This is a genomic window from Collinsella aerofaciens (genome assembly GCF_039752955.1).
Taxonomy (GTDB): domain Bacteria; phylum Actinomycetota; class Coriobacteriia; order Coriobacteriales; family Coriobacteriaceae; genus Collinsella; species Collinsella aerofaciens_BI.
Map to the genome: position 1 here is coordinate 1 of NZ_JBDMHB010000005.1, position 57,671 is coordinate 57,671.

Here is a 57,671-nt window from a genome sequence, read left to right on the forward strand (position 1 = left end):
GCTCTACAGTCCTGCGCAAGACGGAAAGCACATTAAGTGCTTTCCTTTGCGTGCGGAACTCGCGACAAACTTAACCCGCCCCGGCCCCCGATGGCCCCAGACCTGACAAATAGGGACAGGTTTATTTTGGTCGGTTGTATCTGGGGTAATGCCGCACATGCGTTTATCTAAAGATCTGAATTCATATAACTGAATAGACTGTCTGACAAAATCGAAACCCGCATCAACCAGCCCTTTTGCTATTCCCGGCGGGGTCCGCGGATAAAGTTTATCGCGAGTTCCGCACGAACAGGAGACCACTTAATGTGGCCTCCGTCGTGAGCAGGACTGTAGAGCAGGAAACTTTATCCGCGGACCCCGCCGGGAATAGCAAAAGGGCGACCCCAGTCCGGAGTCGCCCTTGTTGAGCTGCTTATGTGTAGCTGTTACTCGGCGTCGTGGTGACGGCGGGGCTTGCGGCCTCCGTTGTCGCCGGGACGGCGCGGACGGTCGCTGCGCTCGGAGCGCTCGCGACGCGGACGCTCACGGCACTGGAAGTGCTCGCCGTCGCCCTCTGAGGCACCCTCGGCGCGAGCCGGGGCCTCGGGCTTATCCAGACGATCGAGCGAAATCTTGCCGCGGTCATCGACTTCGATGACGACGACCTTGACCTCGTCGCCCACATTGAGGACGTCCTCGACCTTCTCCACACGGCCCTTGGCGACGCGGGAGATGTGCAGCAGGCCGTCCTTACCGGGCAGCAGGTTGACGAAGGCGCCGAAGGGCTGGATGGAGACCACGCGACCGGTGTACTCCTCGCCCGGCTCGGGAACCTTGATGATGAGCTTGATACGCTCGACGGCCTGGTCGACGGACTCGCCGGTGCCGCCGACAAAGACGGTGCCGTCCTCCTGGATGTCGACCGAGGCGCCGGTCTCGTCCTGGATACCGCGGATGACCTTACCGCCGGAACCGATGACGTCGCGGATCTTGTCGGTCGGAACCTGGATGGAAACGATGCGCGGAGCGGTGCTGCGCGTGGTGTGGCGCGGCTCGGGGATCACATCGAGCATCTTCTGCAGGATGAAGGCGCGACCCTCCTTGGCCTGCTGCAGAGCGCGGGCCAGGATGTCGAAGGTGAGGCCGGTGGCCTTGTTGTCCATCTGCAGGGCGGTGATGCCCTCGGTGGTGCCGGTGACCTTAAAGTCCATGTCGCCCAGGAAGTCCTCGAGACCCTGGATGTCGGACAGCACCACGGTCTTGCCCTCCTCCTGGATCAGGCCCATGGCGATACCGGAGACCGGGCGCTTAATGGGCACGCCGCCGTCCATAAGGGCGAGCGTGGAGCCGCAGGTCGAAGCCATCGAAGAGGAGCCGTTGGACTCCATGACCTCGGAGACGACGCGGATGGCGTAGGGGAACTCGTTCTCGTCGGGAAGCACCGGAAGCAGAGCGCGCTCGGCCAGATTGCCATGGCCGATCTCGCGGCGCTTGGGGCTGCCCATGCGGCCGGTCTCGCCGGTGCAGAAAGGCGGGAAGTTGTAGTGGTGCATGTAGCGCTTGCCCTCGGTGGGCTCGATGGTATCCAGACGCTGGCCCTCGTTGAGCATGCCGAGCGAAAGAACCGAGAGCACCTGGGTCTGGCCACGCTGGAACAAACCGGAGCCGTGAACGAGCGGCAGGTAGTTGTCCTTCACCATGATGGGACGGATCTCGTCGGCGGCACGACCGTCGACGCGCTCACCGGTCTCGACGACCATGGTGCGCATGGCCTTCTTCTCGAGCTTCTTGAGCGCCACGGGGATCTCGCGCTCCCAAGCGGCCTGCTCCTCCTCGGTGAACTCGGCACGGATGGACTCCTTCAGAGCCTCAACCTTGCCGATACGGGAGAGCTTGTCGGCGTCACGAAGGGCGGCTGCCATCTCGTCGTAGTGGGCGAAGATGCGCTCCTGGACCTCCTCGACGGGCTGGTCGAGCGGGTACTCCTTCTTGACGATGGGGCCGTTGACCTGCTCCCACTCGGCGACGAACTCGTCCTGAGCCTGGCAGAAAGCGGCAAGGGCCTCCTGGCCAAACTTCATGGCGGCGAGCATGTCGTCCTCGGAGATCTCCTCGGCGCCGGCCTCGACCATCGAGATGAAGTCGGCGGATCCGCCCAGCTCCAGGTCCAGATCGGAGTTCTCGCGCTCCTCGTAGGTGGGGTTGACGATAAACTCGCCGGTCTCCACGTTGCGGCCGATGCGCACGCAGGCAAGCGGGCCCTCGAAGGGCACGCCGCCGAGCGTCATGGCCAGGGAAGCACCCATGACGTTGATGACGTCAAAGGGGTTGACTTGGTCGGCGACAAGCGAGGTGGCGACGATGTGCACCTCGTTGCGGAAACCGTCCGGGAAGCTCGGGCGAATCGGACGGTCGATCATGCGCGCGGTGAGCGTGGCCTTCTCGCTGGGACGGCCCTCACGCTTGAGGTAGCCACCCGGGATGCGCCCTGCGGCGTACATCTTCTCGTTGAAGTCGACGGTCAGCGGGAAGAAGTCGTAGTTCTTGCGCTCCTTGGAGACGACCACGGTGTCGAGCATCGTGGTGTCGCCCTGCTTGACCAGGCAGGCGCCGGTGGCCTGCTTGGCAAGCTCGCCCGACTCGAAGGTGTAGGTCTTGCCGTACAGCTCAAAGGTCTTGGATACGAGTGTCATTGTTCTCCTTTACCCCACAGGCCCCTTGCCTGCGGGCTTCTCATGTGACGCGGGCCCCCTGCCCCCGCCACGCTTCAGAGCGTGATTGTTCGCGCCCTTACACAAAAAGAGCGCCCCGCTGCGCAGGACGCTCTTAGCATGTACAAATCCTACTGGATGTTGTCGCGGATGCCCAGAGCCTTGATGAGCTCACGGTACTCGACGATGTCGTTCTTCTTGATGTAGGAAAGAAGACGACGACGACGACCGACGAGCATGAGCAGGCCACGACGGGTGTGGAAGTCCTTCTGGTGGGACTTCATGTGCTCGGTCAGCTCCTTGATGCGCTCGGACAGGATGGCGACCTGAACCTTGGGGTTGCCGGTGTCGACCGGGGTGTTACCGAACTGGGCAGTCAGCTCCGCCTTGCGCTCTTTGGAAACAGTCATTGTTTCACCTTTCGTTTTGCGTCGCCCACGGGCGACTCGATTCGCCTCGGACTGGGAAGCCGCCGGTGGAGCGAACAACCAAGGTCGAGGTACCAACAGGTCGGTATGTTACCACAAGCAGCCCGCGCCTGCGCATCATCACCGACCCAACATGAATTCCATCGCGCGGAGGCGCTGATCGGTGTGCGTCGCAGCCCAAACATGCGAAAGCCCGAGCAGGAATGCCGCCGTATGCGGGTCGATTCGCTCGGCCATGAGCGCATCGAAGGTCATGGACATGAGGGCGCGCAGCCATGCGGTCTCACCGGTCGACACCAGTTCGGCACCTGGAACGCTCGACGCGCACGACCCGCACATGAGACCGCCCGCCTGGGCTGAAAAATACGACAGCATGGGGTCTCCGCACAGCACACAGGCCGAAAAATCGGGTCGATAGCCAACGTGCGACAGCAGCTTAAAGACATATGCCGCCACAAGTAGGTCCATATGCGCCGTGTCAAGCCCGCTGCCCACCAGGGCAAGCGCTCGCTGCGTGATGGCAAAGGTAAACGGGTCCTCGGCGTCCTCGAACGAGCACACGCGCGCAACCTCGGCGATCGCGCTTGCGGCGCAGGTCGTCTCGTAATCGGGCGCAGCGCCGAGCGGCGCCTCCATAAGCTCGGCCTGGGAAACCACGTCGAGTGACCGTCCATGTGCGAGCAGCATATCGACCGTACAGAACAGCTCGCAGCGCGCAGCCAGGCGTCCGCCGGGTTTGCGGGCGCCCTTTGCCACGGCACGAACCTGCCGCCCCCGCTCGTCAAGCATCGTCAAGATCAGGTCGGTCTCTTTGAGCTTAGTCTTATCGAGCACGACCACTTTCGTGCGATATGTCCGGGAGCCTGCCATGCGCGCCGCGCGTCCTTAGTCCTCGGCGTTATAGCCAAAGCGGCGAATCTGGGCCTCGTCGTCACGCCAGCCGGCCTTGACCTTCACGTCCAGCTCCAAAAAGACCTGCGTGCCAAAGATGCGCTCAAGATCGCGACGGGCGTCGATACCGATATGCTTGATCATCTCGCCGCCCTTGCCGATGATGATGCCCTTTTGGCCCTCGCGCTCGACGTAAATGGTGGCGTGCACGCGCAGCACCTTCTTGGTCTGCTCAAGCGCATCGCAGATCACGCCAACGGAGTGCGGAATCTCATCACGGGTGCGGCGCAAGACCTTCTCGCGCACAAACTCGGCAACGAGCGTCTCATCGGAAGCGTCGGTACCCATGTCCTCGGGGAACCAACGCGGACCCTCGGGCAAAAAGTGCGCAACGGTCTCGATAAAGGCATCGACGTTGAAGTTCTTGACCGACGACGTCACGATCTCATCGTCATATTCCATGAGCTCGTGGGCAGCCTTAAGCTGCTCCATGACCTGTGCGGGGTCGGCCTCATCGGCCTTAGTGAGCACCAGAACCTTCTTGGAACGGGCGCATCTGACGCGCTCGGCAACCCAAGCGTCTCCCCTGCCGATAGGTTTGGTGGCATCAATCAAAAACGCGACGACGTCAACATCGTTCAGCTCGAACAACGCACTCTTGTTGAGCTCGGAACCCAGACCGTCCTTGGGCTTGTGGATACCCGGGGTATCGACAAAGACCAGCTGGTAGCCGGGACGGTTAACGACGGCGCGCATGCGGCGGCGGGTCGTCTGGGCCACCGGCGAGGTGATGGCGACCTTTTTGCCATAGCAGGCATTAAGCAGCGTGGACTTGCCAGCGTTGGGACGACCGACCAGGGCCACAAAGCCGCTGCGGAAACCGGGCTCCACGTCGCCAAAGCCCGCGAGGTTGTCGTCCTCGTCGCACAGGGCGTCGAGTTCCTCGTCGCTCATACCCTCAAACGGGTCGAACTCCTCGACATCCTCGAGCTCCTCGGTATCCACCGCGTCCAGGGACTCGTCGTCCAAAATCTCATCGGTAGGCTGCATATTGTCGGACATGGGAATCCCTTTCTAAATAAAGCCGAGCGCGTGGGCAAATACCAGCAAGCCCACAATCGCGGCGGTGATGGAAAGAACGTATACGGAGGCGGCGGCGATGTCCTTCGCACGCTTGGCCAGCGGATGGAGCTCCTGGGTCGCCAGGTCGACGATGGCCTCCATGGCGGTATTGCAAAGCTCGCCGTGGATCACCAGGCCGCAACAGATGATAATCGTGGCCCACTCGGCAATGTCGAGCCCCACGATGCAGCCTGCAATGACGGTGCACACGCCCGCCACGAGCATGACCTTAATGTTGCGCTCGGTCTTGACGGCGGTGACGAAGCCCTCCATAGCGTAAGAAAACGACTTTAAGAAGGACGGATGGTCCTTGTTCGATCCGGGAATCATAGACGGCTCCTAGTCGTGGGCGTGGTTGGTGATGGGGCCGACGTGGACTAGCTTGGGGTCCTCGCCGCGCTCGAGCGCCAAATCGCGCAGGATGGCGTCCTCGCGGGCCTCCATGACCTCGGCCTCGTCGTCCTCGATGTGGTCATAGCCCAGCAGGTGCAGCATGCCGTGAACGAGCATCAGACGGCACTCGTCAGCGGGGCTATTGCCAAAACCGGGGGCCTGACGGGCAATAACCTGCGGGGCCAAGATAATATCGCCGAGCTCGAGCGTCTCATCGGCGGGAATGTCATCGTCAAAGGCCGAATCGCACTCAAACGAGAGTACATCGGTGGTGCGATCGATACCGCGCCACTCGTGGTTGAGCTCGTGCATCTCGTCCTCGTCGACATACGAAAGGGAAATCTCGACTTCACGCTCAACGCCCTCGGCGGCAAGCACGACCTCGCAGATGTGCTCCACCTCCTGCGCATCGAGCAGCGTATCGAGCTCGGCATCGTTGCTGATCAATACACTCAACGGGACTCCTTTCGGTCGCGCGGGCGCTGCTCGCGCACGTCATCATAAGTGTCGTATGCCTCGACGATACGTCCCACCAAGGCATGGCGCACCACGTCGGCGCGCTCGAGGTGCGAAAATGCGACATCGTCGACACGGCCCAAAATCTGCTCAACGTCGGCAAGACCGCCACGACGACCCACCAGGTCGCGCTGGCTCAGGTCGCCGGTAATCACAAACTTGGAGTTAAAGCCCAAGCGCGTCAGGAACATCTTCATCTGCTCAGGCGTGGTATTTTGCGCCTCGTCGAGCACCACGAAGGCATCGCTCAGCGTGCGGCCGCGCATGTAGGCAAGCGGGGCGATCTCGATCACGCCACGCTCCATAAGCTCATCGGTGCGCTCGCGATCCATCATGTCAAAAAGGGCGTCGTAGAGCGGACGCATGTAGGGATCGATCTTTTCCTCGAGGGTGCCGGGCAAAAAGCCCAAGTTCTCCCCCGCCTCGACAACCGGACGCGTCAAGATCAGCCGGCCCACCTCGTGGCGCTTGAGCGCGGCAACGGCGAGCGCCATGGCCAGATAGGTCTTACCGGTGCCGGCAGGACCCAGGCCAAACGTGATGGTATGCGTGCGGATGGCATCCACATAGCGCTTTTGGCCCAGCGTCTTGGGGCGAATGGCACGGCCGCGATACGAAAGCAGCACGTCATCGCGAAGCGACGTAGCCTCGTGCTCACCGTCGCGCAAGACGGCCAGGCAGCGAGAGACATCGTCGGCAGACAGTGTGCGCCCGGCGGCCGCCTCGCGAAAAGCATGCTCGAAAAAGCGCGCCACGAGCTCAACCTCATCCGGGTCACCGCCCACGGCGATGCTGTCACCACGGGCAACCACGTGGGCGCGAACCAGGCCCTCGAGCGTGCGCAGAACGCCGTCACCAGCGCCCAGCACACGAGAGGGGTCAATTCCCTCGGGAACGGTAAGTCTAATCTTCGAGGCTTCCATGAACCTCCCTGCGTGCATGGACCAAGCCGGAATCATCGACTCCGATGATAGCAACATCGAGCAGGCACGGGGCCGTGAGTCCACGGGTATCGTCAAGGCGGGCATGATGGAAGGAGCCGAGCGTCAGGTTGTCGCCATACTCGAGCACGGCACGCTCGACGGAGCCCACGCGGCGACGGGCGTCGGCAACGGCGAGCTCCTGGGCCGCCGCGCGCATGCGACGGCTGCGCTCAGCCATGACCTCGGGCGCCACCTGGTCGGGCATATCGGCCGCCAAGGTGCCGGGGCGCTTGCTGTAGCGGAACACGTGCATACGCGAGAAGCCCACGCGACGGCAGAGCGCCAGCGACTCCTCAAACTCCTCGTCCGTCTCGCCGGGAAAACCGACGATGACATCGCACGAAAGCGAAGCCTGCGGCAAAATCTCGCGAATCATACGCACCGTGCCCTCGAAGGACTCAGCGCTATAGGGACGGCCCATACGATGCAGGGTCGCCGTGCAACCGGACTGCACGGGCAGGTGCAAAAACGGGGCGATACGCTGCGGATAGCGAGCCATGACCTTCAGCAGGCGCTCGGAGATATCCATGGGTTCCACCGAAGAAATGCGCACATGGGGAATCGAGGTGCGCTCCATGATGGTCTCGAGCAGCTCGTCGATCTCCACGTGTTCGTCGGTCGCGCTCTTGCCGTCGTAGGCACCGAGGTTCACGCCCGTCAGCACGACCTCGGGCACGCCGGCCTCCTGGGCCTCGAGCACCTGCTCGAGCACAGACTCGACAGGCACGGAGCGCTCGGGGCCGCGCGCCTTCCACACGATGCAGTAGGTGCAGCGGTGATTGCAGCCGTCTTGGATCTTTACGCCCAAGCGGGAGCGCCCAAGCGCATCGACCACATCGCTATCGCTGCAAGCGGCGACGCTGTCGGATTCAACGCCTAGCACTTCGCAAACGCGGTCGGCAACATCGATCTTGGACGGCTCGGCAATCACGCGGTCCGAAAGCTCCAGCAGCTCCTCGGGATGCAAATTGACAACGCATCCGGTCACGATCACATAGGGTTCGTTTGGATGGGCCAGAGCATGGCGAACGGCCTTACGGGTCTTGGCCTCGGCCTCGCCCGTAACGGCACAGGTGTTAATGACGATCAGCTCTGCATCCTGGGGCTCCACCATCGCAAAGCCCAGGCGCATAAGATCGGCAGTGATACGGTCGGATTCAACCCGGTTGACACGGCAACCGAGGTTGACGACGGAAATATGGGGTGCGAGCACGCGGGCTCCTTAATCGAGGATGTCATCGAGAGCACTCTTGATACGGTCGGTCACCGACTTCTTACCAGAAGCAACGTCATCGCCCATCTCATCGGCAAAAGCACGGAGCAGCTCGCGCTGCTTATTGGAAAGATTGGTGGGAACGACCACGCGCAGTTGCACGATCAGGCGGCCACGCGAACCGCCACCGCCAATGCGCGGCATGCCGTAATTATTGACGCTCACGGTATCACCGTACTGGGCGCCGGCGGGAACCGTCACCTTAACGACCTCGTCGGGCATAATGCCCTCGACCTCGATCTCGCAGCCAAGCGCAGCCTGCGCAATCGAGATATCACTCACCAGGTACAGGTCGTCACCGTTGCGCTTAAAGCGCTCATGGTCGGCAACGCGCACGTTGACAATCAGGTCGCCCGAAGGCTCGCCGCGAAGGCCGGCCTCGCCAAAGCCGCTCACACGCAGCTGGCGACCGGTCGAAACGCCGGCGGGAATATCGATGTCAATCTTTTCATGCGAAGGCGTGCGGCCCTGACCGTCGCAGGTCTCGCAGGGATGGTCGATAACCGTGCCCTCGCCATGGCAGTCAGGGCAAGGCGAGGAAGACTGAACCTGGCCCAGGAACGAACGCTGAACCGTCGTGACGTAGCCCGTACCGTGGCAGCGGCCGCACTGCTTTTCCTGTGCGCCCTCTGCCCTACCGGTGCCATTGCAGTCCTCGCAAGGAGCAAGGCGGTCATAGCTGATCGTCTTTTTGCAGCCGAGTGCCGCCTCCTCGAGCGTCACCGAAAGGGAGATGGCCATATCGCGACCCCGGCGGCGCTCGCGACGGCTGCGGGCGCCACCGCCGGCACCGCCGCCAAAGAACGACGAGAACAAGTCGTCCATGCCCATGCCACCAAAGATATCGTTGATATCGACGTAGCCTGAACCACCAGGGCCGTCGGCAGTGCCGTAACGGTCGTAGTTAGCACGCTTCTGCTCATCGGAAAGAACGGAATATGCCTCGTTAAGCTCTTTAAACTTGGCCTCGGCCTCGGGGTCGTCCGAAACGTCCGGGTGTACGGTACGGGCCTTCTTTAGAAACGCGCGCTTAATCGTCCGCGCGTCGGCATCCCTGTCGACGCCAAGTACCTCGTAGTAATCCCTATTTTCCGACACGACCGAATCCTTCCGACTTTCATTATTGTCACAGTGCGTCCTATACCCAAGCAAGGCCGGCCGCAAACAGAGGGTTTGATGTTATTGCATTTGGTACGGCGAAAGCATGGCCCGTTGCGAGCAGCTCGCGAACCAAACCGACACGAGCGCGAACATGAAGCCGTTGGCAAAACCGTTGGCAAACTGCATCGCACCGCGCTTCCACCACAGCAAGCTGCGATGAAGCACGCCGTCCGAAAGCACCATGAACAGGCCCATGGTAAACGGAATAAAGCACATCACGGCAAAGGCAGAGAACACGCCCGAGATGGCCGAGAGTACCAAAAACGGCGCCACGATGCCCATCAGGTAAAAACCGGTACGAGCTTTGCCTTCCAAGCGCTCGGCCTCAACATGGGCGCGGCCGACCAGATCGCCGCCCGCGGCACCGTTGGTGCCAGCATGACCCATGCCGCCAATGCGGACCTCGTCGCCATCGTGCGTGCCGGCAGGAAACTCAATCGTCTGCTCGGAGGTTACGCGAGTACGACCGCTGCCGCCGCAATCAGGGCAGGGGTCGGCCACGACCTTACCGGAACCGCCGCACTCGGGGCAGACCGACTGGAACGTACCCGCACCAAACAGGAAGGACAGGTCGACGTCGATGTGGCCGCGGCCACCGCAGCTCGGGCAGGTATGGGCATGCTCAGACGAAACGGAGCCCGAACCGCCGCAGTTGTTACAGGTATCGAAGCGCGTGTAGCGGACGGTCTTGCGGGCACCGCCCTTGGCCTCCTTGGCGTCGAGTTTGATATCAACGACCACGTTGGCGCCGTTCTCGGGATTGTAGGCAGCCTGCCCGCGACGCGGCTGGCCCCAAGCGCCACCAAAGGGAAAACCGCCCTCAAAGGGATTGCCATAGCCCGCGCTGCCGGCGTAGCCGCCGCCATAGGGCGAAGCCGTAGGAGCGCCGGCGAAGGGGTTGCCCGAACGCATGGCGTCGTAGCGCGAACGCTTCTGCTCGTCCGAAAGCACGGCGTAGGCCTCGGAAACCTCTTTAAACTTTTCCTCGGCATCCGGCTCTTTGTTGACGTCCGGATGGAGCTTGCGGGCCTTTTGCTGGAAGGCCTTTTGAATATCACGCGAGGTGGCGTCCTTGGAGACACCCAAAATCTCGTAGTAATCTTTTTCGTTCATCGTCGCCATGCGCGGCAACCTCCTGCTCACAGCAGCGTATATATTCCGGTAATTCTACCCGAGCGGCCTAAGCTAGATCCCAAAACAGCTCGAACAGAACATTTCCATCGAGCCAGCCCAGGTGTGTCGGCGCCAGACGAGCTCGGACATGGCCCGCGAGGACGTCTGCCGAAGTGAAGGGTCCCTCATGGACTCCGAGCGTCTCGGGCACCCAAGTGGCAAGACCCAATTCGAGCGCGCGATCGCAGGCAGCTGCCAGCTCGCCCGTTGGGATGACGCAAGCTGCACGAACCAACAGATCGGACGCAATACCGCGCGTCATGCGACAAGCGAGCATCAGGTCTTCAGCCGCAGCCTCACGCTGCGACAGATATTCAGTCTCGAACGCCGTCGCGTCATCGTCACGTTGCACCAGACGCACGCGGTACGCAACGCCTCGAGAAGAAACACCGGGGAACAAACCTGCAAGACGGTCGAAATCCCCGGCGTCGAGCATGCCCGCGGCAGAACGACCCAGGCCCAGGTAGCCCCGTCCGGTCCAGTAGGCAATGTTATGGGCGCACTCATGGCCGTCGAGCGCATAGCTTGCCACCTCATACGGGTGATAGCCGGCCGCACCCAGACGCTCACGCGCCACATCCATGCACGAAGCTTGAAAATCCTCGTCGGGCTCGACCGACTCGTCGCGGCACGCCATGCGATAAAGGGGCGTCCCCTCCTCAAGCGTAAGCGGGTAGACCGACACATGATGCGGAGCCGCCGCCAGCACGCCATCGAGCGTGTGCTTCCAACTCGCTGCGGTCTGCCCGGGAAGTCCGCACATAAGGTCGCACGACACGTCAAGCCCAGCGTTCTTGACCGTCGCGATGGCGGCGAGCGCCCGATCGGCATCGTGAATACGGCCGATGGCAGTAAGTTCGGTGTTATCGAGCGTTTGCACGCCCAGAGAGACGCGTGTGACACCAACCTTGGCAAGCGCAGCGGCAAGCTCGGCGGTCAGCGACTCGGGATTGGCCTCGCAGGTAAACTCAACGGGGGCGCACCACGCACGAATACGCCGCACCAGCTCCACCAGGCGCTCCCCCGCCAGCGACGGCGTACCGCCGCCAACATAGACGGTGCGGATCTGGTCAAGGGCCCCAGCCTTGCCAAAAGCATCGAGACGCGCGAACAACTGCTCAAAATAGAAATCGAGCGCAGCGCTCAGGTCGCACGGAGCAAAACTGCGTGAGTCAAAGTCGCAGTACCGGCACTTTTGGGCGCAAAACGGCACGTGCGCATACAGCGCGGTAACGGCCACCCTTAAGCCCCCAGCGGATGAGGGGGCACCGATTCGCCGGCGGCAAGGGCAGCCTCGCAGGCCACCACATCGCGCTCGATCTCATCGACCAGCGCCATGAACTCCTCGTACGTGGAGCAGTGCACCACATGAGCACGCCAAGCGGCGGCATGGGGCATGCCTTTTAAGTACCAGCTTGCGTACGTACGGGCACGCGACATGAGCGGCAGGAGCTCATGCGTCAGCGTTAGGTGCTCACGCAGGGCGTCTAGGCGCTCAACGGAGCTGCGCGCCGGCACCGGCATGCCATCGAGCGCAAGGGCGCGAGCATCACCGAACACCCACGGATTGCCGTAGATGCCGCGCGCGATAAACACCGCGCTGGCACCAGAACTGCGCAGATGCTCCGCGGCATCCTCGGCGCAGAACACATCGCCCGAACCGATAACGGGAATTTCGACGGCGTCGGCAACCTCATCGACAACCGACCAATCGGCCTGGCCGGTGTAGAGCTGCGTGGCACAACGACCGTGCACGGCAACTGCAGAGGCGCCCGCCCCTTCAAGCATCTGGGCAAACGTTGCGGCGTTGCGGTCCTCGGCATAAAAACCCTTGCGGATCTTCACGGTCACGGGAACATGCGCCGCGCCCACCGCTGCCTCGACAATCTTCTCGGCCAGGTCGGGCGTGCGCATAAGCGCCGAGCCTTCGCCCTTAGTAACGACCTTGCGAGCCGGACAGGCCATGTTGATATCAATCAATGACAGGCGATCGCCCACACGCTCCTCGACGGCGGCGACGGCACTCGCAAACTGCTCGGGCTTGGAGCCAAAGAGCTGCACGCAAATCTGCTGCTCCTCGTCGGCCGGTAGCACCAGGCGCCAGGTCTTGTTGCTGGCATAGGCAAGGCCCGCCACGCTCACCATCTCGCTATAGGCGAGATTGGCACCGCGGCGGCGGCACATGATGCGATAAGCGGGATCGGTTACGCCCGCCATGGGAGCCATAAGGAACGGCTGCTCGGCATAGGCGCCCAGCAGCCGCTTGCTGTATTCGGAAAGCGCCATAGACCTACTCGTCCACCTTGAGGATCGCCATAAAGGCCTCCTGCGGGACCTCGACCGAGCCGATGGCCTTCATGCGTTTCTTGCCCTCTTTCTGCTTCTCGAGCAGCTTACGCTTACGCGAAATATCGCCGCCGTAGCACTTAGCAAGCACGTCCTTGCGACGCGCCTTGACGGTGGAGCGGGCAATGATCTTGTTGCCGATAGCACCCTGGATGGGCACCTCGAACAGCTGACGCGGAATAATCTCCTTGAGCTTGTCGCATAGGCCGCGGGCAAGACCGTAGGCCTTGTCCTTGTGGACGATAAACGACAGCGCGTCCACCTCGTCGCCCGAAAGCAAGATATCGAGCTTGACGAGCTCGGAGGGACGATACTCGTTGAACTCGTAGTCGAGCGAAGCATAGCCCTTGGTACGGCTCTTGAGCTGGTCAAAGAAGTCCAAGATGAGCTCGGCGAGCGGCATATCAAAGCGCATCTCGACCGACTTGCTCGTGAGATGAATCATGTCGGTAGTAATGCCGCGGTGCTCGATAGCGAGCTGCATGACGGCACCCGTATACTCGGGCGGGCAGATAATCTTGGCCTTGAGGTAGGGTTCCTCGATACGCTCGATGCGCGTAGCCTCGGGCAGATCCTGCGGGCTGCGGACATCAATCATCTCGCCGTCAGTCTTGTAGACGTGATAGTCCACCGAGGGGCTCGTGGCAATGAGGTCAAGATTGAACTCGCGCTCCAGGCGCTCCTTGACGACCTCCATGTGCAGCAGGCCCAAGAAGCCCACGCGGAAGCCAAAGCCGAGCGCCACCGAGGTCTCGGGCTCCCACACCAACGACGGGTCGTTGACGTGCAGCTTATCGAGCGCGTCACGCAGGTTCTCGTAGTCCTTGTTATCGATCGGGAACAGGCCCGTATAGACCATGGGCTTGGCCTCGCGGTAGCCGGGAAGCGGCTCGGGGCAGGGATTCGACGCCCACGTGAGGGTATCGCCCACGCGAACGGCCTCGGGGTCCTTCAGGCCCGTGACCACGTATCCGACCTCGCCGACCGTGAGCGCGTCGACCGGGGTCTCGGCGGGACGCTTGACGCCCACGCCATCGACCAAAAAGTCGCCCTTTGCCTGCATCATGCGCAGGGTATCGCCCTTTTTGATGGAGCCGTCAAAGATGCGCACCGTGGCGACGACGCCACGATACTCGTCGAAGTACGAATCCAGAATGAGTGCCTTGAGCGGCGCGTTCGCATCGCCCTTGGGCGGAGAGATCAAAAAGACAATGGACTCCAGCAGATCGTGGATGCCCTCGCCGGTCTTGCCCGAGACGCACACGGCATCATCGGCAGGGATCGCCAGGTCATCCTCGATCTCGGTCTTAACCTCGTCGGGATGGGCCGAGGGCAGGTCGATCTTGTTGATGGCCGGCACAATGTCCAGGTTGGCGTTCATGGCGAGCGTCGCGTTGGAGACGGTCTGCGCCTCGACGCCCTGCGTGGCGTCGACAACGAGCACCGCGCCCTCACAGGCTGCCAGCGAGCGCGAGACCTCATAGGTAAAGTCCACGTGGCCCGGCGTATCGATCAGATTGAACTGATACGTCTCGCCATCGTCGGCGTCATAGGACACGCGAACGGCATTGGACTTGATCGTGATGCCGCGCTCGCGCTCGATATCCATGGTGTCGAGCAGCTGCGACTCCATGTCGCGTTCGTCGACGGTATGGGTGAGCTCGAGGATGCGATCGCTGATCGTGGACTTGCCATGGTCGATGTGCGCAACGATTGAGAAGTTGCGGATGTGGGAAATGTCAATTGAAGTATTCATGCGGACTATCTTACCCGAGCGGTACAAAAAATGGAGCCTGTTCCATAAAACAGGCTCCATTTATGCGCGTAATCTGTGTGGTGTGAAATTTACAACTTAGGCGTTGATGCTGTTCACGAGCTTGGCAAGACCGGACTTGCGGTTGGAAGCCTGGTTCTTGTGGATAACATGCTTGGCGGCAGCCATGTCGAGACGCTTGGTGACGGTCTTGAGGGCAGCCTGGGCCTTCTCGGCGTCGCCCTCGGCAACGGCGGACTGGACGTGCTTGGTCAGCGTCTTGAGCTCGGACTTGACAGCCTTGTTACGCATGCGAGCTGCCTCATTGGTGCGGATACGCTTCTTCTGAGACTTGATGTTTGCCACTTCTGGAGTTCCTTTCGAGTTCCTTGCAAAAAATGTATGACACCTCTGAGACACGGTGAGGTCATGCAAGCGCCTACTATAGCACGCTCCCCCTCAAAGGGATAGAACGAATTTGTCAAATAGGCAGGTATCATCACGATTTTCTCAAGATGTACGTAATCCAGAGCAAAAGCGCGGTCTGAGAATCGGCCGAACCCTTCAGCGCGAGCTCCACATCGACCGCGCCCTCGAGCGCGGCAACGAGCTCTGCCATCGAAAAGCGACGTGCCCAGGTCAGGTGATTCTTGACCTGCCAGGACTGGAGCTTAAGCGTTGCGGCCAGCTCACGACCCTGTCCGCGCGCATCGAGCGCCTTGGCAACGATAAGCTCGCGGATGCGGCCGCACAGCAATGTGTAAGTCCACACGTAGCTCTTGGCGGGCAGTAGATTGAAGAGCTCGAGCGAGCGTCGCATGTCACGGGCCGAGACCGCATTGAGAAAGTCCCAGGGCTGGACTTCGGCCGTGCGCACAATCCAGCGCTCCACATCAGCAAGCTCAATCTGGGGCGCCTCGACCATCTGGGCAAGCTTAGCCAAATCGTTATCGAGCATGCGAGTGTTTTCACCCGAACGCGAGACGAGCTCCTCGGCGGCCGCCGTCGAGATCGACTTGCCGTGCTGCGTCGCCATCTGTTGCACGCGGCGCGGTAACTCCCAGCGCTTGGTGCCGGAGCAATCGATCACGGCCTTCTTGTCGATTTTGGCGATCGCCTTATACAGGCGCGTGTTCTTGGCAAGCGAGTCGGCGATGATGAGGCAGACCGTCGTGGGGCTGGGACTCGCCAGATAGTCGACAAGCGGCTCCGAGACCGCCTTAGCGAGCTTTGAGCAGCCATCAAGGATTACCAAGCGAAACTCGCTGCCCATCGGAAAGGTGTTAAGCGATCCGATAATGGACTCGATATCGGGGTCCTTGGTCATGTCGCGCTCGTCGAGGTTGAACTCGACCATTCCCGACTTTTCCAGACGCGCCTTCATACGCGAGACGGCGTGATCGCGCTTGACGCCGTCGGTACCGACGATCAGATATGCCGGCAGCAGACCGGTTTCGGACATTACGCTCCCCTCCCGCAGGCCTTCGTATTCGTTCCGTGCCATTCTAGCCCAGGGGCCCACCACACGCCATCGACGTCGTCACGGTCGCTGGCATCGCATCGCAAAGCCCTTTGCGGTCGGGCTGATGGTGATATCACCGTGTTCGATGGTGCATGCGAACGCACCGCCCGCTTCCTGAACGGCATCGATGCAGGCATCCGACGGATGACCGTATCGATTCCCCTTGCCGGCGCTCGCGAGGGAAAGCTCGGGTCTCAGGACATCCAGCAACTCACCATCGACTGAAACCTTGGAGCCGTGATGCCCAAGTTTAAGGACATCGATATCCCCCACCTCCTGCACGAATTCCCGTTCTTGGTCGAGCTCGGCATCACCAGTGAGGAGCATACGCAGGCTCTTGCCTTCCTGAACATAAGAGAGTAGCAGGACAAGCGAGTCCTCATTTCCCTCGCCATCTACGGACTCGAACGGCCACATCTCGCGGGCACAAAATGAGCCGATGTCGACCGTATCCCCACGGCGCACCTGCCGATACTCAACGCCAGGTCGATTCAATACCTCGGCAGGAGCATCCTCCAACGCATCCGCCGCCACGGCAATCGTTCCGACCGAAAACTGTTCGAGCACGGCAGGTAGACCACCCCAGTGATCCTCATCCCAATGCGTCACAAAGACGGCATCGATATGGTGCACGTTATTGCGAACCAACGCCGCTACCACGCGCTCATCGAGCCCGCAGTCGACGAGTGCTAATGCGTCGCCCTGGCGGATAAGAATCGCATCCGCCTGGCCCACATCGAGCACCGTCACCGAAGGCGGAGCGAATCGATCCCAGTAGACGTACGGAATCGCAGCCAAGAGCACCAGGCATGAAAGCCCCACCGCCATAGGACGTGCGCGGGGACGCGGCCACCAGACCAGCAGAACCGCCAGCACACACGGCACTAGGTAAATCCACATGCTATCGGGCGGCACGCTCACGGATGCATCCGGCACGGCGGCAAACAGCTGCTCGAAGAACAGCGCGCAACGGGCGGCAATCATGGGCACAACGAGCGCCCAAGTCCGCAACGGCGCCACGAGCGAAAAGGGAACCAGCACGATCGACACAGCAAGCAGCACGCTCACCACCGGACCGATGACCGCATTTGCCAGCGGAGCAATGAGCGAGAACGTACCGAAGGCGGGAATGGTAATGGGAAGAGTCGCCAGTTGCGAGCACAGCGTGACGGAAAGCATGCTGGCAACGCCCGATGGCACACCCAGCTCACCCAAAGCGTAGGTCGCATAGGGGCAAAAGCACAGAATGGCTAAGACGCTGGCACATGAAAGCTGAAAGCCCATCTCGAACAGCACCGTCGGCCGCAGTAGCACAAAGATGGACATGGTTACGAAGAGTGCCGATTCGCCGTGCCGGCGACGCCCCGCGCCGTTTACGACAAGCGTCGCGAACACCATGCAGCACGCGCGCACGGCCGAAGGAGACGCGCCCGTAAAGGCAGCGTAGCCAACAAGCGTTATCGCCAATATCGCCCGCTGAAGACCACGTGAGCACCGAGTCTTTTGCAATGCGCCCTCGATTACAAACCCCACGATAGCCAAATGGCTGCCCGAGACGGCGATAAGATGCGCCGTCCCCGTCACCGAAAACCAATCGCCCGCCGGCTGGGCGCGCAGCTCGGCCGAACGACCGCAGGCGACACCGGCTATGAGCGCACGCGCCGGGTCGGTCGCAGGCGCAATGGACGCAAGCAGCCCATTTCGCAGCCGAAGCAGCGGCCCCGGAGAGCCCTCATCGACCGGCACAATCCGAACGGCTTGAACCTTGCGCACCTCGCCTCGGAGCACGCGCGATCGTCCATATGCATCGTTCTCAAAACGTGAAACGCGACCGATAACACGCACGTGCGCCCCGACCTTGAGCTCGCGGTCACACGATAGGCGAACCGTTGCCAAGTTCTTACCGTCCGCGCGCGCCTCGCAGGTATAGGAATACACGTCGTCGTTTATGGATGGATCACCCTGCACGACAAACTCGAGGCTGCTTGCCGCTCGACCGTCGAGCGCCTTCGAGGCGCCTAGCGTGCCCACAGCCCACCACGCCGAGACGACCGCTCCCGCCACGAGACCGACGGACGCGGCATACAGCCACCACTTCCAAGGGGCAAGCCACGCACAAGATTGAGCCAGCACAACGAATACCGCCGCCGCAACGGGAATGGCCCATAGCAGCCCGACCGCCGACGCCTGCTCCCTCAGCAGCGCATCAGCGGCCACGTTGAGCACCAAGGCGCAGCTCATGCACATGCCGGCACACAGGGCCATCGTCCATGGCATCAGGGGCCGCGGAGGCATCACATGTTCGCGCTCGGTCGCACTCATACGCAGATGCAATCTTTGATTTTGGCAAGCTTCTTCTCGCCGATTCCCGACACACGCATCAGATCGTCAACCGAGGCAAAAGCACCGTTCTTTGTCCGCTCATCGATAATCGACCGGGCCATGGAGGGACCGATGCCCGAAAGCGTCTGTAGCTCTGCCGAGCTTGCCGTATTAATGTTTACTAGGCCTGTTGCGCCACTCACGCCCGATGATGCGGAAGCCCCACCATCAACATCGGCTTCCGCAATGGGCGCCTGCTGCTCCCCTTCCGTTGGAACGTGGATTTTTTGTCCATCGACGACCTTGGATGCCCGATTGAGCCCCGTAACGTCTGCCTCGGGCGCCAGCCCGCCGGCGGCATCAATCGCCTGAGCCACCCGCGCGCCGTCCTTGAGACGATATACACCGGGCGACACAACGGCGCCATCGACATCGACATAGACCTCTGCCGCGGCAGAAGCCTTAGTCGAAGAACCTTCGGATGTCTTTCCGCTCGAGGCATCACCGGATCCCGGCTCCACCAACGAGCCCGAACCGTCAGTGCGCTCAAACGACACGGCGCCGGCACCGCCGCCAAGGTTCGCCATCGCCAAGCCGCTCGACATCGCAATGACGACCAGTATCGCCATCACCACTGCCTTATGACCGAGCAGCTTGTCCGCCAAGCGGTCCATCTTTTTGACCCGTTCGTGTTGTTCGCGCTGCGCCATAGCAAAACCTCCCAACACCATCGTGTCAGGAAAGGAGCCCTGTAACAGCCACGCCCCAAAACCGGTTTTAGCGGTCAAACCAAAAGCCGACCAAAATCTTGCACAAATCTGTCCATTTATTCAGGCACACGTCAGCAAATGAACACTTAGTCGCAAAACGCCCAGATAGCAAAAGGCCGACGATGCAAAAACATCGCCGGCCTATGCAACAAATTACTCGTGATCTTGGTAAATCTCACGCGGAGCGAGCTCCGAATGTTTGCGTTTTAAGGTCTTGGGGGCCTTATACGTGTTGCTGCCAAAATCGATATACTCGGTCTGTTTGAGCAGGCGCTCGATCATCTCCTCGTGATCGAACAGCTCCCAGGCCTCATGCACGGCATCGAGCTTGGCATGCGTCTCGGGACGACGCGGCATAAAGAGCGTGCAGCAATCGGGCGCCGCCTCGGTCGAGATATCAAACGTGCCGATCTCCTGGGCACGCGCGATGATCTCCTGCTTGTCCGAACCGATGAGAGGACGGAACACGGGGATCTTCACGGCCTCGTTGACGGCCATGATGTTCTCAAGCGTTTGGGAGGCAACCTGCCCAAGTGATTCGCCCGTAACGATAGCCTTGGCACCCTCGATGTGTGCAATGCGCTCGGCAACCGAATACATAATGCGGCGATACATAATCACGCGCAGGTTGCTGGGACAGGTGACCGAAATCTCACGCTGGCAGTCGCCAAACGGCACCACGTACAGGCGGCCGATCTGGACACCCGGCTCAAGCGCACGGATGATGTCCTGCACCAAATACTCGCTCGTATCGGGCGTCTGCGGACGACCGGAGAAATGTACCGGCACGCACACCGCGCCGCGACGCGCGAGCATCCAGGTCGCCACCGGAGAATCGATACCCGACGACAACAGCGTCACGACCTTGCCGGCAGAACCCACCGGCAGACCGCCCACGCCACGCTCGGAGCGCGCATACACGTAGACGCTACCCTGGACCACCAGTACGTGCACCATCGCATCGGGGTCGTGCATTTGAACCTTTTTATCGGGGAAGGCCTCGCACAGTACCTCACCCACCTGACGATTGATATCAATCGAGGTGAGCTCATAGTCGGTATTGGAGCGCTTGGCGTGCACCTTAAACGAATCGAAAGGACCAAACTCGCGCAGCGCCTTGACGGCGGCGGCACAGTACTCCTGCGGGTCGCGGTTAGTGTGATACGCCAAAGATACACGGGCAACGCCGGGAACGGTGCGAATGACACGCGCCGCCTCGTCGGCCTGATGCTCGTTAAAGGTCACGAGGATATAACCGGAAATTCGAGACACGGCATTCACGGAAAAGGCGGCCAAGGCCGCCTTGATGTTATCCATGAGGATATGCTCAAAATGTGCGCGGTTCTTACCCTTCAGTCCAACCTCGTGATAGTGGACCAGGCAGACGCGAGCCGCCATTTAGGCTTCAGCAACCTTGTGGCCGAGCGCCTTCTCGTAACGGGCCTCGTCGTAAGAGATGTCGCCGTCGACAATCTCGTCCATAGCCATCGAGATGGTATCGGCACCGGAAAGCCTGATGGTGATGTCATCGACATCCTGGACGGCAAGCACGCGGTTGTGCTGGCCACGCAGCATGCTATTGATGTCGCAGGCGCGCTTGGAGGCAAGCGAAGCGAGCAGGAAGCGGTTGTGATCGGTCTTCTCCAGAAGATCGTCAATGCAAGGCTTTACAACGGACACGGACCTCAGTTCCTTTCATGCATATCGAGAACGCGAACGAGTTCATCGGTCGCGCGGTCGAGATCGTCATTAACCACGACGTCGTCGTAGCGGTCGGCAAGGGCAAGCTCATCGGCGGCGTTTGCCATACGCAGCTCAATCGTCTCGGGCGTCTCGGTACCGCGACCGACTAAACGCTCGCGGAGCACCTCAAGCGAAGGCGGCTTGATAAAGATCAGCACGGCCTCGGGGAAACGCTCCTTCACCTGCAGGGCGCCCTGGACATCGATCTCCAAAATCAGAGACGCGCCCGAGGCGAGCTTGGATGTGACCTCGCTCACCAACGTGCCGTAGCAGTTACCGTGGACCTCGGCCCACTCAACAAACTCGCCGTTTGCCACGCGGCGGTCGAACTCCTCGCGCGTCAGAAAAAAGTAGTTGACGCCGTCGACCTCACCTTTGCGTGGTGCTCGCGTGGTAGCCGAAACCGTCAGGCCCAGGTTCGAGCGGCGCTCGCGCACACGAGTGACGAGCGTACCCTTGCCTGCGCCTGACGGTCCAGAAATCACAAAGAGCTTGGAATCCTGAGCGCTCACTTATTTGGTCAGCTGCTCGAGGAGCTGCTCGCGCTGACGGACGCCGAGGCCCTGGACGCGACGGGTAGCGGAGATACCGAGCTCCTCCATGATCTTGGCGGCCTTGGCCTTGCCATAACCAGGGAGAGACTCGATGAGGGTGGAAACCTTCATGCGGGAAGCGATGGGGTCATCGGAGTTGAGCACGGACTCAAGGGACTTCTCGCCCTTCTTGATCTGCTCGCGAAGCTCAGCGCGGGCGTGACGTGCGGCAGCAGCCTTCTCAAGAGCCTGCTTGCGCTGCTCATCGGTAAGCTGAGGGAGTGCCATTCGTACCTCCAAGTAGTTGGGTTATATCTGATTCAATAATTGGCATTTTAGCACGTAGAACGTACAAAATGCCCAATCGCGGCTCCATAGGTTAGACGATACCCGCAAAAAGTGCAATATACTGCGCCCAAAGTTAAGCCCCTGACCTGCGATTCCACACAAAGGATGGGAAAGTTTACGCAGGCACAGGGGCTATTTTGTGCTAATGAAACCCAAAAGTGGTGACTTAGGGGAATCTTTTACGCGACGTTTTCGACCAGCTCAGCGACGATGGCGTCAAAGGCGGCAACCGGATCGTCGGCACCGGTGATGGGACGGCCCACCACAATGTGGCTTGCGCCACGCTCGATAGCCTGGGAAGGCGTCGCCACGCGGGACTGGTCACCTAAGGCGGCACCCACCGGACGCACACCCGGAGTCACGATCAGGGCATCAGGGCCCAGCAGTTCACGCATGTCGTGAGCCTCCATCGGCGAGCACACGATGCCATCGATGCCGTTGGCCTGAGCGAGCTTTGCCAGGCGGGCGGCCTCCTCGGCCACGGGCGACTCGACGCCGATCTCGCTCAAGGCATCCTGATTCATGCTCGTGAGCACGGTGATGGCGACGAGCTTGGCGCGGTCCTCGCGCGCCTCCTCGGCACCCTCGCGGCAGGCAGCGAGCATGGCGCCCGAACCCAAGCCGTGAACCGAGAGCAGGTCGGCACCGGCAAGCGAGGCCGAACGGGCGGCACCGCGAACCTGATGCGGAATATCATGGAACTTAAGGTCAAGGAAGACCTTAAAGCCCAGGTCCTTAAAGGTCTTGACGATCTCGGGGCCCTCAGCGTAATAGAGCGTCATGCCAACCTTGAGCCAGGCGGCATGGCCCGAAAGCTCGTGGGCGAGCTCGAGCGAACGTTCACGATCGCAGTCGAGGGCGACGATTACGCGGTCGCGGGCATCGGTCTCTAGCATTCGAAAGCACCTACCAGCTCGTTGATGTCCTTTACGCCCTGGGACTCGGCCCAGGCCTCGAGCTCATGCGCGATCTTGAGCGAAGCGCACGGATCGACGAAGTTGGCCATGCCGACCGACACGCAGGTGGCACCGGCCAGGATAAACTCAGCCGCATCCTCACCGGTCATGACACCGCCGACACCGTTGATGGGGATATCGACGGCCTGGGCAACCTCCCAGACCATGCGCACGGCGATGTGGTGGCACAGCGGGCCCGAAAGGCCGCCCTTGGGCTTGGCCACGCGGGACTTGCGGGTATGGACGTCGATGGCCATGCCCTGAATGGAGTTGATGACCGAAAGGCCGTCGGCGCCGGCAGCCTCGAGGGCCTTGGCGATCTCGGCGACGTTGACCGGCGCCATCTTCACGAACAGCGGCTTATCGGTCACCTTGCGGCAGGCAGCCATAACGGAAGAGGCGCCCTCGGGCGTGGAGCCCATGGCGGCACCGCCGGCGGCGATATTGGGGCAGCTCACGTTGATCTCGTAGCCGGCAGCCCAGGGGCACAGCTCGACATACATCTCGAGTGCGCGGACAAACTCGTCAACGGAGTGGCCGGCAACCTGACAGATGACCTGGCAGCCGTCCTTGGAGAGCTGCTCGAGCCACGGACCGGACTCGCGAGCAAAGGCGGCCACGCCGGGGTTCTGAAGGCCCACGGAGTTGATCATACCGCCGGGGATCTCGGCCATGCGGGGCGCGGGGTTACCGGGCCAGGGCTCGGCTGCGCAACCCTTGGTGGTGATGGCGCCCAGTTGGGAAACATCAAAGAAGTTCTGGAACTGCCAGCCGTAGCCAAAGGTACCGGCTGCGGTGTTGATGGGGTTTTGCATCTTGACGCCGCCGAAATCGACGGCCATGTTCACGGTACCCACTAGAAGACCACCACCTTGGAAGCATCGAACACGGGGCCGCACATGCAAGCGCCCTTCATACCGTCGACCGTCTCGACATTGCAGGTGTTGCAGGCGCCAAAGCCACAGCTCATCATGCGCTCAAGCGACACCTCGCAGTACGCACCGGCCTCGGCGGCAGCGGCGGCGACTTTCTTCATCATGACAGCGGGGCCGCAGCTGGCGACGTAGTCGTAGGCGCCCTCGCCGAGCAGCTCGGCGGCAGGATCGGTGCAAAAACCGTGCGTGCCGAGCGAGCCGTCGTCGGTGCAAACGTTGACCGTGGCGCCCAGCGCGCGGAACTCATCGACACCCACGGCCTTGGAAGCGGTGCCAAAGCCCAGGCACACGTCAACATCCACGCCCTGCTCGGCAAGCATACCGGCAAGACACAGCACAGGCGGAACGCCGATGCCACCGGCGACGAGCAGGGCCTTCCTGGTGCCCTCGGGTACCATCCAGCCACGGCCACCGGGGCCCAGCAGGTTAGAGGTGGAGCCAGGGCCCATCTGGGACAAACGACGGGTATCGTCGCCCACGACGGCGTACCACAGCTCGACGGTGCCGGCCTCGGCGTCGGCGCGGTAGTAGCTCAGGGGCACGCGAAGCAGCGAGGACGCATCGCCGGGTACGGCGATGTTCACAAACTGACCGGGCTTGAGCGCACTTGCAAGCTTGGGGGCCGAGATGACGAGCGAGAAGATGCCGTCGGCGATCTCCTGGTTCGAGACGACCTCGAAGTCGTGCATGCGTGCAGTGGAAGGTGTGGGCATAGACGCTCCAATCCCCCATGCGGTTGCATGGTCAAAACGAACAGAAAGCGCGGCACCGCAAGGGCGCCGCGCACAAAAGCGATAAGGCTATGCTAGCAGATGCAGCCGTCGGCAAGCGTCTGCTTACCGCCGACAAACACATCGGTGGCACGACCGGTGAGCGTGCGGCCGGCAAAACCGGAGTTCTCGGCGCGCGACTCGTAACCGTCCTCGCCAACCGTCCAGGTGGCGGACGCGTCGAACACGGTCAGGTCGGCAACGGAGCCCGCCTTGACCTGAACCTGGTCGAGGCCCAGGATCTCACGCGGCTTGATGGCCATGAGCTCGACCATACGGCCCATGCTCATCTTGCCCGTGTTGACCAGCTCGGTGAGTACGAGCGACAGCGAGGTCTCGAGGCCGATCATGCCAAAGGGCGCAAGCTCGAACTCGCGGGCCTTCTCCCACGGGGTGTGGGGAGCGTGATCGGTGACGATAACGTCGACGGTGCCGTCGATGACGCCCTGACGAATGGCCTCGGCATCCTCCTCGGTACGCAGCGGCGGGTTGACCTTGAGCGAAGTGTTGTAGGTCTCGTCCAGGTCGTTCTCGGTCAGGAACATGTGGTGCGGGGTGGCCTCGCAGGTAACCTGAACGCCAGCGGCCTTACCGGCACGCACGATCTCCAGACCATGGGCGGTGGAGATGTGCTGGATGTGCAGCTTGGCACCAGTCAGCTTGGCGATCTCGATGTCGCGGGCGATCTGGAGCTCCTCGCCGGCAGCCGGCCAACCCTCGAGGGCCAGACGGGTCGAGACCTTGCCCTCGTTGATCTGGCCGTGGCCGACCAGATCCTCGTCCTGGCAGTGGCTCATAAAGACCTTGCCGAACATCTTGCCGTAGTCCATGCAACGACGGAGCATGCCCGCGCCCTGCACGCCGCGACCGTCGTCGGTGAAGGCGACGGCGCCGTGGGCGACCATATCGCCCATCTCGGACATGGCCTCGCCCTTAAGACCGCGGGTCATGGCGCCCGACGGATAGACGCGGCAGTGACCGACCTCGGCAGCGCGGGACTTGACGAACTCCACGACGGTGCCGTTATCGGTGACGGGATCGGTGTTGGGCATGGCGCACACGCCGGTGAAGCCGCCCTTGGCAGCTGCGCGGGTGCCGCTCTCGATGTCCTCTTTGACCTCATAGCCGGGCTCGCGAAGGTGAACGTGCATATCCACCAGGCCGGGGACGAGGTACTTGCCGGAAAGGTCGCGGACCTCGGCTCCCTCGACGGCGAGATTCTCGCCGACCTCGGCGATCTTATCGCCGTCAATCAGGACGTCAACGACACCGTCAAGCTCGACAGACGGGTCGACGACGTGGGCATTCTTAAGAAGCAAGGCCATTATCGGCACCTCCAAGCAGCAGATACAGGATAGCCATACGCACGCAGATACCGGCGTAGACCTGCTCCAGGATGACGGAGCGTTGCGGGTGGTCGGCCATATAGGAGTCGAACTCGACGCCGCGGTTGATGGGGCCCGGGTGGCAGATGATCGCATCGGGCTTCATGAGCTTCTCGCGGTCCTTGGTCAGGCCGAAGAGCTTGTGGTACTCGCGAATGGTCGGGAACGGGGCACCTTCGAGGCGCTCCTGCTGCACGCGCAGCATGTAGACGACGTCCAGCTCGGGCAGGACGGAATCGAGGTCGCTCGTCACGTGGTCGCAGCCCAGGACCTCGGGCGCCGGCGGCAGCAGCGTGCCGGGGGCGACGGCATAGGTCTCGCAGCCCATGATCTTAAGGGCGGGAATCAGCGAGCCGCAAACGCGGGAGTGGGCGATATCGCCGACGACAGCGACCTTCAGACCGTGGAAGTCGCCCTTGTGCTCCCAGATGGTGTACAGGTCGAGCAGGGCTTGCGTGGGATGGTTGTGCTTGCCATCACCGGCGCAGATGACGCTTGCGGGCGAGTTCTGCGTGACGATGTAGGGAGCGCCGGCGTGCTTATCGCGCACGACGATGCAGTCGATCTTATAGGCGTTGAGGGTCTCGACGGTGTCGACGAGGCTCTCGCCCTTGACCGTGGAGGTCGAGGAGCCGCCAAAGTTAAGGCTGTCGGCCGAAAGACGCTTCTCGGCGAGCTCGAAGGAGCTGCGGGTGCGCGTCGAGGGCTCGTTGAACATGTTGACGATGGTCTTGCCCTTGAGCGTGGGGACCTTCTTGATCGCACGCTCGTTGACCTCGGAGAACGCCTTGGCGGTCTCGAGGATGAGCTTGATATCCTCTTCGGAGTACTCGGTAATGTCGATCAGGTGCTTATGGTTGAACGCCACGGTACTACTCACCTCCCAGCGGCGCAGAACCCACGTGGGAGCCCGGCGCGACGTCGTTGATCTCGACGGCGGTGTGGCCGTCGACTTCCTTCATATATAGATGCACGTTCTCCTCATGCGACGAGGGAACGTTCTTGCCGACAAAGTCCGGCGAGATGGGGAGCTCGCGGTGGCCGCGGTCAACGAGGACTGCCAACTCAATGCGGCTCGGACGGCCCAGGTCCATGACGGCGTCGAGAGCGGCGCGGATGGTACGGCCCGTATACAGGATGTCGTCCACCAGCACGACGCGCTTGCCGTCGACGCTGAAGGGAATGTTGGTAGCGTGGATCGCGGGAGCGAAATTGGTAGCGTAGTCATCGCGGTAGAAGCTGATGTCCAGGCTGCCGAGCGGAACTTCGACGCCCTCGATCTCCTTGATCTCCTCGGCGAGCTTCTTTGCCAGAAGGTCGCCGCGCGTGACGATGCCAACCAGAGCGAGGTCTTCACAGCCCTCGTTGCGCTCGAGAATCTCGTGCGCGATGCGAGTCATCGCTCGATTGACGGCGGTCTCGTCCATGATGACCGCCTTGGGGGAAGTCGTGCCCATCGATCTCCTTCCTCACATGTCTTGACTGCTGACACAGTCAAAAAAATAGATGCCCGACCGCTCAAAGCGGACCAGACACCCACAGGAAGGGCTGCTCTTTGGCAGCTATGTAATTCCATGTGGGTATCTCGTACCCCTTTAATGGTCAAGGGATAGTGTAGCCAACCTCGAGCTTAATTGCGAGCATAAATACAGAGCAATCCGTAAACGGAGCCCAAAGCCCAATAAACCTATATATATTTGTGGGACGAGCTTGAAAACGCATGCACGAGCTGGCATAATCCCCTCTGCTGCACGCAAATCGGATCTACGTCCAGGGCCGTGGCGTGGGCACTATCGCCAAAAGAGGAATATCTCTGTGTAGATTGCGCACAGGGAGTGACTTCTGTGCTATAGTTCAGGCTTGTTTGTTAACGCGACATGTTCGTTTGTCGCCCAAGGAGGGTCAGTTATGTCCAAAGTTTGCGAAGTTTGCGGTAAGCACCCCGTTGCCGGTCGCTCCATCAGCCACTCTCACCGCGTCACCAACCGTAAGTTCCGCCCCAACATCCAGCGCGTCTACGTCGTCGTCGATGGTCACCGTCGCAAGATGAACGTTTGCTCCACCTGCCTCAAGTCTGGCAAGGTTGCGCGCTCCTAAATAAGGTCTTACCAACAAGTACCTCGGACTCTCCGGGTCAAAGACCTCGCGTTCATATAGAACTTACCAAAGGCGTCCTCCCCTACGGAGGGCGCCTTTTTGCACTCATTGGGGACAGACTTATATGAGGGTTTGCAGATGTCAAAGGGATCATAGCGCAGCTGGTATGCCTTGTAACTAACGGTACGCCTCGAGCGAGTCGGACGCACCTTACACGGGATTGAAATGGATGTAATCGAGTAGCTGCACCGCCTGTGTGTCCGACTCAACCGCGACCCGCGAATAGCGATTATCAAACAGATGTCCCGTTTTCCCATTGAAATACTCATGAGAGTCTGTCCCCAATGAGCGGGGCGATGCATTGGGCATAGTTTTAGTTGAAACGGTTCATTTGATTGAAGCGTTTTAGTTTGTCTTTTACGGGAATCTGACCGTTCACCGAATAATTTCTTGCTATCATGCAAGGCGTAGGGTAAATCTCCGATCGCAAGGAGACACAAATGGTGAAAAAGTCACCGGAAAACACTACTCCCGCAATTGTGGACAACGTAGAGGCGCTTGAGGCTAAGCTCGCTCAGATGCGAGAGGCCCAGGCGCTTTTTGCTACGTACACGCAGGAGCAGGTCGACAAGATCTTCTATGAGGCCGCCATGGCCGCCAACAAGGCTCGTATCCCGTTGGCGAAGATGGCCATCGAGGAGACCGGCCGCGGCGTTCTTGAGGACAAGGTCATCAAGAACCACTACGCCGCAGAGTACATCTACAACGCTTACAAGAACACCAAGACCTGTGGTGTCCTGGAGCGCGACGAGGCTTACGGCATCACCAAGGTCGCCGAGCCCATCGGCATCGTGGGCGCCGTCATCCCGACGACCAACCCCACCTCCACCGCGATCTTCAAGACGCTGATCTGCCTGAAGACCCGCAACGCCATCATCATCTCCCCGCACCCGGCTGCCGCCAAGTGCACCATCGCCGCCGCCAAGCTCGTGCTTGACGCCGCCGTCAAGGCCGGCGCCCCCGAGGGCATCATCGGCTGGGTCGATGTCCCCTCCATCGAGCTGACCAACATGGTCATGCGCGACGTCGACATCATCCTCGCCACCGGTGGCCCGGGCATGGTCAAGGCCGCTTACTCCTCGGGCAAGCCCGCCCTGGGCGTTGGCGCCGGTAACACCCCGGTCGTCATCGACGACACCGCCGACGTGCTGCTCGCCGTCAACTCCATCATCCACTCCAAGACCTTCGACAATGGCATGATCTGCGCTTCCGAGCAGTCCGTGACTGTCATCGACAGCATCTATGACCAGGTTAAGGCCGAGTTCCAGAAGCGCGGCTGCTACTTCGTCAAGCAGGGTGCCGAGATGGAGGCCCTGCGTGCCGCCATGTTCAAGAACGGCGCTCTCGATCACCGCATCCCCGGCATGGCCGCTGCCAAGATCGCCGAGCTCGCCGGCATCGAGGTTCCCGCCAAGACCAAGATCCTGATCGCCGAGGTCACCTCCACCGACCCCGCCAAGGAGGAGTTCTCCCACGAGAAGCTCTCCCCGGTCCTGGCAATGTACCACGCCAAGGACTTCCAGGAGGCCGTCGACAAGGCCGAGCACCTGGTGCTCGCCGGTGGCCCGGGCCACACTGCCTCTCTGTACGTGCACCCCGCCCAGGCCGAGAAGATCAGCCTGTTCGAGCACGTCATGAAGGCCTGCCGTATCGTCATCAACACCCCGTCCTCGCACGGCGGCATCGGTGACCTGTACAACTTTGGCATGAAGCCGTCTCTGACCCTGGGCTGCGGCTCCTGGGGCGGCAACTCCGTCTCCGAGAACGTTGGGGTGAAGCACTTGATCAACGTTAAGACTGTGGCCGAGCGCCGTGAGAACATGCTGTGGTTCCGCGCTCCCGAGAAGGTCTACTTCAAGAAGGGTTCCACGCCCGTCGCCCTCGACGAGCTGGGCAACGTCATGGGCAAGAAGCGCGCCTTCATCGTCACCGACCAGTTCCTCTTCAAGAATGGCAACACCCGCGCCATCGAGGCCAAGCTCGACGAGATGGGCATCGCCCACGACTGCTTCTACGACGTCGAGCCCGATCCGTCGCTGCAGTGCGCACGTCGCGGCGCCAAGCAGATGGCTCTCTTTGAGCCGGACGTCATCATCGCCGTCGGCGGTGGCTCCGCTATGGACGCCGGCAAGATCATGTGGATGATGTACGAGCACCCCGAGTGCAAGTTTGAGGACATGGCCATGGACTTCATGGACATCCGCAAGCGTATCTTCACCTTCCCCGAGATGGGCAAGAAGGCCTACTTCGTCGCCATCCCGACCTCTTCGGGTACCGGCTCCGAGTGCACGCCGTTCGCCATCATCACCGACAAGGAGACCGGCATCAAGTGGCCGCTCGCCGACTACGCGCTGCTCCCCAACATGGCTATCGTCGACGCCGACAACTGCATGACCGCCCCGCGCGGCCTGACCGCTGCCTCCGGCATCGACGTCATGACCCACGCCATCGAGTCCTACGTCTCCATCATGGCTTCCGACTACACCAAGGGCCTCTCCGAGCGCGCTGCCAAGCTCGTCTTTGAGAACCTGCCCTCCAGCTTCACGAACGGCGCCAAGGACCCGCACGCCCGCGAGGAGATGCACAACGCCTCCTGCATGGCCGGTATGGCCTTCGCCAACGCCTTCCTGGGCCTCAACCACTCCATGGCTCACAAGCTCGGCGCTTTCCATCACCTGCCCCACGGCATCGCTAACGCCGTCATCCTGACCCGCGTCATGCGCTACAACGCCGCCGAGGCTCCCGTCAAGATGGGTACCTTCTCCCAGTATCCTTACCCCAACGCGCTGCACAACTACGCCGAGATGGCCAAGTACTGCGGTATCGAGGGCAAGGACGACAAGGAGGTCTTCGAGAACTTCATCACGAAGCTCGAGGAGCTCAAGGACTTCATCGGTGTCAAGAAGACCATCGCCGACTACGGTGTTGACGAGCAGTACTTCCTCGACACCCTCGACGAGATGACCGAGCAGGCATTCAACGACCAGTGCACCGGCGCTAACCCGCGCTACCCGCTCATGAGCGAGATCAAGGAGCTCTACCTGGACGCCTACTACGGCCGCGAGCCCCAGGACTACGCCGTCTGCTAGTTTTTAGCACGGTTTTTTGCGGCGGGGGTGCACGGGTGTTTCACACACCCCCGCCGTCGCTTCTATCGCATCGTTGAAAGGATGCAACCATGCTGCTACCCGATTCCAAGACCGAGCTCGTCCGCCGTGGCAACAAGGTCGTTTACGACCTGGGCGACAAGATCGTCAAGGTCTTTAACGAGACCAAGCCTGTCTCCGACGTGTTCAACGAGGCTTTGAATCTTGCCCGCATCAATGAGTGCGGCATCCGCAGCCCCAAGGCTCTCGAGGTTTCCCAGCTCGAGAACGCCAACGGCTGGGCGCTCGTGACCGAGAAGGTTCCGGGCACCACCCTTGCCGAGAAGATGACTGCCGAGCCCCAGCGCTTCGGTGAGTACCTCGAGATGTTCGTCGACCTCCAGATCGAGATCCACGGCTACACCTCCCCGCTGCTCAACCGTCAGCGCGACAAGTTCGCCCGCATGATCGACAGCCTTGATCAGCTCAATGCCACCACGCGTTACAACCTTCAGGAGCGTCTGGACGGTATGACCAAGGAGTTCAAGGTCTGCCACGGCGACTTCAACCCCTCCAACGTCATCGTCGGCGACGACGGCCAGCTCTATGTGTGCGACTGGGCACACGCTACCCAGGGCTCCCCTGCTGCCGACGTTGCCACCACCTACCTGCTCTTTGCCCTCAACAGCAAGGACCAGGCCGAGGCTTATCTAGAGCTCTACTGCGACCGCGCCGACATGCCCATGCAGGTCGTGCGTCAGTGGACGAGCATCGTCGCCGCTTCCGAGCTCGCTCGTAAGCGCAACGTGAACGATGAGTTCCTGAAGAACTGGATCGACGTCGTCGATTATCAGTAATATCTGAGCGATTTATTTCGCATCGGAGGCACAAAGGAAACCCCGCAGCTCGCATGGGCTGTGGGGTTTCCTTTTAGCGATTGAGTACGCCGACAAGATAAAAGGACGGCCCCGCATCTCCCCTATCTGGAGAAATGCGGGGCCGTCCCGTATATCGAACTACAAGCGAAATCGCCGATTAACGGCGTGCCGCCTTCACAAGCTCGGCGACCTTGGCGACGACCTCGTCGATCGCCACGTCCTCGCGCTCACCCGTAGCACGGTCCTTGAGCTCGACGGTGCCGTTCTTGAGGCCACGCTTACCCAGAACGACCTGATACGGGAAGCCCATAAGGTCGTTGTCGGCAAATTTAAAGCCGGGACGCTCGTCACGGTCATCGACGACGACCTCGATACCCTCGGCGCACAGGCCATCAACGATCTGCTCGCAGACGGTAGCGCACTCCTCCTTCTTGGGATCGAGCGGAATCACCGCGACCTCGTACGGGGCAACGGAGACCGGCCAGACGATACCGTGCTCGTCGTTGTGCTGTTCCACGACGGCAGCGAGCGAGCGGGACACACCAACGCCGTAGCAGCCCATGATGAGCGGCTTCTCCTTGCCATCCTCGTCCATAAAGGTGGCACCCATGGCCTCGGAATACTTGGTGCCCAGCTGGAAGACCTGAGAGACCTCGATGCCGCGGGCAGCGGAGAGCGGCTTGCCGCAGTGCGGGCAGGGGTCGCCGGCGACAACGGTGACCAGATCGGCCCACTCATCGACGGTAAAGTCGCGCTCGGGGCAGGCACCGGTAAAGTGATAATCGACCTCGTTGGCACCGCAGGCCCACTGCTTGGAATCGCGCAGGCTCTCGTCGCACACCAGACGGATGCCCTCGGGCAGGTTGACCGGTCCGATAAAGCCCTTGTGCAGGCCGTTCGCTTGAAGCTCCTCGTCGGTCATCATGCGGTAGCCCTTGCCAAAGACATGCTCGGCCTTGCAGTCATTGAGCTCGTGGTCGCCCGGGACAATGGCCACGACCGGCTTGCCCTCGGAGTCGATGAGTGCCAGCGACTTGCGCGTGCCGTTCTCGGGGAAGCCGAAGAACTTGGCAACGGCCTCGATGGTGCCCATACCCGGAGTCTCGACCTTGGTGAGCGTGCCATCGCCGGGGCCCTCGGTCACAACGACCTTGGTGCTTGCAGCCTCGTCATCGGCAGCAAAACCGCAATCGTCGCAGTAGACGAGCGAAGCCTCGCCGGCGTCGGCAAGAGCCATGTACTCGACGGAAGTGTCGCCGCCGATCTCGCCGGAGTCGGCGACAACGGGCAGAGCCTTGATGTAGCAGCGCTCGCAGATGTTAGCGTAGGCCTGCTTCATCTTGTCGTACTCCTCCTGCAGGCTCTCCTGCGTGGCGGAGAAGCTGTAGGCGTCCTTCATGATGAACTCGCGACCGCGCATCAGGCCAAAGCGGGGACGGAACTCGTCGCGGAACTTGTCCTGAATGTGGTACAGGTTGACGGGCAGCTGTTTGTAGGAGCGCAGCTCATTGCGCACCAGGGCCGTGACGGTCTCCTCGTGGGTGGGACCCAGGACGAACTCGCGACCGTGACGGTCGTCAAAGCGCACAAGCTCCTTGCCATAGGCGTCGATGCGGCCGGACTCACGCCACAACTCGGCGTCGACCATGATAGGCATCATAAGCTCCTGGGCACCGGCAGCGTCCATCTCGTCGCGCACGATATTCTCGATCTTGCGGATCGAGCGCCATGCGAGCGGCAGATAGGAATACAGGCCGGCGGCCTCTTTGCGGATCATGCCGGCACGGAGCAGCAGGCGGTGGCTGGCGAGCTCAGCGTCCGCCGGATCCTCTTTAAGCGTCGGCGCATAGAGCTTAGACATATACATTGCTCGGGTCATTTATTTCTCCTCAATAAGCTTGTCGACCTCTGCCATAAGCGCGTCGACAATTTGGTCCTCAGCTACTTTACCAATGATCTGGCCATGCGAAAAGAGCAAGGCCTGACCTCGTCCACAGGCCACGCCTAGGTCGGCGTCGGAAGCCTCGCCGGGGCCATTAACGGCACATCCCATGACGGCAATCGAAAGCGGCGCGGAGTAGTTCTTAAGCCGCTCGGTGACCTCCTCAGCAATGGGAATGAGGTCAACCTGGCAGCGGGCGCACGTGGGGCACGAGACGATCTCAGGGCCACGACGACGCAGGCCCAGGGACTGCAGAATGCCCCAGGCGACCGGCGGCTCCTCGACCGGATCGGCCGTGAGCGAGACGCGCATGGTGTCACCGATACCCTCAGACAGCAGAATACCAAGGCCCACCGAGCTCTTAATGGTGCCCTGAAGCTTGGTCCCCGCCTCCGTCACGCCCAGGTGAAGCGGAACGTGGGGAATCTCACGCGACAGGGCTCGATAGGTATCAAGCGTCGTTTGCACGCTATGGGCCTTGGCCGAAAGCACAATGTTCGTAAAACCGCGGTCCTCAAAGTGCTTGACGAAGCGCTCGCTCGACATCACGAGCTTCTCGGGCTGCGTAAGCTCGTCGCGCTCAGCGATATCCTGCTCGAGTGAGCCGGCGTTGACACCGATGCGAATCGCACAGCCCGCAGCGCCGGCGGCGTCGATGACGGCATCGACCTTAGCCCAATCGCCGATATTGCCGGGATTGATGCGAAGCTTGGCGGCACCGGCCTCGACGGCGCCGATGGCGAGCTTACGGTTAAAGTGAATATCGGCGACGATCGGCACCGGAGACTCGGCACAGATGGTGCGGAAACCCTCAAGCGCGGCCTCGGTGGGCACGCTCACGCGCACGATATCGCAGCCAGCCTGCGCCAACGCGCACACTTGTGCAAGCGTTGCCTGGGCGTCAGCGGTATCGGTGCAGGTCATGGATTGGACCACCACCGGCGCGCCGCCACCGATCTGCACGCCGCCCACATGCACGGGGCGCGTCAACTCGCGAGGCAAAGAATGGGATAAAGACAATCCAAACACTCCCCTACAGAATAAATCGAAGGATGTCGGAACGAAGCATATAGACAAACAGAAGCGCAAAGAGCGCGATGCCCACATAGCTCACAATCGTCTGGATCTTGAGCGGAAGCTCGCGGCCCACAATCTTTTGAATGATCTCGATGACCAGCTTGCCGCCATCGAGTGGTGGGATGGGCAGCAGGTTCATAAAGCCAAGCGAGAACGAAATGAGGGCGGCAAACGAAAGGAACGTGGCAGGGCCGGCAGCAGCAGCCTGTGAGGACATAACACTAATACCCACGATCGAAGAAGACTGATCGAGAATCTCCATCGTATGCTGCGGCTGGAGCAGGCGCATCACGCCCTCCGCCGTCTGCGCGACATAGGAGAACGACAGGCGAGCCGACGTGATGGGGTCTAAACGGACCACCTGCGTAGAGGCATACACACCTAGGCGCTCGTCCTTTTTGAGCGCAACCGAGGTCGAATGCTGCTTGCCGTCGCGCTCATACTCAATGGCGATATCATCCTTACCGGCGGCCTTGCCGATAGCATCGTAGACGTCCATCCAAGTGGAACATGAGACACCGTCAACCGAAAGGATCGCGTCGCCGCCCTCGATACCCGCCTTGGCGGCAATAGACCCCTCGTCAACCTGACCGATCACGTTGGTATCCATCGGCACGGTGACACCCGCAATAGAGTAGATGCTCATAAGCAGCAAAAAGCCCGTCAGGATATTGACGAGAATGCCCGCGAGCAGCATAAAGGCGCGCTTGAGAAAGCCCTGGCCAAGATAGGTGTGCGAACGCTCTTGTGCAAGGAACTCGGCCTCGCCGCACGGCAGCTCCCATACATCGCCCTCGGCAGTTGAATGTTCGCGATCGAAACGGCGGCCGTCAAAGGTAGTGTAACCCGCCGCATCTCGCGGCAGCGTCTGATACCTGGTGGGATAGTAGCTCGGCGAGGGCTTCTCCCCTTCCTCATACCAGGGTGCGATGGAACCCCAGCCCAGCAACAGGGCGCATGCCTCGAGCACATCCTCCTCGGAAAGCTCAAGCTCGACAGCAAGGTCGGCCACGGTCACGCGACCATGACGATAGATAGCCGCGAGCACGCGGTCGGCACACGAGACGTCGGTCGGATCCATACCGCAAATGGCAGCGTAGCCACCCAGCAGCAGCGGGGTCACGCCAAACTTGGTTCCAATGCGACGCGACGTGTAATGGATGTCAAAGCGGCACGGCAGGCCCAAAAAGAACTCGGTCACACGGACGCCGCAGGCACGCGCCGCCAAAAAGTGGCCGCCCTCGTGCAAAAACACGAGGACGGAAAGCATCAGCAGGCCCCAAAAGACCGATGAGAGAACGCTCAGAACAGTATCCATAAAACGAAAAAGCAATCCTTATGGGTTAGGAACGGGTTGCGGCGAGCACCTGCGCAGCTTTTTCACGCGCCCACGCATCGATGTCGCGAAGCTGCTCAAACGAATCGACCGCCTGCATATCGTGGGCATCCATGCAGGATTCCACAATGCAATCGATATCGGTAAAGCTGCAGTCATCGTGCAGGAAGGCATCGACGGCGACCTCGTTGGCGGCATTGAGCACGCACGGCATGGTGCCACCCGTCTTGCCGGCACGTTCGGCCAGTGCCAGACAGCGGAAGGTATCCATGTCGGCAGCATCAAACGTGAGCTGCCCCAGCTCGCGGAAATCGATACGAGGCGCCGGGGTATCCCAACGCTCGGGATACGAGAACGCGAACTGGATGGGAATACGCATGTCGGAAGCACCGAGATGCGCCATCACGGAGCCGTCGGCAAACTCGACCATAGAGTGAATCTTGGACTGACGCTGCACGACCACGTTAATGAAATCGAGGTCGCAGTTAAACAGATGCATGGCCTCAATGCGCTCTAGGCCCTTGTTCATGAGGGTGGCGGAGTCGATGGTGATCTTGGCGCCCATGGCCCACGTGGGATGTGCGAGGGCATCGGCACGCGTCACGCGATTGAGCTCGTCGCGCGTGCGGCCAAAGAACGGACCGCCCGAGCAGGTGAGCCAAATACAATGAGCCTCGCGCGGGTCCTCCCCCAGATAGCACTGGTAGATGGCGGAGTGCTCAGAGTCGACTGGAATAAGCTGGCCCGGTTGTGCCAACGGCATAAGCAAGTCGCCACCGACGACGAGGGACTCCTTGTTGGCAAGGGCAAGACGCTTATTCGAGGTCAAGGCCGCATGGCTCGCCTCGAGACCGGCGGCGCCCACAATAGCGACGAGCACGCAGTCGACATCGTCGCGACACGCGAGCTCGCAAACCGCCTGCGCGCCAACGCCGAGCTTCGTTCCCTCGGGCAACTCCTGCAGCACGGCGTCATCGCCATGAGCGACATCGGCCACGGCAACCGCCGGAACCGAGAACTCGCGGGCAGCGGCAACGAGCTCGGAGGTACTGGAGTTAACGGACAGCGCCGTCACCTGCAGGCGATCGGCATGCTGGCGGCACACATCGAGCGCCTGGGTGCCGATAGAGCCCGTACAACCCAGGATGGCAACACGGAGACGTCCATCGGGGCCATACGTCGTCTGGAAGGACATTACAGCACGCCTCCGATCATCAAAAGCAGCTGCGCGGTAATGCAGCCAAAGATAAGCGAATCGCTACGATCGAGCATGCCGCCATGGCCCGGGATAAGGTTGCCGGAATCCTTGACGCCCACACCGCGCTTGATGCGCGACTCGATGAGGTCGCCGATAACGCCCAGGACGGACACGACCACGCCGCACAGCAGCGCATAGGGCAGGCTGAGCTTGTAGAAGTGCGTCGCCCACAGGATGAGCCAAATCAAAACCGAGCCAAGAATGCCGCCGACAAACCCCTCCCAGCTCTTTTTGGGAGAGATCTTGGGGACCATCTTGTGTTTACCGATACGGCTGCCCACGATGTAGGCAAACGAATCGGAGACCCAAAGGGACGCACAAACGCCCACCGAAAGCAGGGCGCCGGCAAAACCGGGCACGGCATCGCGCAGCAGCACGATAGCCGACAGCATAAAGCCAGTGTAGATGGGGCCCATGAGCGTCACGGCCACATCAGAGATGCGGGTACGCGGCGACCAGACATACCAAATGCCCACAGCGAGCATCAGGGCAAAAAGCAGGGCATTCAGCAACATCGAATCGCCCAACGCCGACAGCGGAAAGAGTACGGCGGCAGCGATACCCATGCGCTCGTTAGCCATCTTGCCATCGAGCCTCGTCATACGGAAAAATTCATAGCAGCACAGACCGCTCATGACAGAAACAAAGATGGCCGTGGGCACAATACCCAAAACCAAGCACAAGATAAAGACAACGGCGTAGACGATACCGGCGGCGGCACGGGTAATAAAGCCCGCCAGCCACGAACCGGTGCCGCTCTTCGCTGCAGGCGCTCCCGAAGTGGCAGCTTTGCGCGCAGGCGTCTTGGGAGAAGATGCCTTGGGACGATCGGACACGATTAAGCCTCCTCGGTCTTGCTCAGTCCACCAAACCTACGGTCACGGCCCTGATAGGCCAAAATGGCGTCGACAAGGCCCCAACGATCAAAATCGGGCCAATAGGTATCGGTGACGTAGAACTCGGAATAAGCCACCTGCCACAGCAGATAGTTCGAAAGGCGCAGCTCACCAGAGGTGCGAATCACAAGCTCAGGATCGGGAAGACCGGCAGTATAGAGGTGAGAAGCCACCATGTCGTCATCAATTGCGGCAGGGTCGATCTTACCGGCGGCAACGTCGAGTGCGATCTGACGGACAGCGCGAGTAATCTCGGCACGCGCGCCGTAGTTGACGGCAAGCGCCAGCGTCATACCGGTGTGATCGGCGCACTCAGCAAGACCGCGTTCAAAAACGTCGCGGGTCTTCTTGGGCAGCGCGGAAATATCACCCAAAAAGACAACGCGCACGTTTTCGCGCTTCAGAAGCGGCAACTCGTCGATGAACGTCTTGGCAAACAGGTGCATCAAGACGTTGACCTCATGCTGCGGGCGGTTCCAGTTTTCGGTAGAAAACGCATAGGCCGAAAGCACGTCGACGCCCAGGCGCACGCAGGCGGTAATGATCTCGCGCAGCGAGACGATACCCGCCTTGTGGCCCTCAGTGCGTGCAAGACCGCGCGACGTGGCCCAACGACCGTTGCCGTCCATGATGCATGAGATATGGTGCGGAATGTTATTGAGGTCAAGGTCTGAAAAACCGACGCCCGCAGGGGCGTCGGCAAAGTACTCGACCAGTTTATGCTCGTCGTATTGCACCTTAGATCTCCATGACCTCGGCTTCTTTTTCCTTCAGAAGCTCCTCGACCTTGGCGACATACTCATCAGTGTGCTTCTGGACCTTGGCCTGCTCGCGACGGACATCGTCCTCGGTGAGCTCCTCATCGCGCTCGAGCTTGTTGTTGAAGTCGCGACGGATGTTACGGATAGACACCTTGGCCTGCTCGGCGTACTCGCGGCACTCCTTGACGAGCTCGCGACGGCGCTCCTCGGTGGGAGCCGGGAACGGCAGACGAACGACGGTGCCATCGGAGTTGGGGGTAATACCCAGATCGGAAGCGCCGATGGCCTTGACGATAGCGTTGATAAGTGCCTTGTCCCACGGCTCGATGAGCAGCATGTGGGCCTCGGGGGTCTTGACGGCGGCAATCTGCGTGACCGGCGTGGGAACACCGTAATAATCGACGGTGATGTCGGACAGAATGTTGGCATTGGCGCGGCCGGTACGGACCTTGGAGAAGTTATGCTTGAGGGACTCGAGCGACTTGTCCATATGGGCGGTGATGTTCTCTGCCATGCTTAATCCTCCTGATAGACGAGCGTGCCGACGGGCTCACCCGCGAGCGCGCGCTTGACGGTGTCCTCGCCATCGATGTTGAGGACCAAAATCGGCATACGGTTGTCCTGGCACAGTGCCGTAGCCGTGGAATCCATAACCTGCAGACCGCGGACGAGCACCTCGTGATAGGTAATCTTGTCAAAACGGACGGCGTCGGCGCACTTGACGGGATCCTTGTCGTAGATGCCGTCAACCTTGGTGGCTTTAATCAGAATCTCGGCGCCGATCTCGCACGCACGAAGAGCCGCGGCGGTGTCGGTCGTAAAGTACGGATTGCCCGAACCGGCGGCAAAGATAACGACGTTGCCCTTGGAAAGGTGGTTGATGGCGCGACGGCGAATATAGGGCTCGCAGATCTCGTTCATCTGGATAGCGCTCATAACGCGGCAGGGAACATCGTTGTGCTCGAAGGCATCCTGCAGGGCGAGCGCGTTCATAACGGTTGCCAGCATGCCCATGTAGTCGGCCTGAGCACGCTCCATGCCACCGGCAGCGCCGGCCATGCCGCGGAAAATATTGCCGCCGCCGACAACGACGCCGACCTCATGGCCAACGGCGAGCAGCTCCTTGACCTGTTTGGCAAGATGGTCGGTAACCTTGGGGTCGATGCCATACTGGCCGTCGCCCATCAGTGCTTCGCCAGAAAGCTTAAGAAGCACGCGTTTATATCGGATGTCGGACAAAGCGATCCTCCTTTAGATTGAACTCTCAACATTCTATCAAAGGCTCTAAGAAGAGCCATGAAAAAGCAGGCTGTGAGTAAAACCCACAGCCTGCTCATTACCAGCTACAAGAGCTTATTTACTCGCCACGAACCAGACGGTCAAAGGCAACGACGGTAATGGTGTCGCCGAGCTCCTTGGAGACCTGCTCAGCGTACTTCTTGATGGTGAGGGAGCTGTCCTTGATGAACTCCTGCTCGGTGAGCACGGACTGCTTGTAGAACTTCTCCAGACGGCCGACAGCCATCTTCTCCTGGATAGCCTCGGGCTTACCGGACTCGGCAGCCTGAGCCATGTAGATCTGCTTCTCGTGCTCGACGGTCTCGGCCGGAACCTGATCGCGGGTAGCACAGATCGGGGCGACGGCGGCAACCTGAAGGGCAACGTCGTGAGCGAAGGTCTTGAAGGACTCAGCCTGAGCGGTCTCGGCCTTCTCGAAGGCGAACTCGACGAGGACGCCGATCTTACCACCCATGTGGATGTAAGAAGCGAGCGCGCCGTTCTCAGCCTTGCGAGCAGCGAAGCGGGAGATCTTCATGTTCTCGCCCATGATGTGAATCATCTCGGTGAGCTCGGAGGAAACGGTCTCCTCGCCCATCGGCTTCTCGAGCAGAGCGTCGACGTCAGCAGGCTCGGTGGTAGCGACAACCTCAGCGACCTTGGAAGCAAAGCCGGTGAACTTGGCGTTGGAGCCAACGAAGTCGGTCTCGCAGGAGAGCTCGAGCAGAGCGCCGGTCTTGCCATCCTCGGAGACGAACGCGGCGACAGCGCCCTCGTTGGTCTCACGGCCAGCCTTCTTGGCAGCCTTGGCAAGGCCGTTCTTACGCAGAACGTCGACAGCGGCGTCCATGTCGCCGTCAGCCTCGACGAGAGCCTTCTTGCACTCCATCATCGGGGAGTCGGTCATCTCGCGGAGCTGCTTAACCATAGCGGCGGTAATCTGGGCCATTGTGGTTCCTTTCAAAGAGATGAAAAAGAATTAACTAAGACTGATTTACTCGGCCTTGGGCTCAGCGGCCATCTCGGCCTCGGAGACCTGCTCCTTGCCGGAGCCAGCGAGGCAGGCGTCAGCCATGAGCTCGCACATAAGGGTGACAGCGGAGATAGCGTCATCGTTGCAGGGGATGCCGTACTCGACCTCGTCGGGATCGGAGTTGGTGTCGATCAGGGCGACGACGGGGATGTTCAGGCGCTGGGCCTCCTTGATGGCGTTCTCCTCGCGCTTGGTGTCGATGACGAAGAGAGCCTGGGGCAGACCCTTCATGTCGCGGGCGCCACCGAGGTTGGTCTGGAGCTTAGTGAGCTCCTTGCCGAGAACAGCCTGCTCCTTCTTGGGCAGAACAGCCATGCGGCCGTCCTCGACCATAGCCTCGAGCTCCTCCATGCGGTTGATGCGGGAGCGGATGGTGACGAAGTTGGTCAGCATACCGCCGAGCCAACGTTGGTTGATGTAAGGCATGTTGGCGCGCTCAGCAGCGTTCTTGACGGCCTCCTGAGCCTGCTTCTTGGTGCCGACGAACAGCACGTTGCCACCCTTGGCGACGTTCTTGACGAAGGTGTAGGCCTGGTCGGCGTCGAGGATGGTCTGCTTGAGGTCGAGGATGTAGATGCCGTTGCGCTCACCGAAGATGAACGGCTTCATCTTGGGGTTCCAGCGACGGGTCTGGTGACCGAAGTGGCAGCCGGCCTCGAGCAGGGTGCGGATATTAATCTTGGTAGCCATGTTAAACCTCCTGTGGTTTGCCTCCGCGCGGGGTCATCCTCCAAAACCAACCCGGACATGTGCTACCAAAGCCCGGGCACCACGGTATGAAGTAGCCGCGCGTGCGTGATAAAAACATGTTGCCGTGAAGCAACCCGATGAATGATAGCAGGAATGCCTCTTCCTGCCAACCCGCAATCAAAACCACACACCTCGGTGCGGCGCGGGACGTCCCAGCCACTATTCGCCGCGGGGATGGGCTTGAGCCACGGCACGTTTAAGCCGATCGGGTGTGAGATGCGTGTAGATCTGCGTCGTGGACAGGCTCGCATGACCTAGCAGCTCTTGAACCGAGCGCAGGTCCGCACCGCCCTCGAGCAAGTCGGTCGCAAAGGTATGGCGCATCGCATGCGGGGCGATGTCAGCCGGAATGCCGGCGAGCGTCGCCAGCGTATGGAACCGCCGCCGGAGCATCGCGGCGCTCATGCGATTGCCGCGCGCCGATATAAGCAGCGGATGCGGCCCGGTAGCGGGGTCGCGGCGCTTTGCCCGAGCGAGCAACTCCGGCCTCCCCTCTTCAATATAGAGACGCGTCACATCGAGCGCACGACGATACAGGGGGACGATACGTTCTTTGCTCCCCTTGCCCCACAGGCGCAGCGTGCGCTCGGACCATGAGATGGATTCCACATTGAGCGCCGCAAGCTCTGAGATGCGGGCACCCGAGGCATAGAGCAACTCGAGCATCGCCGCATCGCGCAGTCCCGCGGGTGTTGAGGTATCAGGCGTCTTGAGCAGCGCCTCGACCTGCTGGGTCGTAAGGACGCCCGGCAGGTCACGCGGCAGCTTGGGCGATGCGATCGCCGAGACCGCATCGCCCTCGACAATCCCCTCGACAGCCATCCACCGATAGAGTGAGCGAATGGCAGACAGGTGTGCCGCAAGGGTCCGAGCCGCCACCTGGCCACGCGACAGCTCGGCCAAATAGGAACGAACGGTCCGTACGTCGGCGGCGCGAGCGTCGATGCCCTCGCGCTCGCACCAGGCAGCAAAGCGCTCCAGTCTCGAGCCATAGGCCGTCACCGTGTTGGGAGAAAGCCCCTCAACGCGTGCGATATAGGCGATAAAAGAGTCGACGGTGTCGTACAGGTCAAAGGCTATGACCGGTCGCCTCCAAACAGATCGGGGCGAGTGGCCAAGTAGGCATCGAGGGCCTCGAGCGCACGGTCCGCATAGGCCTGATAGCGGTCGCGCTTGCTGCGGCGCTTACCATCCTCGAGTGGCGGCACCAGGCCAAAGTTGACATGCATGGGCTGATAGCCCACGGTGGCAGGATCGGTCGCATAGCCCACGAGCGCACCCAGGGCGCCCACGCGGGGCAACTCGACGCCCGCGGCACCGATAGCCTCGGCATAGGTGTTGAGCGCGGCGAGCAGACCGGTCGCCACGGCTTCCATGTACCCCTCGGTGCCGGTGATCTGACCGGCCAGGCGCACGGTCGTGCCGGGAACGGCAAAGGTGCCATCAAGCACATGCGGCGCATCAACAAAGGTGTTGCGGTGCATGACACCGTAGCGGAAGAACTCAGCGTTCTCCAGGCCCGGCACCATATGGAAGACGCGCTTCTGCTCGCCAAAGGTCAAGTTGGTCTGGAAGCCCACCAGGTTATAGGCGGTCTTCTCCTTGTTCTCGGCACGCAGCTGAATCGCCGCCCAAGGGCGACGTCCGGTACGCGGGTCGGTGAGGCCGACGGGCTTCATGGCGCCAAAGCGAATGGCGTCCTTGCCGGTGCGCGCAACCTCCTCGGCAGGCTGGCAGGCCTGGAACAGATCGCCGCCCTCAAAGTCCTTGAGCACCACGCGGTCGGCCGTGGTGAGCGCCTCGATAAAGGCCTCGTACTCCTCCTTGTTGAGCGGAGCGTTGAGATAGTCGCCGCTCCCCTGCTCCTCGTAGCGCGACTGCGAAAACAGCACGTCCATATCGAGCGTGGAGGCATCGACGATCGGCGCCGCGGCATCGAAGAACGCAAGGGCGTCGCCACCGACGAGCTTCATGACCTCTTCGCTCAGCGCCGGTGAACACAGCGGGCCCGCGGCAATGACCACGTGGCCCTCGGGGATCTGCGTGACCTCGCCGTGCACGACCTCGATATTGGGACGAGCGGCAACCTCGGCCTCGACAAGCTCGGAAAACTTGACGCGGTCGACCGCCAGGGCACCGCCGGCGGGAACAGCAGCGCGATGGGCGCAATCGAGCAGGACTGAACCCATGCGCTCAAGCTCGGCCTTCAGCAAACCAGCCGCGGAATCCGGACGGGTCGACTTAAACGAATTCGAGCAGACGAGCTCTGCCAGGTGATCGGTATGGTGAGCCGGGGAGCTCACCTGGGGGCGCATCTCGCACAGCTTTACGGCAAAACCGCGATCTGCCAGCTGGATCGCGCACTCCGAACCCGCCAGACCGCCACCGATAACTGTCACCTGATCGAACTGCATCTGCAAACACCTTTCTAATTGACACGTTTTCCATTGTGACCGAAGGGCGTCTGGGCGTGAAGGGCAAACTTGGAGGGCGCATACCTTCCATCCATCATGCGCTCGATAAGGCCCTCGAGTTCAAACGAACCCAAGAGTTTGAGTACGCCGACGGCATCAAGCGAGACGAGCGCCGCGATGTCGTCGACCTTGAGCGGAGAGGCGATGAGCGCATGCATCACGGTCTGCTGTGTTGGATCCAGGTCGGCAATGCCGGGAGCATCAGGGCGCGAGTAGCGCAGGGTGCCGTAGATACGTGAGATAGCCATCTCGATAGATTCCTCATCGATGATGCAGCAGGCACCGTTCGCAATGAGGTAATTCGTGCCACGCGACTCGGGCGATAGGATCGACCCCGGCACGGCAAGAAGTTCGCGCCCCAAATCCATAGCAGCCTCGGCTGTAGAAAACGTCCCGGAAGGCATACCCGCCTCGGATACAAAGAGGGCTTGCGACAGGGCCGCGATCACGCGATTCCGGCGCGGAAAGGCAAACTTGCGCGGACCCATGCCCCACGGAGAGATCGACACGACCGCGCCACCCGTATCGAGCGTGCGAGTAATAAGCCCCGCGCTCGAACGCGGGTAGACCACGTCGGCGCCCGTCCCCAGCACCACGACGTGTTTGCCGCCGGCGTTGACCGCAGCCCAACCCGAGGCCTGGTCACAACCGACCGCGCCGCCCGAAACAACCGTCACTCCCGCCTCGACCGCCACCTTTGCCGCAAGCTCTGCCACGGCAAGACCATACGGCGAGGCCTTTCGCGCGCCGATGATGGAGAGCGCGGGCGTCGAAAGCGCCTCGGGGTTGCCGCGCACATAGAGCGTCTGAGGTACATCAGAAAGCTCCAAAACGGTCTCGGGATACAACGCGTCACCTGGATGCAGCTCGAAGGTCCCCTCGGCCATCATTGGTCCCTCCTTCCCTGGTACATCGCCGCCTCGAGCACGTGGTCCTGCGTCACTTGCTCGCTCTCGGCGACATCTGCGATCGTGCGCGCAATGCGAACCAGGCGCACGATGCCACGCCCTGTGAGATGCGTGCGTTTGGACAGACCGAGTACGCATTTCTCGGCAGCATCATCGAGCTCAAAGGTCGAAACGACGCCGTCAATGGACCGCGTCTCGTCATCCTCGGCCTCGGCATCCGCATCGTCCATACGAGACTCGCGCCAGGTGCGAAAAGCGCGACCGCGCACAACGTAGTCACGTAACTCGGCCGACGACATACCCTCCGCGCCCTCGATAATCACCTGGGGATCGGGACGGGTCACATCGATCATCATGTCGATACGGTCGGCCAAAGGACCGCGCAGCTTTGCCCGATAGCGCTCGACCATCGATGCCGAGCAGCGGCACGGCACCTCGCGGTCGCCCAAAAAGCCGCAGGGGCAGGGATTGCTCGCAGCGAGCAGCTGAAAGCGCGACGGGAAGGTAAAGGCCCCGTCGACGCGTACGATCCTCACATAGCCGCGTTCGATGGGCTGACGCAGCGTCTGCAGCACACCCGTGGGAAACTCGGCAAGCTCGTCCAAAAAGAGCACGCCGCCATGAGCAAGGCTAATCTCACCCGGGTGCACCGGGCGCCCGCCGCCGATAAGGCCTGCGGTCGAAATACTGTGATGGGGACTGCGGAAGGGCCGGTGCCCCGCCAACAAGCCATCAATGTTCTCGCCCAAAACCGAATGGATGCACAGTGCCTCCTGCTGATCCTCAACGGAAAGCTCAGGCAGAATGCCAGTCATACGGCGCGCAAGCATCGTCTTGCCCGATCCCGGGGACCCGATCATAAGCAAACCGAGCTCACCCGCTGCCGCCAGTGCCATGCCGCGTTTGGCAACCTCCTGCCCCAGCACGTCGGCATAGTCGAGTTCGGGCTCAAAAGTAGCCTCCACACCCTCGGAATCCAGATAATGCCGCGCGGCATCGCCCATGCCATGGGCAAGCTGAGACAAATGATCTATGAATCCGCAATCCACGCCCGCGAGTGGCACATGCTGGTCTGATCTGCCGGCGATAAAAGACAGCCCCAAATCACGCGCCAATAACTGAAACGCCACCTCGCCCTTGACGGGAAGCACCGTACCGTCCAAGCCAAGCTCACCGGCGATAAGACAACGATCGAGGTTGTCGCGGGGAATCTGACCATCGGCCGCCAATACCGCGATGGCGATGGGAAGATCAAAGCCGCTACCGGTCTTACGAATATCGCCAGGTGCCAGGTTAACGGTAATGCCCGAGCGTGGGATCTCGAACCCGGCGGAGCGCATCGCACAGCGAATGCGACCACGCGACTCCATCACCTCCATACTCGGGATGCCGAGCATCTGAATGCCCGGAACGCCGCCGGCAAGCGAGACCTCGACCGTGACGTGAATCGCCTCGACGCCGCGGATGCAGGCCGCGTGAACGGCAAACGTCTCGAACGCCATCACGACACCTGCCAATCGAACGCGTTGTACTGATGCTCGATCTCGGCGATATGCCCGCCGCGAATGGTGACACCCACGGCATCGAAGCGAATCGCCTTGAGCGGATAATGCTCCATGAGATAGCAACTTGCGATGCGGCGGTAGCGGCGTTGCTTTTGGGCGTCCACGGCTTCCTCGGGAAAGACCCGCGTAGTGCAATCCAGGGCGACGCGTCTGGTCTTGACCTCGGCCATCACCACGACATCGTCGAGCTCATCAAGCAGCACCAGATCGGCCTCGCCCTCGGTGCAACGATAACCCTGTTCCAGCAAGGTGTAGCCGCGCTCGTTAAAGTAGTCGATGGTGATCAGCTCGCCCAGCATGCCCAGCTCGCGGGGACTGAGTCCCTTGATAAACTCGGGCGTCATCGCCCCGCAGTCGAGCTCGCCGTTTTCCCAACGCTCCTTGAGCCGCTGCGTCTTGCTCTTTTTGCTTGCGGCACTCATGGGGTCTCCTTTCCCGCACACTGCATTGCCCCGATGATGAGGGCACCTTTCATGCGGGTAAGTACCGGAAGCAAACCAAAAGCTGACCAAATGCCAACAAAAAACGGGCCGTACGCAACAATCACGTTGCACACGGCCCGCTACCAGCAGGTTTATAAAACGCCAGGGGTCCCTGTCTCCACAATTGACCTAGAAAAGGCGCTCAGTCTGCAGAAAGTTTCCGCAAAAGCTCACGCGGTGCAGCGGACAAAGTCCATGTTTGCGAATCGCCTCGATGTGCTCGGGGCTTGCGTAGCCCTTCGACTCGGCTAGATGATACTCGGGGTACTCGGCGTCGTACTCGACCATCATCTCGTCACGCGTGACCTTGGCCATGATGGACGCCGCGGCGATGCAGGCGATTTTGGCATCGCCCTTCACCACGTCGCGCTCGTTGGGAACGGCGCCCAAGGGGTTGCCATCCATGAGGACGCAGTCGGGTTCAAGTCCCGTATCGGCCACGGCGCCCGCAACGGCAGCGCGAATGGCGCGGGCCATGCCCATCTCATCGATATCCTTCGGCGCAATATGGCAAAAACCGATCGCCGTCGCCACCTCGGCAATCTTCACTGAGAGCAACTCTCGGCGCGCCGGCGTGAGCTTTTTGGAATCGTTGATACCCCAAACGTGCGGCTCCATAGGAAGACAGACGGCGCACACCGTCAAAGGACCGGCCACCGATCCGCGACCCACCTCGTCGACACCAACGACCACCCCATCGCCGCCAAGCTCATGCATAAGCTCGTACATGTCATTGACGCGCTCGCGCTCGGCAAGCTCTTTGGCATGGCGTTTGAGGGCGCGTTCACAAGCCTTGATCACCTGCTGGCGCGGGTCCTCGCGATAATGCTCCACGAGGGCGGGAATCTCCTCAAACGTAGCGCTCGCCAACTCACCGGCAACCTGCGATGCCGAAACCGAGCTCGTCATGTTGGCCATACCAGGCCCTCCTTGCATGCAAATCAGATAAAAAGAAGGGCCACCCGAAGGTGACCCTTGTGTCCAAACGAGTGGACAGACGCTGCGATCTTCTTAGCGCTTCTCGGGGATGCGAGCAGCCTTGCCCACCTTGTCGCGGAGGTAGTACAGCTTGGCGCGACGGACGCGACCATGACGAACGACCTCGAGCTTGGCGATCTTGGGGCTGTGAAGCGGGAAGGTACGCTCAACACCGACACCGAAGGACATCTTGCGGACGGTGAAGGTCTCGCGGGCACCGGCGCCGGCCATGCGGATGACGTCGCCCTGGAAGACCTGGATGCGCTCGCGGTCGCCTTCCTTAATGCGGTAGTGAACCTTGACGTTGTCGGCGACGCGAACCTGAGGAATGTCCTCGCGGATCTGCTGACGCTCGATTGCGCGGATGTAATCCATGTGCAATTCCTTACTCTTCTAGAGGTGCCGTACCACCTTGGCCGGCACGTAGTTGAACAAACGTATTTGAGTATACACGCGCGGGTTTCTGCTGCAAGAACAATTTTTTACGCAGACAAAAAGACAAAACCCGCACATGATAACCGCCAGCCTCACGAATGAGACGGGCGGCATGAAGGGGGCTACGCTAGGCGTCTAAACCCAAAACGTTAGGCGGAACGCTTGGCCTCGAGCTTGGCCTGAGCGGCAGCCAGGCGTGCGAGGGGCACGCGGTAGGGCGAGCAGGACACGTAGTCCACGTCGGCCACGTTAAACAGGCCTTTGATGGACTTGGGGTCGCCGCCGTGCTCGCCGCACACGCCAAAGTGCATGTCGGGGTTGGTGGCGCGACCCTTCTCGACGGCCATACGCACCAGCTCGAGCACCGCTGTGTCGATGGTCTCGAAGGGATTGTCCTTCAAGATCTTCTTATGCATGTACAGCGGGATGAACTTAGCCTCGGCGTCATCACGCGAGAAACCGAAGGTCGTCTGGGTGAGGTCGTTGGTGCCAAAGCAGAAGAAGTCTGCGTGATGGGCGATCTCATCAGCGACCATGCAGGCGCGCGGCAGCTCGAGCATCGTGCCCACGGGAATATTGAGCTCGACGCCCTCTTCGTCGGAAACCTCGGCGATCACGCGCTCGATAACCTCGCGGGTCTGAACATGCTCGGCCGTAATGGAAACGAGCGGGACCATAATCTCGGGACGCGGATCGACGCCCTCCTTGATGAGGCGAGCGGCAGCCGTGGCGACGGAGCGGACCTGCATGAGCGGCAGATCGCTAAAGACGATGGACAGGCGCACGCCGCGTAGGCCGAGCATCGGGTTGGACTCGACCATGCCGTCGATACGACGCAGGCGGGCGCGCAGGACGGCAAGCTCTTCCTCGCTGGCGCCAGCGGCTTCCTTCTTGGTGATGGCGACCTCGAGCTCGCGAGGATTATCCAGGAACTCATGAAGCGGCGGATCGAGCAGGCGGACGACCACATCGCGACCGGACATGGTCTTGAACATCGCCAGGAAGTCCTCGGTCTGAACCTTGAGCAGGTCGGCCAGGGCCTGCTGCTTCACGGCCTCATCGTCAGACAGGATAAAGCTCTGGATGATGTTCTTGCGGTCGCCCAGGAACATGTGCTCGGTGCGGCACAGGCCGATGGCCTCGGCGCCAAACTCGAGCGCGAGCGCGGCATCCTCGGGGTTGTCGGCATTAACGCGCACATGGTTGGCATGGCCACCGGTCTCGTCCAGGCGAATCTCGTCGGCCCAGGATAGGATGGTGTCCAGATCGCCGGTGAGCTCGGCGGAGACCAGGTCAACGGCGCCGTCGACGACGATGCCCTGGGTGCCGTCGATGGAGATGATGTCGCCCTCGTGCAGCACGCGGTCGCTGCCCTCGATGCGCACGACCTTCTCGGCGGCGTCGATATGGAAGCGCTCAACGCCACAGACGCAGGGCGTACCCATGCCGCGGGCGATAACGGCGGCATGGCTCGTCTTGCCACCGTGGCTGGTCAGGATGCCCTCGGCGGCTACCATGCCCTTCAGGTCATCGGGGTTGGTCTCCCAGCGAACCAGAATGACCTTGTGGCCCTCGTTGGCGCGCGCGACGGCGTCGTCGCTCGAGAACACGACCTCGCCCACGGCGGCACCGGGGCTGGCGTTCAGACCGCTGGCCAGCGTCTCGTACTTCTTGGAGGCGTCAAACTGCGGGTGCAGGAGTTGGTCGAGCTGCGCGGGATCGATGCGGCTCACGGCCTCCTCGCGGGTGATCAGGCCCTCCTCGACCATTTCGATAGCGATGCGCAGGGCGGCGGTGGCGGTGCGCTTGCCCACGCGGGTCTGGAGCATCCAGAGCTTGCCCTGCTCGATGGTGAACTCGATATCGCACATATCGCGATAATGATCCTCGAGCGTCAGGAACACGCGCTCGAGCTCCTCACCTGCGGACTCGAGGCCCGGGGTGGTCTTGAGGTCGGCGATAGGCTCGGTGTTGCGGATACCGGCGACGACGTCCTCGCCCTGAGCATTAACCAAAAAGTCACCGTAGAACTCCTTGGTGCCGTCGGCCGGATTACGCGTAAAGGCGACGCCTGTCGCAGAGGTCTCGCCCTTGTTGCCAAAGGCCATGGCCTGCACGTTGACGGCGGTGCCGAGGTCGTCGGAAATGCCATGCTGCTTGCGGTAGATGCAGGCACGCTCGTTCATCCAGCTGCCAAAGACGGCCTGAATTGCAAGGCGTAGCTGAAGCTCCGGGTCGTGCGGGAAAACGGGCTTGCCGTCAGCGACCTCGAGCTCGGGATACAGGGAGGCATCGACGTTCTCGGAGAAGATGCCCTTAAAGGTCTCGACGAGTTCCTGCAGGTCCTCGGCCGAAAGCTCGGAATCGATGCGAACGCCGGCGACCAGACGGGCCTGGGTCAGGGCGTTCTCGAACAGGTCGGCGTCAACGCCCATGACGACATTGGAAAACATCTGGATAAAGCGGCGGTAGCTATCCCAGGCAAAACGCGGGTTCTGCGTCTGCGCGATGAGGCCCTGGACGGAATCGTTATTGAGGCCCAAGTTGAGGACCGTGTCCATCATGCCGGGCATGGAGAACGGAGCGCCCGAACGAACCGACACGAGCAGCGGGTCGTTGGCGTCACCGAGCTTCTTGCCGCAGCGGGCCTCGAGGTCCGCCTCGGCAGCAACGATCTCATCGAGTGCGTCTTCGGGCCAGACGTTGCCGGCACCGGAGTACTCGACACAGGTCTGGCAGGTAATGGTAAAGCCACCAGGAACCGGCAGGCCGATACGACTCATCTCGGCAAGGTTAGCGCCCTTGCCACCAAGCACGAAGTTCACGGACTTGTCTCCCTCGGTGACACAGGTGCCCTGGGCGTCGGTTCCAAAACGGTAAACCCTCTTGCAATCGCTCACGATACTTCCCCTTCCATGCACTTACGCGCACGACCGTGGTAACGAATCGACCCGCCAGATGCGGGCCGTGAGGGAACTATACGGCGGGTTTTGAGCAGGCTTAAGCAGAGGATGCGCGGTTTGGTAAACGTGCTAAAACTGGCGGTAAACGGTAGGTAAAGGTGGTTACATTATGAAGATACCACTGTAAGAACGTGCAGGTCAGATGCGATATTTTTGCTAAATCGCTTTATCAAAATGCTGCTACTATTAGGCTCGACGGGCGGCGCGGCGGGCACGGGCTTCTTGGATTTCCTCCAAGTGGCTAATGATCTCGGCAGCGCTTTCTTCGATGGCCTTGCCGTCGGTACGCACCACAAAGCAGCCTAGGCGCTTCATGAGCGCACGGGCTTCCTCGAGCTCGCTGTGCACGCTCTCGGGCTCGGCATAGGAGCCGGCAACGGCACGAGCGTAGTCATCGCCCAAGCGGCTATCGCGAATTTCGGAAATCACATCGACGGTCGAAATCAGGCCGAACAGGCGCATCGGGTCGACCTCGTAAATCGACTTGGGCGGCTCCATGCCATGCGCCAGTGGGACATTGGCGACCTTGTAGCCCTGATAGGCCAAATACATCGACAGCGGCGTCTTGGACGTACGCGATACGCCCAGCAGCACGATATCGGCTCCCGACAGATCGTCGCAGCCGCGCCCGTCATCGTGCTCAACGAAATACTCCATGGCCTCGATGCGATGGAAATAGCGGTCATCGGTCTTGTGAATCACACCCGCGACGCCCTTGGGCGGCACACCGATGAGCGACGACAGCACGGCAAGCGTCGGGCCAATCAGGTCGACCGAACGAATATGCAGCATGCCCAGGTAATCGAGCACGCGGGCGCGAAGCGCCGGATCGACAATGGTGTGGAACACGGCAATATCGCGATGGTCGGCATCGACGCGCGGGCCCACAAACGACTCCACCTGCTCCACCGAGGTCACCTTGGGCAGGCGCAAGAGAAGAAAAGCCCCTTCATCAAATTGCCCGGACGCCGCAAGCACCACCTCACAAGCGGTATCACCGAGCGAGTCGGAGATAACGATAACGGTGGGACGAGCGGTGACCGGGCAATCCATGCGGGGCTCCTTTAGCGCTTATGCGCAGGCTGGCTTACTTTTTGCGGGCAAGCTCACCGATGTTGGCGATGCCGGAGAAAACGGCCTCGAAGCGGTTGAGCAGCTTAAGGCGATTATCGCGGAGCTGCTCGTCCTTGTCCATGACCATGACCTCATCGAAGAAGCGGTCGATGGGCGCGCGCAGGGCGGCAAGGGCGGCAAATGCGGCCGGGTAATCCTCGGCAGCAAGGGCGGCATCGACAGCGGTCTGAGCAGCCTCGGAGGCATCGGCAAGCGCGAGCTCGACCTCGCCCATCGGGCCGCGGTCGTACTCCGCACCCAGCTCGGGCTTGGAGATGTGTGCGGCGCGGGCATAGGCGGTCGCAAGGTTGTCGAACGTCTCGGCGTCGTTCTTGCGGGCCTCGTCGAGGGCGGCGCAGCGGGCGAAGAAGACGGACGGGGCGATGATGTGCACCGCGGAGACGGCGGCAACGGTATCGGCCGGGATCTTTTCGTCGCGGGCCATGCTCACCAGACGGCCGTGGAAGAAGTCGCGAACCTGCTGAGCGACCTCGGCGGCGTCGAACTCGATACCCTGCTCGCTATAAAGCTCAAGGGCAAAGTCGATAAGCGACGTGGGATCGATCGGCAGACGGTCGCGCAGGATGTTGATGATGCCGATAGCGGCACGACGCAGCGCGTAGGGATCGGAGGAGCCGGTCGGGGGCTCGCCAATGGCAAAGATACCGGCGATGGTATCGAGCTTGTCGGCGCAGGCCACGATGCAGCCAGCGGTGCCCTCGGGCAGCTCGTCACCGGCAAAGCGGGGACGATAATGATCGCGAATGGCGTGGGCGACCTCATCGTTCTCCCCCATCGCGGTGGCGTAGTAACCGCCCATCACGCCCTGCTGGCTCGTGAACTCGACGACGGCGTTGGATACCAAGTCGGCCTTGCACAGGTGCGCGGCGCGAGCGGCATCGGCTGCCAGGTGAGCACCCAGGTGTGCCTCACGGGCAATAGCGAGCGCGAGCTGCTCGATGCGCTCGGACTTGGCGAGCACGCTACCGAGCTTCTCCTGGAAGGCGACCTTGGCCAGACGCTCGCGGAACTCGTCGAGGGAGATCTTCAGGTCCTCCTCGTAGAAGAACTTGGCATCGTCCAGACGGGCACGCACAACGCGCTCGTTGCCGTCGATCACGCGCTCGGCGTTCTCGGGCTTGCTGTTGGAGACGACCACGAACTCACGCGTGAGCTTGCCCTCGCCGTCATAGATCGGGAAGTAGCGCTGGTTGGTGAGCATGGACTCGCAGATGATCTCGTGCGGGACCTTGAGGAACTCCTCATCGAAGGTCCCGACGAGCACCGTCGGCCACTCGCAGAGGTTGATGACCTCCTCAAAGACCTTCTTGGGCGTATCGACATGGCAGCCGGGACGGGCAGCCTCGACCTCGGCGATACCGGCAAGGATGGCCTCGCGACGGCGCTCGGCAGAAAGCACGCCGGCGTCCTCGAGCACCTGCTCGTAGACGGCGGGGCTGGCGACCACATGGTCACCGGGGCCAAGCACGCGATGACCACGCGTGGTGTTGCCACTCGTCACGTCGGCAAACGACACGGGCACAACGTCCTCGCCCAGAAGGCAGCAGATCCAGCGGACCGGACGAACAAAGGTCGCATGCTCGTGACCCCAGCGCTGAGAGCGGTAGTTGGGCCACTGCAGGCCAGCGATAGTCTTCTCGCACAGGGCCGTCAGGATCGGGGTGGCCGGGGCGGAAGGGATGTTCTTCTCGGCAAAGACGTACTCACGGCCGTCGGTGTCCTCGCGACGAACCAGATCCTCGGCAGCCACACCGCACTTGCGGGCGAAGCCCTGGGCGGCCTTGGTGGCGTTACCATCGGCATCGAAGGCGATGTTGGCCGCGGGGCCGCGCTTGACCTCGTGAACCTCGTCGGTCGCGGTGGCGACGTCGGCAACGAGCGCAGCCAGGCGGCGCGGGCTCGAGATCACACGGACCTCGCCGTGGGCCAGACCGGCCTCGTCGAGACCCTTGGCGATCATGGTGCCAAGCTGCTTGACGGCATTGTTCAGCGGTGCGGAGGGCATTTCTTCCGTACCGATCTCAAACAGGAAATCCTTAGCGTCTGCCATGGCTTACGCCACCTCGCCTTCCTGATCGGCATTCTCGTTGACTCCGGCGACCTCGGCCATGTAGGCCTCGCAGCACGCCTTGGCGACGGCGCGGACGCGCAGGATGTAGTTGGCACGCTCGACCGCGGACAGGGCGCCGCGAGCATCGAGCAGGTTGAAAGCGTGGCTGCACTTCATGACGCAGTCATATGCCGGCAGCGGCAGCTTGCGCTCCAGGCAGGAATGGCACTCGGCCTCGTAGTCGTCAAACTTCTGACGCATCATCTCGACGTTTGCGACCTCAAAGTTATAGGCACTGAATTCGCGCTCGTTCTCGAGGAACACGTCGCCATAGGTCATGGGCGTGCCGTCGGGCAGGTAGCTCCACACCAAGTCGTAGACCGAGTTAACGCCCTGCGCATACATGGCAATGCGCTCTAGGCCATAGGTGATCTCGACGGGCACGGGGTCGACCTCGATGCCGCCTACCTGCTGGAAGTACGTAAACTGCGTGACCTCCATGCCGTTGAGCCAGACCTCCCAGCCAAGGCCCCAGGCGCCGAGCGTCGGGCTCTCCCAGTCGTCCTCGACAAAGCGGACGTCATGGTCGTTGGGGTCCAGACCGATAGCGGCAAGAGACCCCAGGTAAAGCTCCTGGGCGTTGACCGGTGAGGGCTTGATGAGCACCTGGAACTGATAGTAGTGCTGCATGCGGTTGGGGTTCTCGCCGTAGCGGCCGTCGGCGGGACGGCGGCAAGGCTGCGCATAGCAGGTGCGCCACTCGGCGGGACCGAGCGAGCGCAGCGTGGTCGCGGTATGGAAGGTACCGGCACCGACCTCGGAGTCATAGGGCTGCATGATGACGCAGCCCTGCTCGCCCCAGTACTGCTGGAGGCGCAGGATGATGTCTTGGAAGGAAAGCGATGAAGCGTTCATGCCTCTAATATCCCCTCGTCGAAACGATTACACGGTTAGGTACTGTACTATAGCGGTTTTTAGTCGATAGCGCCCAGACGGTTGAGCGGCCAGTAACGCACGAGCGCCACGGCGATCAATTCGGAGCGGTCGACCGGGCCAAAGTAGCGGGAGTCAGCAGAGTTCTCGCGGTTGTCGCCCATCACCCACACGCACCCGTCGGGAACGGTGTAGGGATAGCTTACCTGAGCGCCGGGCGCTTGGACCGAAAGTGGCCAGCTCATGCCCGTCGTATAGTCCTCGTCGAGCGCTTGGCCGTCAACGACCACCTTGCCATCCTGCAGGTCGACCGTCTGCCCGGCCGTGGCAATAACACGCTTGACAAGAACATCATGCTCGGAGGTGCCATCGGGGTTGTGAAACACCACGATATCGCCCTGCTTGACGGGCTGACCGAGCTCGAGGCTCACCTTTTGTGCCAGGATCTGGTCGCCAATCTCGATCGTGGACTCCATGGAACCGGTGGGTACCACAAAGGGTTCGACCACAAACGAGCGAATCAAGAAGGTAGCGACCAGTGCGATCGCGACGACCACGATCCACTCAAACGCACCCTTTAGCACGGAATGCTGCGATGGAACCATCCTCACTCCTCGCTCTGCGAATACGAAGCGTCCAGAATCTCCTGCGCGTAAGCGCGCTCCTCGGGCGTGAGCCGCGCCGTCTCAATCAGATCGGGACGCCAACGACAGGTGCGCTCGATGGCGTTCTTACGACGCCACGCATCGACCTTAGCATGATCGCCGCTCACAAGCACCGGAGGCACGCCCTCGCCGTTGAACTCGGCAGGACGGGTGTACTGCGCGTACTCGAGCAGGCCTCCATCCTCGGCGGTCGAGAACGACTCGTCCACGTTGCTCATCTCGTCGCCCAGGGCGCCGGGAATCAGGCGTACGACGGCATCGGCAACGACCATAGCGGGAAGCTCGCCGCCCGTAAGCACGTAGTCGCCGATCGACAGACGCTCATCGGCATACGCATACGCGCGCTCGTCGACGCCCTCGTAGCGACTGCACACAAACAGCAGGCGCTCACTTTTGAGCAGGCGCTCGGCCACATGCTGCGTAAAGGGCTCGCCACAGGGGGTGAAGAACACAACCGTGGGCTTGGGACCCTCTGCGCTAATGGCCTCGATGGCCTCTGCGATAGGCTCGACCTTCATGAGCATGCCCTGCCCGCCGCCGTACGGCTCGTCATCGACGGTACGATGGCGGTCGTGCGTCCAGTCGCGCAGGTTATACGCCTTAAAATCAAAAAGGCCGG

General features: G+C 61.3%; 53 protein-coding genes (1 of these 53 running past the window's edge). 3 read left to right on the plus strand and 50 right to left on the minus strand.

Annotated elements, in window-relative coordinates:
- Positions 1 to 425: 425 nt before the first annotated feature.
- The 27 genes from ABHR75_RS02210 to pyrR all read right to left on the minus strand — a co-directional run bounded on the left by ABHR75_RS02210 (position 426) and on the right by pyrR (position 27,470).
- Positions 426 to 2,672, minus strand: coding sequence for a polyribonucleotide nucleotidyltransferase (locus ABHR75_RS02210; RefSeq protein WP_346963517.1), 2,247 nt, complete (start codon positions 2,670 to 2,672; stop codon positions 426 to 428).
- A gap of 149 nt (positions 2,673 to 2,821) precedes the next feature.
- A complete protein-coding gene (rpsO, locus tag ABHR75_RS02215; RefSeq protein ID WP_035138510.1) occupies positions 2,822 to 3,100 on the minus strand; it encodes a 30S ribosomal protein S15 in 279 nt (92 codons plus the stop codon).
- Between the two features lie 138 nt (positions 3,101 to 3,238).
- On the minus strand, positions 3,239 to 3,988 hold the full coding sequence (recO, locus tag ABHR75_RS02220) for a DNA repair protein RecO (protein WP_138112644.1): 750 nt from the start codon (positions 3,986 to 3,988) through the stop codon (positions 3,239 to 3,241).
- A 15-nt stretch (positions 3,989 to 4,003) separates the two neighbouring features.
- The gene (era, locus tag ABHR75_RS02225; protein ID WP_175406045.1) at positions 4,004 to 5,071 is read right to left on the minus strand and encodes a GTPase Era; all 1,068 of its coding nucleotides are present in this window, start codon (positions 5,069 to 5,071) and stop codon (positions 4,004 to 4,006) included.
- Positions 5,072 to 5,083: 12 nt separating this feature from the next.
- Complete coding sequence (locus tag ABHR75_RS02230; protein WP_099431794.1) at positions 5,084 to 5,461, minus strand: diacylglycerol kinase family protein; 378 nt, start codon at positions 5,459 to 5,461, stop codon at positions 5,084 to 5,086.
- A gap of 9 nt (positions 5,462 to 5,470) precedes the next feature.
- A complete protein-coding gene (gene ybeY / locus ABHR75_RS02235) occupies positions 5,471 to 5,980 on the minus strand; it encodes an rRNA maturation RNase YbeY (RefSeq protein WP_117654802.1) in 510 nt (169 codons plus the stop codon).
- Positions 5,977 to 6,963: a PhoH family protein gene (locus ABHR75_RS02240; RefSeq protein ID WP_138112646.1), complete on the minus strand. Its 987-nt coding sequence runs from the start codon at positions 6,961 to 6,963 to the stop codon at positions 5,977 to 5,979. The genes ybeY and ABHR75_RS02240 overlap by 4 nt, the downstream gene beginning before the upstream one ends.
- Positions 6,944 to 8,236 (minus strand): MiaB/RimO family radical SAM methylthiotransferase, encoded by a 1,293-nt coding sequence (locus tag ABHR75_RS02245; protein WP_138112648.1) that lies wholly within the window; start codon positions 8,234 to 8,236, stop codon positions 6,944 to 6,946. The genes ABHR75_RS02240 and ABHR75_RS02245 overlap by 20 nt, the downstream gene beginning before the upstream one ends.
- A 9-nt stretch (positions 8,237 to 8,245) precedes the next feature.
- Positions 8,246 to 9,394 (minus strand): molecular chaperone DnaJ, encoded by a 1,149-nt coding sequence (gene dnaJ, locus ABHR75_RS02250; protein ID WP_099431798.1) that lies wholly within the window; start codon positions 9,392 to 9,394, stop codon positions 8,246 to 8,248.
- Between the two features lie 81 nt (positions 9,395 to 9,475).
- The gene (locus tag ABHR75_RS02255) at positions 9,476 to 10,579 is read right to left on the minus strand and encodes a DnaJ domain-containing protein (protein ID WP_346963518.1); all 1,104 of its coding nucleotides are present in this window, start codon (positions 10,577 to 10,579) and stop codon (positions 9,476 to 9,478) included.
- A gap of 58 nt (positions 10,580 to 10,637) precedes the next feature.
- Positions 10,638 to 11,870, minus strand: coding sequence for a radical SAM family heme chaperone HemW (gene hemW / locus ABHR75_RS02260; RefSeq protein ID WP_195233615.1), 1,233 nt, complete (start codon positions 11,868 to 11,870; stop codon positions 10,638 to 10,640).
- Positions 11,871 to 11,872: 2 nt separating this feature from the next.
- The gene (gene dusB, locus ABHR75_RS02265; RefSeq protein WP_346963519.1) at positions 11,873 to 12,916 is read right to left on the minus strand and encodes a tRNA dihydrouridine synthase DusB; all 1,044 of its coding nucleotides are present in this window, start codon (positions 12,914 to 12,916) and stop codon (positions 11,873 to 11,875) included.
- A gap of 4 nt (positions 12,917 to 12,920) precedes the next feature.
- Positions 12,921 to 14,732 (minus strand): translation elongation factor 4, encoded by a 1,812-nt coding sequence (gene lepA / locus ABHR75_RS02270; protein ID WP_117770326.1) that lies wholly within the window; start codon positions 14,730 to 14,732, stop codon positions 12,921 to 12,923.
- 96 nt (positions 14,733 to 14,828) lie between these two features.
- Positions 14,829 to 15,095 (minus strand): 30S ribosomal protein S20, encoded by a 267-nt coding sequence (gene rpsT / locus ABHR75_RS02275; protein WP_022094714.1) that lies wholly within the window; start codon positions 15,093 to 15,095, stop codon positions 14,829 to 14,831.
- A 133-nt stretch (positions 15,096 to 15,228) separates the two neighbouring features.
- Complete coding sequence (gene holA / locus ABHR75_RS02280) at positions 15,229 to 16,191, minus strand: DNA polymerase III subunit delta (protein ID WP_195568771.1); 963 nt, start codon at positions 16,189 to 16,191, stop codon at positions 15,229 to 15,231.
- Positions 16,192 to 16,269: 78 nt separating this feature from the next.
- Complete coding sequence (locus tag ABHR75_RS02285) at positions 16,270 to 18,573, minus strand: DNA internalization-related competence protein ComEC/Rec2 (protein ID WP_346963520.1); 2,304 nt, start codon at positions 18,571 to 18,573, stop codon at positions 16,270 to 16,272.
- The gene (locus ABHR75_RS02290) at positions 18,570 to 19,283 is read right to left on the minus strand and encodes a helix-hairpin-helix domain-containing protein (RefSeq protein ID WP_346963521.1); all 714 of its coding nucleotides are present in this window, start codon (positions 19,281 to 19,283) and stop codon (positions 18,570 to 18,572) included. Before ABHR75_RS02290 ends, ABHR75_RS02285 begins: the two co-directional genes overlap by 4 nt.
- A 213-nt stretch (positions 19,284 to 19,496) precedes the next feature.
- Entirely contained in the window at positions 19,497 to 20,741 is a 1,245-nt protein-coding gene (gene thiI / locus ABHR75_RS02295) for a tRNA uracil 4-sulfurtransferase ThiI (RefSeq protein ID WP_346963522.1), read from the minus strand.
- Positions 20,742 to 21,023 carry a DNA-directed RNA polymerase subunit omega gene (locus ABHR75_RS02300; protein WP_346963523.1) on the minus strand — a complete coding sequence of 94 codons (282 nt, stop codon included), beginning with the start codon at positions 21,021 to 21,023 and terminating at the stop codon, positions 20,742 to 20,744.
- A 5-nt stretch (positions 21,024 to 21,028) separates the two neighbouring features.
- Entirely contained in the window at positions 21,029 to 21,598 is a 570-nt protein-coding gene (gene gmk, locus ABHR75_RS02305; RefSeq protein WP_055309885.1) for a guanylate kinase, read from the minus strand.
- Positions 21,599 to 21,907 (minus strand): integration host factor, actinobacterial type, encoded by a 309-nt coding sequence (gene mihF / locus ABHR75_RS02310; protein WP_006236130.1) that lies wholly within the window; start codon positions 21,905 to 21,907, stop codon positions 21,599 to 21,601.
- Positions 21,908 to 22,146: 239 nt separating this feature from the next.
- Positions 22,147 to 22,863 carry an orotidine-5'-phosphate decarboxylase gene (pyrF, locus tag ABHR75_RS02315; RefSeq protein WP_148346226.1) on the minus strand — a complete coding sequence of 239 codons (717 nt, stop codon included), beginning with the start codon at positions 22,861 to 22,863 and terminating at the stop codon, positions 22,147 to 22,149.
- On the minus strand, positions 22,857 to 23,765 hold the full coding sequence (locus ABHR75_RS02320) for a dihydroorotate dehydrogenase (protein WP_006236128.1): 909 nt from the start codon (positions 23,763 to 23,765) through the stop codon (positions 22,857 to 22,859). Before ABHR75_RS02320 ends, pyrF begins: the two co-directional genes overlap by 7 nt.
- Before the next feature lie 14 nt (positions 23,766 to 23,779).
- Positions 23,780 to 24,547: a dihydroorotate dehydrogenase electron transfer subunit gene (locus tag ABHR75_RS02325; protein ID WP_271760422.1), complete on the minus strand. Its 768-nt coding sequence runs from the start codon at positions 24,545 to 24,547 to the stop codon at positions 23,780 to 23,782.
- Between the two features lie 116 nt (positions 24,548 to 24,663).
- Positions 24,664 to 25,953 carry a dihydroorotase gene (locus tag ABHR75_RS02330; RefSeq protein ID WP_161161343.1) on the minus strand — a complete coding sequence of 430 codons (1,290 nt, stop codon included), beginning with the start codon at positions 25,951 to 25,953 and terminating at the stop codon, positions 24,664 to 24,666.
- Positions 25,937 to 26,881 (minus strand): aspartate carbamoyltransferase catalytic subunit, encoded by a 945-nt coding sequence (locus ABHR75_RS02335; protein WP_035138537.1) that lies wholly within the window; start codon positions 26,879 to 26,881, stop codon positions 25,937 to 25,939. Before ABHR75_RS02335 ends, ABHR75_RS02330 begins: the two co-directional genes overlap by 17 nt.
- A 4-nt stretch (positions 26,882 to 26,885) precedes the next feature.
- Entirely contained in the window at positions 26,886 to 27,470 is a 585-nt protein-coding gene (gene pyrR, locus ABHR75_RS02340; RefSeq protein ID WP_117770320.1) for a bifunctional pyr operon transcriptional regulator/uracil phosphoribosyltransferase PyrR, read from the minus strand.
- Between the two features lie 451 nt (positions 27,471 to 27,921).
- Between pyrR and rpmB the strand changes: the two genes are divergently transcribed.
- The 3 genes from rpmB to ABHR75_RS02355 all read left to right on the plus strand — a co-directional run bounded on the left by rpmB (position 27,922) and on the right by ABHR75_RS02355 (position 32,113).
- Positions 27,922 to 28,110, plus strand: a complete 189-nt coding sequence (gene rpmB / locus ABHR75_RS02345; protein WP_022094725.1) for a 50S ribosomal protein L28 — start codon at positions 27,922 to 27,924, stop codon at positions 28,108 to 28,110.
- A gap of 500 nt (positions 28,111 to 28,610) precedes the next feature.
- Positions 28,611 to 31,259, plus strand: a complete 2,649-nt coding sequence (gene adhE / locus ABHR75_RS02350; protein WP_346963524.1) for a bifunctional acetaldehyde-CoA/alcohol dehydrogenase — start codon at positions 28,611 to 28,613, stop codon at positions 31,257 to 31,259.
- 89 nt (positions 31,260 to 31,348) lie between these two features.
- The gene (locus ABHR75_RS02355; protein WP_006236119.1) at positions 31,349 to 32,113 is read left to right on the plus strand and encodes an aminoglycoside phosphotransferase family protein; all 765 of its coding nucleotides are present in this window, start codon (positions 31,349 to 31,351) and stop codon (positions 32,111 to 32,113) included.
- A 178-nt stretch (positions 32,114 to 32,291) separates the two neighbouring features.
- Here ABHR75_RS02355 and ABHR75_RS02360 read toward each other — a convergent pair whose 3' ends face one another.
- The 23 genes from ABHR75_RS02360 to trmD form a co-directional block, all read right to left on the minus strand.
- Positions 32,292 to 34,013 carry a proline--tRNA ligase gene (locus ABHR75_RS02360; RefSeq protein WP_229090669.1) on the minus strand — a complete coding sequence of 574 codons (1,722 nt, stop codon included), beginning with the start codon at positions 34,011 to 34,013 and terminating at the stop codon, positions 32,292 to 32,294.
- Positions 34,014 to 35,096, minus strand: coding sequence for a flavodoxin-dependent (E)-4-hydroxy-3-methylbut-2-enyl-diphosphate synthase (gene ispG / locus ABHR75_RS02365; protein ID WP_346963525.1), 1,083 nt, complete (start codon positions 35,094 to 35,096; stop codon positions 34,014 to 34,016). It abuts the gene before it with no gap.
- 13 nt (positions 35,097 to 35,109) lie between these two features.
- Positions 35,110 to 36,471, minus strand: a complete 1,362-nt coding sequence (locus tag ABHR75_RS02370; protein ID WP_346963526.1) for a M50 family metallopeptidase — start codon at positions 36,469 to 36,471, stop codon at positions 35,110 to 35,112.
- 25 nt (positions 36,472 to 36,496) lie between these two features.
- The gene (dxr, locus tag ABHR75_RS02375) at positions 36,497 to 37,684 is read right to left on the minus strand and encodes a 1-deoxy-D-xylulose-5-phosphate reductoisomerase (RefSeq protein ID WP_346963527.1); all 1,188 of its coding nucleotides are present in this window, start codon (positions 37,682 to 37,684) and stop codon (positions 36,497 to 36,499) included.
- Positions 37,684 to 38,583, minus strand: coding sequence for a phosphatidate cytidylyltransferase (locus ABHR75_RS02380; protein WP_346963528.1), 900 nt, complete (start codon positions 38,581 to 38,583; stop codon positions 37,684 to 37,686). The genes dxr and ABHR75_RS02380 overlap by 1 nt, the downstream gene beginning before the upstream one ends.
- Positions 38,584 to 38,585: 2 nt before the next feature.
- The gene (gene uppS, locus ABHR75_RS02385; RefSeq protein ID WP_055285137.1) at positions 38,586 to 39,380 is read right to left on the minus strand and encodes an undecaprenyl pyrophosphate synthase; all 795 of its coding nucleotides are present in this window, start codon (positions 39,378 to 39,380) and stop codon (positions 38,586 to 38,588) included.
- 1 nt (position 39,381) lies between these two features.
- On the minus strand, positions 39,382 to 39,918 hold the full coding sequence (gene frr, locus ABHR75_RS02390) for a ribosome recycling factor (protein WP_089573404.1): 537 nt from the start codon (positions 39,916 to 39,918) through the stop codon (positions 39,382 to 39,384).
- Between the two features lie 2 nt (positions 39,919 to 39,920).
- Positions 39,921 to 40,643 carry a UMP kinase gene (gene pyrH / locus ABHR75_RS02395; protein WP_040359955.1) on the minus strand — a complete coding sequence of 241 codons (723 nt, stop codon included), beginning with the start codon at positions 40,641 to 40,643 and terminating at the stop codon, positions 39,921 to 39,923.
- Positions 40,644 to 40,761: 118 nt separating this feature from the next.
- Positions 40,762 to 41,631 (minus strand): translation elongation factor Ts, encoded by an 870-nt coding sequence (tsf, locus tag ABHR75_RS02400; protein ID WP_022094736.1) that lies wholly within the window; start codon positions 41,629 to 41,631, stop codon positions 40,762 to 40,764.
- 45 nt (positions 41,632 to 41,676) lie between these two features.
- Positions 41,677 to 42,405, minus strand: a complete 729-nt coding sequence (gene rpsB, locus ABHR75_RS02405; protein ID WP_006236109.1) for a 30S ribosomal protein S2 — start codon at positions 42,403 to 42,405, stop codon at positions 41,677 to 41,679.
- Between the two features lie 219 nt (positions 42,406 to 42,624).
- Positions 42,625 to 43,545 (minus strand): tyrosine recombinase, encoded by a 921-nt coding sequence (locus ABHR75_RS02410; protein ID WP_346963542.1) that lies wholly within the window; start codon positions 43,543 to 43,545, stop codon positions 42,625 to 42,627.
- The gene (trmFO, locus tag ABHR75_RS02415) at positions 43,542 to 44,879 is read right to left on the minus strand and encodes a methylenetetrahydrofolate--tRNA-(uracil(54)-C(5))-methyltransferase (FADH(2)-oxidizing) TrmFO (protein WP_346963529.1); all 1,338 of its coding nucleotides are present in this window, start codon (positions 44,877 to 44,879) and stop codon (positions 43,542 to 43,544) included. The genes ABHR75_RS02410 and trmFO overlap by 4 nt, the downstream gene beginning before the upstream one ends.
- Before the next feature lie 14 nt (positions 44,880 to 44,893).
- Complete coding sequence (locus tag ABHR75_RS02420) at positions 44,894 to 45,829, minus strand: DNA-processing protein DprA (RefSeq protein ID WP_346963530.1); 936 nt, start codon at positions 45,827 to 45,829, stop codon at positions 44,894 to 44,896.
- Positions 45,826 to 47,349, minus strand: coding sequence for a YifB family Mg chelatase-like AAA ATPase (locus tag ABHR75_RS02425; protein ID WP_217108152.1), 1,524 nt, complete (start codon positions 47,347 to 47,349; stop codon positions 45,826 to 45,828). Before ABHR75_RS02425 ends, ABHR75_RS02420 begins: the two co-directional genes overlap by 4 nt.
- Positions 47,349 to 47,834, minus strand: a complete 486-nt coding sequence (locus ABHR75_RS02430; protein WP_217108153.1) for a YraN family protein — start codon at positions 47,832 to 47,834, stop codon at positions 47,349 to 47,351. Before ABHR75_RS02430 ends, ABHR75_RS02425 begins: the two co-directional genes overlap by 1 nt.
- Positions 47,835 to 48,023: 189 nt before the next feature.
- Positions 48,024 to 48,812, minus strand: a complete 789-nt coding sequence (gene rnhB, locus ABHR75_RS02435) for a ribonuclease HII (RefSeq protein WP_118205739.1) — start codon at positions 48,810 to 48,812, stop codon at positions 48,024 to 48,026.
- Between the two features lie 93 nt (positions 48,813 to 48,905).
- Positions 48,906 to 49,247 carry a 50S ribosomal protein L19 gene (gene rplS, locus ABHR75_RS02440; protein WP_006236098.1) on the minus strand — a complete coding sequence of 114 codons (342 nt, stop codon included), beginning with the start codon at positions 49,245 to 49,247 and terminating at the stop codon, positions 48,906 to 48,908.
- A gap of 209 nt (positions 49,248 to 49,456) precedes the next feature.
- Positions 49,457 to 52,207 carry a pyruvate, phosphate dikinase gene (gene ppdK, locus ABHR75_RS02445; RefSeq protein ID WP_346963531.1) on the minus strand — a complete coding sequence of 917 codons (2,751 nt, stop codon included), beginning with the start codon at positions 52,205 to 52,207 and terminating at the stop codon, positions 49,457 to 49,459.
- Positions 52,208 to 52,456: 249 nt separating this feature from the next.
- A complete protein-coding gene (locus ABHR75_RS02450; protein WP_161115629.1) occupies positions 52,457 to 53,323 on the minus strand; it encodes a pyruvate, water dikinase regulatory protein in 867 nt (288 codons plus the stop codon).
- Positions 53,324 to 53,357: 34 nt separating this feature from the next.
- Complete coding sequence (gene glyS, locus ABHR75_RS02455) at positions 53,358 to 55,454, minus strand: glycine--tRNA ligase subunit beta (protein ID WP_346963532.1); 2,097 nt, start codon at positions 55,452 to 55,454, stop codon at positions 53,358 to 53,360.
- A gap of 3 nt (positions 55,455 to 55,457) precedes the next feature.
- Entirely contained in the window at positions 55,458 to 56,369 is a 912-nt protein-coding gene (locus ABHR75_RS02460) for a glycine--tRNA ligase subunit alpha (protein WP_006236091.1), read from the minus strand.
- A gap of 59 nt (positions 56,370 to 56,428) precedes the next feature.
- On the minus strand, positions 56,429 to 56,992 hold the full coding sequence (gene lepB, locus ABHR75_RS02465; protein ID WP_055309866.1) for a signal peptidase I: 564 nt from the start codon (positions 56,990 to 56,992) through the stop codon (positions 56,429 to 56,431).
- A 2-nt stretch (positions 56,993 to 56,994) separates the two neighbouring features.
- Positions 56,995 to 57,671: the 3' portion of a tRNA (guanosine(37)-N1)-methyltransferase TrmD gene (trmD, locus tag ABHR75_RS02470; protein ID WP_055285126.1), read on the minus strand. Its footprint extends 82 nt past the window's final position; 677 of the gene's 759 nt are visible here — the last part of the coding sequence; its start codon lies off the right edge, out of view; its stop codon occupies positions 56,995 to 56,997.

Excerpts from the sequence above, each read along its gene's own strand:
- adhE (WP_346963524.1), top strand. The coding sequence starts at position 28,611 with ATGGTGAAAAAGTCACCGGAAAACACTACTCCCGCAATTGTGGACAAC.
- dxr (WP_346963527.1), bottom strand. The coding sequence starts at position 37,684 with ATGTCCTTCCAGACGACGTATGGCCCCGATGGACGTCTCCGTGTTGCC.
- rnhB (WP_118205739.1), bottom strand. The coding sequence starts at position 48,812 with ATGGCCAACATGACGAGCTCGGTTTCGGCATCGCAGGTTGCCGGTGAG.
- ABHR75_RS02210 (WP_346963517.1), bottom strand. The coding sequence starts at position 2,672 with ATGACACTCGTATCCAAGACCTTTGAGCTGTACGGCAAGACCTACACC.
- ABHR75_RS02290 (WP_346963521.1), bottom strand. The coding sequence starts at position 19,283 with ATGGCGCAGCGCGAACAACACGAACGGGTCAAAAAGATGGACCGCTTG.
- ABHR75_RS02360 (WP_229090669.1), bottom strand. The coding sequence starts at position 34,013 with ATGACCCGAGCAATGTATATGTCTAAGCTCTATGCGCCGACGCTTAAA.
- ABHR75_RS02240 (WP_138112646.1), bottom strand. The coding sequence starts at position 6,963 with ATGGAAGCCTCGAAGATTAGACTTACCGTTCCCGAGGGAATTGACCCC.
- ABHR75_RS02430 (WP_217108153.1), bottom strand. The coding sequence starts at position 47,834 with ATGAGTGCCGCAAGCAAAAAGAGCAAGACGCAGCGGCTCAAGGAGCGT.
- rpmB (WP_022094725.1), top strand. The coding sequence starts at position 27,922 with ATGTCCAAAGTTTGCGAAGTTTGCGGTAAGCACCCCGTTGCCGGTCGC.
- lepB (WP_055309866.1), bottom strand. The coding sequence starts at position 56,992 with ATGGTTCCATCGCAGCATTCCGTGCTAAAGGGTGCGTTTGAGTGGATC.
- ABHR75_RS02320 (WP_006236128.1), bottom strand. The coding sequence starts at position 23,765 with ATGGCCGTCGATTTCGGCGGCGTCAAGATGCAAAACCCCATCAACACC.
- rpsB (WP_006236109.1), bottom strand. The coding sequence starts at position 42,405 with ATGGCTACCAAGATTAATATCCGCACCCTGCTCGAGGCCGGCTGCCAC.
- pyrR (WP_117770320.1), bottom strand. The coding sequence starts at position 27,470 with ATGGGCACGACTTCCCCCAAGGCGGTCATCATGGACGAGACCGCCGTC.
- dusB (WP_346963519.1), bottom strand. The coding sequence starts at position 12,916 with ATGGCGCTTTCCGAATACAGCAAGCGGCTGCTGGGCGCCTATGCCGAG.
- rpsO (WP_035138510.1), bottom strand. The coding sequence starts at position 3,100 with ATGACTGTTTCCAAAGAGCGCAAGGCGGAGCTGACTGCCCAGTTCGGT.
- holA (WP_195568771.1), bottom strand. The coding sequence starts at position 16,191 with ATGTCCGAAACCGGTCTGCTGCCGGCATATCTGATCGTCGGTACCGAC.
- ABHR75_RS02355 (WP_006236119.1), top strand. The coding sequence starts at position 31,349 with ATGCTGCTACCCGATTCCAAGACCGAGCTCGTCCGCCGTGGCAACAAG.
- ABHR75_RS02230 (WP_099431794.1), bottom strand. The coding sequence starts at position 5,461 with ATGATTCCCGGATCGAACAAGGACCATCCGTCCTTCTTAAAGTCGTTT.
- ABHR75_RS02370 (WP_346963526.1), bottom strand. The coding sequence starts at position 36,471 with ATGGATACTGTTCTGAGCGTTCTCTCATCGGTCTTTTGGGGCCTGCTG.
- glyS (WP_346963532.1), bottom strand. The coding sequence starts at position 55,454 with ATGGCAGACGCTAAGGATTTCCTGTTTGAGATCGGTACGGAAGAAATG.
- ABHR75_RS02285 (WP_346963520.1), bottom strand. The coding sequence starts at position 18,573 with ATGAGTGCGACCGAGCGCGAACATGTGATGCCTCCGCGGCCCCTGATG.
- ABHR75_RS02450 (WP_161115629.1), bottom strand. The coding sequence starts at position 53,323 with ATGGATTGCCCGGTCACCGCTCGTCCCACCGTTATCGTTATCTCCGAC.
- rplS (WP_006236098.1), bottom strand. The coding sequence starts at position 49,247 with ATGGATTACATCCGCGCAATCGAGCGTCAGCAGATCCGCGAGGACATT.
- era (WP_175406045.1), bottom strand. The coding sequence starts at position 5,071 with ATGTCCGACAATATGCAGCCTACCGATGAGATTTTGGACGACGAGTCC.
- thiI (WP_346963522.1), bottom strand. The coding sequence starts at position 20,741 with ATGGCGGCTCGCGTCTGCCTGGTCCACTATCACGAGGTTGGACTGAAG.
- ABHR75_RS02425 (WP_217108152.1), bottom strand. The coding sequence starts at position 47,349 with ATGGCGTTCGAGACGTTTGCCGTTCACGCGGCCTGCATCCGCGGCGTC.
- recO (WP_138112644.1), bottom strand. The coding sequence starts at position 3,988 with ATGGCAGGCTCCCGGACATATCGCACGAAAGTGGTCGTGCTCGATAAG.
- ABHR75_RS02460 (WP_006236091.1), bottom strand. The coding sequence starts at position 56,369 with ATGAACGCTTCATCGCTTTCCTTCCAAGACATCATCCTGCGCCTCCAG.
- ABHR75_RS02330 (WP_161161343.1), bottom strand. The coding sequence starts at position 25,953 with ATGGCCTTGCTTCTTAAGAATGCCCACGTCGTCGACCCGTCTGTCGAG.
- tsf (WP_022094736.1), bottom strand. The coding sequence starts at position 41,631 with ATGGCCCAGATTACCGCCGCTATGGTTAAGCAGCTCCGCGAGATGACC.
- pyrF (WP_148346226.1), bottom strand. The coding sequence starts at position 22,863 with ATGCTAGAGACCGATGCCCGCGACCGCGTAATCGTCGCCCTCGACTGC.
- ABHR75_RS02325 (WP_271760422.1), bottom strand. The coding sequence starts at position 24,547 with ATGCACGACTTCGAGGTCGTCTCGAACCAGGAGATCGCCGACGGCATC.
- frr (WP_089573404.1), bottom strand. The coding sequence starts at position 39,918 with ATGGCAGAGAACATCACCGCCCATATGGACAAGTCGCTCGAGTCCCTC.
- trmFO (WP_346963529.1), bottom strand. The coding sequence starts at position 44,879 with ATGCAGTTCGATCAGGTGACAGTTATCGGTGGCGGTCTGGCGGGTTCG.
- ABHR75_RS02255 (WP_346963518.1), bottom strand. The coding sequence starts at position 10,579 with ATGGCGACGATGAACGAAAAAGATTACTACGAGATTTTGGGTGTCTCC.
- ABHR75_RS02420 (WP_346963530.1), bottom strand. The coding sequence starts at position 45,829 with ATGATGGCCGAGGGGACCTTCGAGCTGCATCCAGGTGACGCGTTGTAT.
- lepA (WP_117770326.1), bottom strand. The coding sequence starts at position 14,732 with ATGAATACTTCAATTGACATTTCCCACATCCGCAACTTCTCAATCGTT.
- mihF (WP_006236130.1), bottom strand. The coding sequence starts at position 21,907 with ATGGCACTCCCTCAGCTTACCGATGAGCAGCGCAAGCAGGCTCTTGAG.